Here is a 56,554-nt window from a genome sequence, read left to right as displayed (position 1 = left end):
CCCAACAAGCTGACGCTGCTGACCCCTGGCTTCGACCGCGCCACGGGCGGTTATGCCGAGCATGGTATCCCGGCGCCGGTCGTCGCCCAGTTCCTGCGCGAGAACCGGATCGTCGCCGAGAAGAACGACCTCAACTCGCTGCTCTTCCTGCTGACGCCGGGCGTCGAAGCCAGCAAGGCCGGCACGCTGATCAGCGGGCTCGTCGCCTTCAAGAAGCTGCATGACGACAATGCGTTGCTGGAAGACGCTATTCCCGAATTCTACCGGCGCCGGCCTTCACGCTATGCCGGCGTGCGCTTGCGCGATCTCTGCGGCCAGATGCACCGCTTCTTCCGCGAGGCCGATGTCAGCGCTTTGCAGGCAAGGCAATTCTGCGCCGAACATCTGCCGGAGATCGCCATGTCGCCCCATGATGCTGCACGCTGCCTCGTCCGCAACGATGTCGACTACCTGCCCATCGATGCCATCGCCGGGCGCATCGCCACGACGCCCTTCGTGGTCTATCCGCCCGGGATCGCGACGATCGTCCCCGGCGAGCGGCTGACCGAACGGGCCCAGCCCATGATCGACTATCTCAAGATGTTCGAGGCGAGCTTCAACGCCTTCCCCGGCTTCGATGTCGAGATCCAGGGCGTCTATCGCGAGGTCGACGCGGCCGGGCGGGTGCGGCTCCATACCTATGTCGTCAGCGAACAGGCCCATGGCTAAAGGCTGCGACGACTGATGGAAAACCAAACCCCTGTCATCATCCGGCCGTCACGCGATACCGATGTCGAGCCCATGCTGGCGATCTATCGCCGCCATATCAGGCGCGGTATCGAGGCCGGCGTCGAGGATACCGGCACGCCCCAGCCCGACGACCTGCGCGACCGGCGCAAGAATCTGCGCAACCGCCGGCTGCCGCATCTGGTCGCGACGCTCGGTGGCGAGGTTGTCGGCTATGCCTATGTCGTGCTGTTCCGCAAGCGCCCGGCCTATCGCTACACGGTCAAGCACTCGATCTATGTCCACCACGACCATCTCGGGCGGGGGATCGGGCGATCGCTGCTTCAGGCGCTGATCGATTCCTGTGCGGCTGCGGGTTTTCGTCAGATGATCGGCTATATCGATGCCGAGAACGCCGCATCGCTGGCGCTTCACGAGAGGTTCGGTTTCGCCAGGGTCGGCCTTCTGCCGGGCGTCGCCTATCGCTACGGCAAATGGTCCGACAGCGTCATGGTGCAGAGATCGCTCGGCGCCGGCGCCACTGCGCCGGTTACGGCAAATGGGCTTCCGCCGGCCTCGTGAACATCGAGAGGGTGTTGCGAGGCCGGAGGAGGGCGCTCCATTCGCCCGGCCTCAGTACAGCTCCGGGACGTAGAGCTCCGGCGGGACCGGGTGCCGGGAATAATCCGAATTGCGCACACGCTCGGGCAGGATGATGTCCGATTTCGGCACGCTCTCATACGGGATCTGGCCGAGCAGATGGGTGATGCAGTTAAGCCGCGCCCGCTTCTTGTCGACCGCCTGAACGACCCACCACGGGGCCTTCTCCGTGTGGGTGCGGGCGAGCATGTCTTCCTTTGCGCGGGTGTAGTCCTCCCAGTGGACGCGGCTCTCCATATCCATGGGCGAGAGCTTCCATTGCTTCAGGGGATCCTCGATCCGCATGCGGAAGCGGAATTCCTGCTCTTCATCCGTGATCGAGAACCAGTATTTGATCAGGATGATGCCGGATCGCACGAGCATATGCTCGAAATCTGGAACCGAGCGGAAGAACTCATCGAGTTCATCGGGGGTGCAGAAGCCCATGACGCGCTCGACGCCAGCGCGGTTGTACCAGCTGCGATCGAACAGCACCATTTCGCCGGCCGTGGGCAGGTGCTGCACATAGCGCTGAAAGTACCATTGATGGCGTTCGCGCTCGCTGGGCGCCGGCAGGGCGACGACACGGCAGATCCGCGGATTGAGCCGCTGCGTGACGCGCTTGATCACGCCACCCTTGCCAGCCGAGTCACGTCCCTCGAAGAGAACGACGACCTTGAGCTTCTTGTACTGGATCCAGTCCTGAAGCCGCACGAGCTCATGCTGCAGCCGAAACAGCTCCCGGAAATAAACCTTGCGGTCCAGCACTCCACCCATCGGAGCCAGACCTTCGGAAACGAGTTCGTCGAGCCGGTCCTCCTCGAGCTGCATCTCGAGCTCTTCGTCGAAGCTGTCTGCGATTTCGGCTTTAATGCGCTCCAGATCGTTCGTCATGAATGCGGACCTTTGAAACGGCTTTTAGAAGATGATCGGGGATCTCGTGGATGGGCGAGCATGCTGATGCGCCGTGATCGCAAGGACCGCGACGGGCCATTGGCCTGGACGCGGAATCCCGCGCTGCGGACTGAGTTGCTCCAATCTCCCATCGCTACAATGTCGGTGGCGCAAATGACGGGACGATGAAGGTGGCGGGGTATGCGCGCCCCGCTGAAGGGCTTCACGACCTCGATGTTCCGGTAACAGGTCAATCGATCCAGCCGAATGGCCTGCGCGCAATGACCGAGGCGCGGCCGCGCCGACATGCCGGATTCGATGAGAACGTCGCAATGCGAGAGGTAGGCGCGAGAGGTCGACCGACATCTATCCATCGATCGCGGCTTCGGCGCTATCGGCCCGCATGGGGTCCAGACATCTACTGCGCGAGTGCTGCGCGTTGCTTGAGGAGGGCGTCGAGTATGTCCTGCTGCTCGTTGATGCGGTCCGCATTGCGGTCTTCGTCGGCGGCACCCGAAAAGGCGGACGCCTGTTCCATCAGTTCTGCGAGGTTGGCGCGGGCGATGGCGATACGTTCATCGAGTTCTACGAGGGCGGCGGCGTCAGGCATGGGTACGTCCTTTCGGGTTGATCAGGTTGTCTGCCGAGCGATCTTGCGAGCGATCTCGATTGACCTCCTCAGGCCGCGTTCGGCTTCCAGTCGACGACCTCGGTCGCGAGATTGGCCGCTGCCTCGATGATCGGCCGCGCCGGCATCGTGACATAGGATGCGGTGAAATTCATCGGCGTGGGAACCCAATCGCAGTGGAGGGCGACGAGTTCGCCGGATTCGAGGAAGCGCTCCACCAGCGGCGACGGCAAGGTCGCGATGCCCAGGCCATCCAATGTCATGTTCAGACAGGCTGCCAGATTGCTGGACGAGACCGGGCGGCTGAGCCGGCTGCTGTTGCGCTTGAAATAGTCGACGACCTCGGCATAGGGCCGCGTATTCTTGGCATGTGTGAGAATGGGAAACCGGGCGAGGTCATCGGCCCCGGCGGGGTCGGGCAAGGCTGCGGCGAATCGGGGTGCGGCGACCCATGGCAGCGCAACCGTTCCCAGCGGAAGATTGGCGACCGAGAGGTCCGAGACCGGCCCATTGAGGAAGGCTATGTCGAGCGAGCCGTCGATGAGGTTGCGCTGGAGGTTGAAGGTGAGGTCCACGCTCAGTTCGACGACGACGTCGGGGAAGCGCACCGCCATCTCGCGCAGGAAACGATGCAGCCAGGTCTGGGCCACGGTTTCCGCGACCCCGAGCCGCATGACGGATTGCCGGCTTGTCGTGTCGCCCGCCTGGAGCAGCGCCTCGGTCGCCTCAAACGCCTTCGCTGCCAAGGGAAGCAAGGCCTGGCCCTGATCGGTGAGCACGACGGAACCCGCGTCACGTTCGAACAGGCGTTGGTTCAGGACCCTTTCAAGCGCCGAAATGCGCGCCGAAATATTGGGCTGGGTCGTATTCATCTGTTCGGCGACACGGCGGAAATTCCGAAGCGAGGCCAGCCGGACGAAGGTTTCGATCTGTTTGAGCGTGATCTGCATGAGCCACCTGGCCTGCGTCGCTTTGATGAGGCGTCGCAGGATAGATATTTTCTATCATCTCAAGATAATCAAATAATTAGACCTGATTGTCGATCGCAGCCATCTTTTCGCCGGTTGGGATGGGCTGGCAGCATCGCTCGGCTCCCTGACAGGCATTGAAAGGTGGCTTTCCGTGAGCGGCGCTGCATCGTCCAAAACTACATCGTCCCGAGGTACATCGTCTCTTGGCAATCTCGGCGCCGATATCGGCGGCACCTTCACCGACGTCGTGCTGGAAATCGGTGGCGAGACCTTCTCGGCCAAGGTGCTGACGACCTATGATGCGCCCGAGCGCGCCATCATCGAGGGCATGCACCGCGTCTGCGCGAAGGCCGGCGTGACGCCCGCCGCGATCGGCCGGATCATCCACGGCACGACGCTCGCGACCAACGCATTGATCGAACGCCGCGGCGCGAAGACGGCGCTGATCACGACGGAGGGCTTCCGCGACGTCATCGAGATGCGTACCGAGAGCCGGTTCGAGCAATACGACCTCAACCTGACGCTTCCCCAGCCCCTGCTGCCGCGCAACCGGCGCTATACGCTGCGCGAGCGCATCGGCGCCAATGGCGCGACGCTCATCCCGCTGCTGCGCAAGGATGTCGTTGCGCTGGCCGAGGAGATCGCGGAAGCAGGCTATGAGAGCGTCGCCGTCGGGCTGATCCATTCCTATCTCGACCCGGCGCATGAGCGGCTGGTCCGCGAGGTTCTGCTGGAGCGTATCCCGGGGCTTGCGGTCTCGATTTCCTCAGAGGTTTCGCCCCAGATGCGCGAATATGAGCGCTTCAACACCGTGGTGGCGAACGCCTACGTCAAGCCGATGATGAAGCGCTATCTCGCCAGCCTAGCAGCGAAGCTGGCCGATGAGGGCGCCGACTGCCCGATCTTCCTGATGCATTCGGGCGGCGGGATCATGTCGTTGGATGGGGCGGCGGAGTTTCCTGTCCGCCTCGTCGAATCCGGACCTGCGGGCGGCGCGATCTATGCAGCCGATGTCGCGGCGCGCTTCGGCCTCGACCGCGTTTTGTCCTTCGACATGGGCGGAACCACGGCCAAGATCTGCCTGATCAAGAACCAGACGCCGAAAACGAGCCGGGTCTTCGAGGTGGCGCGGAGCTATCGCTTCAAGAAGGGCTCCGGCATGCCGATCTCTATTCCCGTGATCGATATGGTCGAGATCGGCGCCGGCGGCGGCTCGCTCGCCCAGGTCGACTCGATGCGCCAGACCCGGGTCGGCCCGGAGAGTGCCGGTTCGGAGCCGGGGCCCGCCTGCTATGGCCGCGGCGGAGCAAGGCCTGCGGTAACGGATGCCGACGTGATGCTCGGCAAGATCGACCCCGCCAGCTTCGCCGGCGGCAGCATGGTGCTGGACATCGCCGCATCGCGCCGCGCCGTAATGGCGCATGTCGCCGACCCGCTCGGGATGAGCCACGAGACCGCAGCCTTCGGCATCGTCGAGGTGGTCGACGAGAATATGGCCAATGCCGCCCGTGTCCATGCGGTCGAGAATGGCGAGGACCTCGCCGGCTACACGATGATCGCCTTCGGCGGTGCGGCGCCGCTGCATGCCGGGCGGCTCTGCGAAAAGCTTGGCATCCAGCGTCTGCTCGTGCCGCCAGGCGCGGGCGTGGGCTCGGCGATCGGCTTCCTGCGGGCGCCCTTCAGTTTTGAGGCGACCCGCAGCGTCTATATGCGTCTGGCTGCATTCGACGCGTCGACGGTGCGCGGTCTCCTGTCGGAGCTCGAAAACGAAGCCACGACCTTCGTGCGCTCCTGCGACGCACAGGCGCCGCTCAGCGTCGAGACCAAGGTCTATATGCGCTATGTCGGCCAGGGCTGGGAAATCCCGATCGACGTCAGCCACGCCGCGCCGACGATCGACGCCTATCGCGCCCTGTTCGAGGCCGAATACGCCAAGCTGTTCTCCCGGACCGTGCAGGGGTTGGATATCGAGATCACCGTCTGGGCGGTCAATGCAAGCACGGCGAAAGCGGTGCCGGTGAGGGCGCAGGCGCTGGGAACTCTGGTGCCGCTGACAGCGATCTCGCAACGCGAGGTCTTCGATCCCGCCCACGGGGCCCGGCTGATGGCGGGCCTGTTCCAGCGATCGCAGATCGCGGTCGGCCGGGTGGCGGAGGGGCCCTGCGTGATCGTCGAGGACGAAACCACCATCATTGTGCCGACGGGCTGCTCGGCGACCTGCCGCAGCGATGGCTGCATCGAGATATTCAAACATGGGTCCGAGCCCGCGAAAGCGCGCTTGGCCGAGATGGTCGAGGCCTGAGCCATGACACAGCTATCCATGACACAGCTATCCACCGTCTCGCTGCAGGTGATGTGGAACCGCCTGATCTCGATCGTCGAGGAGCAGGCCCAGGCCCTGATCCGCACGGCCTTCTCGACCTCGGTGCGCGAGGCAGGCGATCTCTCGGCCGGTGTCTACAACCGCGCCGGGCTGATGCTGGCGCAGGCCGTGACCGGCACGCCGGGCCATGTCAACGCCATGGCCGATGCCGTCGCGCATTTCATCCGCGAGATCGGGCCTGCGAATATTCTCGAAGGCGATATCTACATCACCAACGATCCCTGGATGGGGACCGGGCACCTTCACGACATCACGGTCGTGACGCCGTCCTTCTATGGGGGTCGGCATGTCGGCTTCTTCGCCTGCACGGCTCATGTCGTCGACATCGGCGGGCGCGGCTTCGGGGCGGACGCCAACTCCGTCTATGAGGAAGGCCTCTACATCCCGATCATGAAGTTCGCCGACCAGGGCAAGGTCGACCAGCCCTTCGTCAGGCTGGTGCGCGGCAATATCCGCGAGCCCGACCAGGTCGTCGGCGACATCTTCGCGCTCGCGACCTGCAATGATGTCGGCCATCGCCGGCTGATCGGCATGCTCGACGAATTCGCGCTCGACGGGCTCGAGCAGGTCGGGGATTTCATCCTCGAGAATTCGCGCCGGGCGACGCTGGAGAAGATTGCGGCACTGACACCCGGCGAGGCCGAGGGCTCGATGCTCAGCGACGGCTTCGCCACGCCGATCGAACTGAAGGTCAAGGTCACGATCGGCACGGACGAGGTCTGCGTCGATTTCGCCGGCTCTTCCGGCGTCGACCCCAAAGGCATCAACTGCCCGATGGTCTATTCCAAGGCCTATGCCTGCTATGCGCTGAAATGCGCGATCGCGCCCGAGATCCCCAATAATGCGGCCTCGCTGGAACCCTTCCGCATCACCGCGCCGGACAACACGATCGTCAACGCCCTGCATCCGGCGCCGGTCGCGTTGCGCCATGTCATCGGCCATCTGATCCCGGACACGGTCTACAACGCGCTCGACAAGCTTCTGCCGAAGACGGTTCCGGCCGAGGGGGCAGGGCCGCTCTGCAATTTCCAGGTTTCGCTGCGGCCGGCCTCGGAAGCCTCGCGCCTGGCCGGGGCAAGGCGCGCCGAGGTGCTGATGTTCAACTGCGGTGGCTCGGGCGCGCGCCCGACTCTCGACGGCATGAACACGACCGCCTTCCCATCCGGCGTCATGACCATGCCGATCGAAGCGACGGAGCATGCCGGTCCGATCATCATCTGGCGCAAGGAGTTGCGGCCCGATTCCGGCGGCGCTGGCCGCTTTCGCGGCGGCCTCGGTCAATTCATGGAGGTCGGGGCCATCGCAGGGCATGTCTTCGACATGTCCGCGATGTTCGACCGCGTGAAGCATCCGCCGCGCGGACGCCTGGGCGGCGCGGACGGCGCCGCGACCGAGATCCGGCTCGACGATGGCACAGCCATGGCCGGCAAGGGTCGCCAGGCCGTTCCTGAGGGCCGCAAGGTCGTGCTGTCGCTGCCTGGTGGCGCCGGCTACGGTCCGGCCGCCGAGCGCGGCCGCGCCGAGGTGCTGCGCGACCTCGCGCTCGGCTATATCTCGGCCAAGACCGCCAGAATCGATTACGGGCTTGGCGACGCCGAGATCGCGGCGGTTGAAGCCGGACTCAAGCGCGGCGAACTGCCGTCGGCCGGATAAAGCCGTGCCGCAACATGAGAGCATTGCTCTAAGATTTTAGAATCGATCACGTTTCCTGCATTCTGACGGAACCGTCCGAATGCGACGTGATCTCAGGACGCTGATTATCTCTATCACTGCCGCGCTGGCATGGTGCGGCGGTCAGCCTGTGACGACGCGAGGACCGAATGCCACATTACGACCGAATCCTGATCACCGGCGCAGCCGGCCGTCTCGGCTCGCAGCTTCGCGCCGGCCTTGCGCCGCTGGCCAGGACGATCCGCGTCGCCGATCGCGAGCCGCTCGGCCCGCTTGCCGCCAATGAGGAGCAGGCGATCTTCGACCTCGCGGATATGGAGGCGACGATCGCGGCGACGGAAGGGTGCGATGCCATCGTCCATTTCGGCGGTGCGCCGACCGAGCGCGAATGGCAGACCATTCTGGATGCCGGTATTCGCGGCTCCTACCATATTTACGAAGGCGCCCGGAAACACGGCGTGAAACGCATCGTCTACGCGTCGTCGGTCCATGCGATCGGCTATCACGAGGTCGGAGCCCAGATTTCGGTCGATGCGCCGGTTCGCCCCGACTGCCTGTACGGTGTCGGCAAGACCTTCGTCGAAAGCCTGAGCCGGCTCTATTGGGACAAGTTCGGCATCGAGACGGCGTGCCTGCGCATCTTCTCGTCCTTTCCCGAACCCGTCGACCGCCGGATGCTCTGGTCCTATCTGTCCTTCGCCGATTGCGTGCGCCTCGTCGAAGCTTCGCTGACGGCGCCCTTCGTCGGCCACACCATCTCGTTCGGCACCTCGGACAACAAGGTCAAGGCCGTCGACAACAGCGGCGCCGGTCATCTCGGCTACCACCCGCAGGACAGTTCGGAACCGTTCCGCGCCAAGGTCGAAGCCAGCGCGCCGGCTCTCGATCCGAAATCTCCGGCCGGCCGGTATCTCGGCGGCAAGTTCTGCGAGATGGGCCATCCCGACGACGAAGCGACGGCATGATCCTCGCAGCGCGCGCCCTAACCGCATCGTCATTGCGAGCGTAGCGAAGCAATCCAGGAGCGGCCGTGTTCCACGCTCCCCTGGATTGCTTCGTCGCTACGCTCCTCGCAATGACGATGCGGCCTGAATAGATCAGATGAGAACGGAGCAGAGATATGCTGGATGACAAGCGGTCGCATGGGCTGTGGGAGCTGTCCGCGCCGCCTCCACCGCCGACCGCCGCTCTGACCGGCGCCGTCTCGGCCGATGTGGTCGTCGTCGGCGCCGGCTATACCGGGCTTTCGGCAGCTCTCCATCTGGCGAAGGCCGGCAGGAAGGTCGTGGTTCTGGAGGCGGCCGAGATCGGCTTCGGCGCGTCCGGCCGCAATTCCGGCTTCGTCAATGCCGGCCTCTGGGTCATGCCCGACGACCTGATCGCGACGCTCGGCCCGGTCTATGGCAACCGCCTGATCGGGCTGCTCGGCGAGGCGCCGCGAGAGGTCTTCGCTCTGACCGAGCGCTACGGCATGCAATGCCAAGCCGACCATCGCGGAACCTATCATTGCGCCGTCGGGGCCAGCGGCCTGAAGCAACTGCAGGCGCGCCAGGCGCAGTGGAGCCGTCTTGGCGCCAAGGTCGAGTTGCTGAGCGCAAGCGACACGCAGTCCAGGACCGGTGCTGCCGGCTATACCGGCTCGCTGTTCGATCCGCGCGCCGGCACGATCCAGCCGCTCGCCTATGCACGCGGCCTGGCGAGCGCCGCGATGACGGAGGGCGCCACCATCCACACCGGCAGCGCGGTGACCTCTTTCGACCGCATTGGCGACGCCTGGCAGGTCAAGACCGCCGGCGGCAGCGTCAGCGCCGATTGGCTCATCCTGGCGACGGATGCGTATTCGACCGGGACGACCTCCGCCATCCGCGAGGAGCAGGTCCATCTGCCCTATTTCCATGTCTCGACCGCGCCGCTGAGCCACAACCTCCGCAAGACCATCATGCCGAATGGCGGCGCGGGCTGGGACACCAAGACCATCCTGAGCGGCTTCAGGCTCGATGCGGAGGGGCGCCTGATCGTCGGTAGCGTCGGCGCGCTGCGTGGGACCGGGCTCAGCATTCACCGCGCCTGGATCAAGCGGCATATCCGCAAGCTCTTCCCGCAGCTCGGCGAATTCGAGCTTGAGACGGAATGGTACGGCAAGATCGGCATGACGCCGGATCACCTGCCGAGACTGCACAGCTTTGGCCGCAACGCGATCGGCTTCAACGGCTACAATGGACGCGGCATCGCGCCGGGTACGGTCTTCGGGCGCGAGCTCGCCCGGCTTATACTCGGCGAAATCGATCTCGAAGGTATGCCGCTGCCGGTGTCCGAGGTCGCCATGCCAGCCTTCCGGGCCATGAAGGAGGCCTATTACGAGGTCGGTGCGCAGGTGGCGCACCTTCCGATCGCGCCGGCATGAAGCGCTTAGAGGCTGCCTGGAAACCTCCCGAGCCCTCATCCTGAGGAGCCATTTCCTTGGGAATGGCGTCTCGAAGGATGCTCCAGGAGGCTCCCGAACCATCTGGAGCATCCTTCGAGACGCCGCTGACGCGGCTCCTCAGGATGAGGGCTGGAGTTTCCAAACGGTCTCTCAGAGCTGCAGCACGTTTGCGCCGATCCCGGGATCGACCGCGCGCTCCAGGCGGGTCGCGATCACGGTCACGCTGATCTCCAGCGAACCACGCCCGACTTCGAGCGCCAGCAGATGCCCGCCGAAGGTGCGAAAGCTGTCGTCTCCGGCTGTGCCATGGGCATGGATGGATGGCTCGCCGTCCTTCCAGGCCAGCGTCCCCGACAGGTTCGTCAGCTCAAGGTCATGCATCGTCTTCGGCGCGTATTCCTTCTTCTCGTAATCGAAGAAGCCGAAGGTCACATGGCCGGCGAAGCCGAGGCCACTGATGAAGGCGGATGGGATTGCCTCCTCCCGCATCAGGGCTTCAAGCCGGGCGAAGACATCGTCGCCCTGGCGCAGGACCATCAGGAAACCGGTCGGTGTCGCGATATGGCGTCTGGGCTCGCGCATCGCGGGGCTCATATGATCGTCGGCGTGATGCCGCCATCGACCCGCAGCGCGGCGCCGTTCGTCGCCGCCGAGAGCGGGCTTGCCAGATAGGCGACAAGGCTGGCGACCTCTTCGGGCTCGATCATGCGCTGGATCAGCGAGCTTGGGCGCTCCTTGGCGAAATACTCCTGCTCCATTTCGCCGGCGGGAAGGTTCGGGTCGCTGGCGACACTGCGCAGGAAATCCTCGATACCCGCAGAGCGCGTCGTGCCGGGCAGCACGGAATTGACGGTGACACGCGTGCCCTTGGTCGTCGCCGCCAGCCCGCGCGAGATGGCGAGCTGCGCTGTCTTGGTCATGCCGTAATGGATCATGTTCGGTGGAACCAGGACCGCGCTTTCGCTGGAGATGAAGATGATCCGTCCCCAGTCCCGCGCCAGCATGCCCGGCAAGTAGTGCTGGGAGAGGCGGGCGCCGCTCAATACGTTGATCTCGAAGAAGCGGCGCCAGTCCTCGTCGGTGATCTCGCCGAACGCCTTGGATTCGTAGATGCCGAGATTGTTGATCAGGATATCGATGTCCGGCACGGCGGCAGTCAGTGCCGCCGCCCCTTCGGCGCTGGCCGGGTCAGCGAGCACGGCGCGAACGCTGCCGCCGATCGCGCTGGCGGCAATATCGAGATTGGCCTGTGAGCGTCCGCAAATGATGACCTTCGCGCCTTCCGCAGCAAGTGAGCGGGCGATCGCCAGTCCGATGCCGGCGGTCGCGCCGGTGACGAGCGCGGTCTTGCCGGTGAGTTGCAGATCCATCGGGTCGTCTCCTCAATTCTGGTGGACGGGTCCCAGCGGCTTCAGGCTGCCTTCCAGGCGGAAGAACTGAGCGTCGGGAGTGGTGAAGAAGGCCAATGAGCGGCCTGCTTCGAAATCGTCGATGTGAACGACGGTCGAACCGTCGGCCTCCTGCCAGGAGATCGCATAGGTGCCGCCGAAAAGATGGCGCCACTCGAACGCGACGGTCGCGCTGTTGCCGGTGAGCGCTCCGCCCGTGATCTCGTAGGTCAACGAGCGGCCCTCTTCGGCATAGGCGTTGCTGGCGACGAGATCGCCATAGTCGACTTCGAAGCGTTGTCCGGCCAGCGGAAAAGACATCTCATTCATCCCTGTTCGATCTCGCCTGTTTGATCTCGAAGCGCAGCGCGTCACGCTTCGCATGCCCGTAGCTTCGGGCGGGCGCGTCCCAGCCAGACCAGGCCCAGCCCTGCCGCCGCGAGCAGCCCGCCGGCGACCGGCACGGCCGCATAGCCGAGGCCAAGGCTGATCACGGCGCCACCGACGGCCGCGCCGAGCGCATTGCCAAGGTTGAACGCGCCGACATTGATCGACGAGGCAAGGCCCGGCGCTTCCGATGCCGCCTGCATCACCCGCATCTGAACCGGCGGCACGATGGCGAAGGCCGCTGCGCCCCAGACGACGAGCCCGATCGCGGCGCCAACCTGGCTGGAAAGCACGAAAGGCAGCGCCAGCATGATGAGCGCGAGAGCGCCCAGGAAGCTCCTGGTCGCGCCATCCAGCGACCAGTCGGCGAGCTTTCCGCCAACTCCGTTGCCGATGGTGAAGCCGACGCCGATCAGTACGAGGGCGAGCGTGACGAAGCCCTCCGAGGCGCCGGTCAGTTCGGTCAATGTCGGCGCGACATAGGTGTAGAGCGTGAACATGGCGCCGGCCCCCATCACCGTCGTCGCCATGGCCAGCAGCACGGCCGGGCGCGTGAGGACGCGCAGTTCCCGCCTGACATCCGGCATCGTGCCGGCTTCGCCCCTCGGCAAGGCGAGCCACAGCGCCGCGATGGCAATGAGCCCCAATCCCGCCGTGCCCGCAAAGGCCATGCGCCAGCCAATCTGTTGGCCGATCCAGGTCGCAGCCGGCACGCCGCCGATATTGGCGATGGTCAACCCCATGAACATGGTTGCGACGGCGCTGGCCTGCTTCTCCTTCGGCACCACGCTCGCAGCGACGATCGAGCCGAGCCCGAAGAAGGCGCCGTGATTGAGGCTGGTGACGAGGCGCGCGGCCAGCAGCGTCCAGTAGTCGGGTGACAGCGCCGACAGGAGATTGCCGATGGTGAAGATGCCCATGAGCAGCATCAGCGCGGTGCGTTTGCCGAACCGACTGAAGGTCAGCGTCATTGCCGGGGCGCCGATCATGACGCCGATCGCGTAAGCGCTGACGAGCAGGCCGGCGGTCGGGATCGAGACATTCACCCCCTCCGCGATGACGGGCAGGAGCCCCATCGGTGCGAACTCGGTCGTCCCAATGCCGAAGGCGCCGACGGCCAGGGCGATAAGCGGCCAGTTGATACCGGCTGCATCACCCTGTTCGGGCTGGGTGCTTGACGTTGCAGTGGTCATGTCCTGTTCCTCATGCGTCCCAGGCGGGTGCCAGGCCGGGAGGGCTGACGAGCCGGCCGTCGGGACGAGCCAGCTTGGCGATCGCCGCCATGTCCTCGTCGCTGAGAGCGAAATCGAAGACGGCGAAATTCTCGGCGACGCGCTCGGGCTTGGCTGTCTTGGACAGCGCGATGAATCCCTGCTGGATCAGCCAGCGCAGCCCGACCTGCGCGGCGCTCTTGCCGTAGGTCTTGCCAATGCGCTGGAGCACCGGCTCGCGCGGCACTGCGCCGTCAGCCATGCCGTAATAGGCGGTGATCGCGATGCCGGCCGCCCGGGCAGCATCAGTCATCGCGCTCTGGTCGAGATAGGGGTGCAGTTCGATCTGGTTGGTGACGATCGGCGCCTTGCTCGATGAGATCGACTCCCTGAGCTGCGCGACATTCTGGTTGCTGACGCCGATGAAACGGGTCTTGCCGGCGGCCTGCACGGCATTGAGCATCTCGATCTGATCCGCGATGGCGACCTTGTCGGCAGGCCAATGCAGCAGGAGCAAGTCGAGCTGATCGACCCTGAGCTTGTCGAGGCTCTCCTCGACCGACGCCGCGAATTTTTGCGGGCTGTAGTTGTCGACCCAGACCTTGGTGGTCAGGAAGAGATGCTTGCGCTGCGCGCCGGCGGTCTGCAAGGCCCGGCCGAGTGCCGCTTCGTTGCCATAGATCTGGGCGGTGTCGAAATGCGTGAAGCCGGCTTCCAAAGCGGCTGGAACGACGCGCTCCACCTCCGCATCCGACATCCGGAACACGCCGAAGCCAAGGGCGGGGATTTCGGCGCCGTGCGCCTTTACGATCTGCATGGGTCGTTCTCCTGTGGTTGTCACGCGGCCAGTGCCGCCTTGTTGTCGGCGAGCGCCGGAATGACCTCCGACGCCAGTTCCTCGATCACCTCGCCGGGCGGTCGTGCCGACTGCCGCAGATTGATCGCGATATGGTCGACCCCGCCGCGCCCAAGCGCGCGGAAATGCGCGATCAGCGCCTTGCGCCCGGTCCGCGCACCGAAGCGGATCGGCTGCATCGGGGCGTCGGGGGCGTCGCGGAGGTCGAGATGGAAGGCGCTGATGAAGGGGCGCATGCCACCGGTCGCATTCGCCCAATCGCTCGCCTGCGCGATCAGCCGGTCAACGCTGCCGGGATAGACGAAGCGGCCATCCATGGTCTCCGCGAGCCAGGCCTCGTCCTGTTGGGCGCGGCCGGCAACGATGAGCGGGATGCTCGCCTGTGCCGGTCGGGGCAGGAGATCGAGCGACGCCACGCGCTGCCCGTCCACCGGCAGGCCGCCGTCCTGCCAGGCGGCACGGAGATAGCCGACCGCATCGCGGAAAGCCTGTCCACGGCTGTCGAAGTCGAGTCCGAGCAAGGGATACTCGATCGGCCGGTCGCCGCTCGCCACGCCGAGGATCAACCGCCCGCCGGAAAGGGCGTCGATCGAGGCCGCGGCCTTTGCCGTCATCAGCGGATGGCGGATCGGCAGGACCACGGCGGCGGTCCCGAGCGCGACCTTGCGGGTGATGCCTGCGAGAAAGCCCACAAAGGCGAAAACATCATAGACGGAGCCGGCATCGCCCATGTTCACGGCATCGAAGACGGGGACGTCGCGCACCCAAAGCGCCGCGAAGCCCAGGCTGTCGATCTTGCGGACGAGGTCGCTTTGCGCGGAGAGGTCGGGTACGCCGCGCGGGCGTCCCTCAGCGATGCGACGTGCCTCACCGTCGGGAGACCAGTCATTGTCGAGCGGGAGCTCGATTCCGAGCGTCAGCCGGTCGGTCGTCCTGATCAGGTCGAGTGCAGAGATCTTTGACATGCAGGGAAGATGGGCCCCGCAGACGCGCTTGATAATCCGCTCGCTCTCCACATTATCTGTGAAGCAGGTTCACAGATGGCAGGGCCGTGATGGACAATCGCGCAGGCGAGATGCAGGTCTTCCTCAGGGTCGTCGAAGCCGGGAGCTTTTCCGAGGCGGCACGGCTGCTGCGCATGACACCCTCGACGGTCAGCAAGCTGATCGGCCGGATCGAGGCACGCCTTGGCGTCCGCCTGCTGGAGCGTTCGACACGCCGTCTCTCGCTGACCAGCGAGGGCCAGATCTATTACGAACGAAGCCTCGCGCTGCTGGCTGAGCTTGAGGAGATGGAGCGTGACCTGGCGCTGGGTGGGGCGAATGCGGGCGGCACCGTTCGCGTCAATGCCTCCGTCGCCTTCGGCGTGCTCGGCCTGGAGCCCTTGCTTCCGGCTTTCTGGCAGGCGCATCCCAACATCATCGTCGATCTGTCGCTGTCCGATGAGATCGTCGATCTTTATCTGGACCGCACCGATGTCGCCTTCCGCGTCGGGGCGTTGCAGGACTCGACCATGATGGCGCGGCGGATCGGCGTCGCCCACCGCAAGATCGTCGCGGCCCCGAGCTATCTCGCCCGCCACGGGACACCCCGGACGATCGACGATCTCACCAGGCACAACTGCCTCGGCTTCAACTTCCGCCGCGCTGCTCCCGTCTGGCCGCTTAGGGAAAGCGGCCGCATCGTCGATCGCACGGTGAATGGCGCACTGCTCGCCAATAATGGCGAGACGGTGCGGCGCATGGCCCTCGCGGGTGTCGGCCTGGCACGCCTCGGCGACTATCACGCCCGCGCCGATATCGCCGCCGGACGATTGGTCGAAGTCCTGTCAGACGCGGTCAAGGGCGACGAGGAGGAGATTCACGCGCTCTATCTTGGCGGTCCCCGGTTGCCGCAGCGCGTGCGCGTCTTCCTCGATTTCGTCAGCCCGCGGCTTCAGCACTTCTTGAATGAGCCATAGCCAGGGCTGCCGGACAAATTTGCAGCGGCCTGCCGGAACGTCCGAGATCGGTATTCGCCGGCCGAATGGCACCATCGCATAAAGCATAGCTGCGCCGATTGCTGCGCGTGCCCATTCGTCACACTCTGCCTCCGAGGGAAGCCGGCCAGTCGAGGCTGCTCCAGCTCATTTGGGGCGCCCCGCCGGCCGAGGCTCAGTTCTTGCTGGCGGCAGAATGGGCTGCGGAGAGGGTCGTCAAGGTTCGATGGAGAGGCAATACAGAATGGCGCGACAGCGAGCGATCGACGGGGCTTTGTGTGGATCGCCCCAATGGCTGGACACAGCCTTGTTCGCGCAGCAATGAGCCGGCTGCGATGACGTATTCGATTGCTGGCATGTGCCGACGAACAGGCATGTTCGGTCTTGCGGTCACGACATCGTCGATTGCCGTGGGAAGCCGCTGTCCCTTCGCGAAAGCCGGCGTTGGGGCCGTTCTGACCCAGCATTGCACGGATCCCCGGCTGGGACCGCGCGGCATAGCCCTGCTTGAAGAGGGCAAGACGGCGGCGGAGATTATCGCCGCCCTCACGGATGCCGGGCCCGAGATCGAGCATCGGCAGCTCGCGGTCATCGACAGGCACGGTGGCACGGCCTGGTTCCATGGCAAGCGTATCCTCTCGACCCATCACGCGTCGCAGGCCGATGGTTGCGTCGCGATCGGGAACATCATCCGCACGCCATCCGTCGTCGACGCGATGACCGGGACCTTCGCGAGCCTTCCCGACGCCCATCTCGGGGAAAGGCTGATGGCAGCCCTGGAGGCCGGCTACGAGGCGGGTGGGGAGCTCAAGCAGGAGAAGTCCGCCGCCTTGCTCGTCGTTCACAAGGAGGCCTTCCCGCTGGTCGATCTGCGGGTCGATTACGACCGGGCCGCAATCTCCCAGCTGCGCTTCCTCTGGGAGAACTACACGCCTGTCATGGCTTCCTATGTCGAGCGCGCGCTCGATCCCGAAGCCTCGAAATACTGGGTCAAGTGAGCCTTGCGTCGCCTTTCCCAGGTTAAAGCCTTTTCGCGCGAAGCGCGACACCGCTGCGCCTGAAGAAAGCGCGTCAAAACAAATAGATAGAGCAATTTCACGACCCAATCGGATCGGAAATCGCTCTGGAACGATCACCCCACGCCGCATCTGTGCAAGCCGCATCTGTGAAGGAGAACAGCCGTGACGATCCTCTCCCGCCGCGACCTTGTCGCAGGTGTCGGTGCTGCCGCCTTGCTAGGCCCCATGCCTGCCCGCGCTCAAGGGGCCAATATCGCCCGCATCGCCATGGCCGGCTCGATCCGGACACTCGATCCCACCATGACCAGCAGTGCCGACGAGTACATCTACGACGTGCTCGTCTTCAACGGCCTGGTCCGGATCAAGGAAGACATGACGATCGCCTCCGATCTGGCGGAAAGCTGGAGCTGGGACAGCGGTTTGAAGTCCTGCACCTTCAAGCTGAAGCCGGGCGTGAAATTCCACAACGGGCGCGAAATGACCTCCGCCGACGTGGTCGCCACCTTCCGCCGCATCGTCGACCCGGCCACGGGCGCGATCGCCCGCAATACCTTCGAGATGATCGAGGCGATCGAGGCGAGCGACCATCTGACCGTCACCTTCACGCTGAAATATCCCTATGCCGGCTTCGTCGACATTCTCGGCGACCGCCAGGCTAAGATCGTCCCGGCTGACGCCATCGAGACCATGGCGACCCAGCCCATCGGGACCGGCCCGTTCCGCTTCCGCAGCCATACGCCCGGCGACCGGATCGTGCTCGTGCGTCACGACGATTATTTCGAGAAGGGCCTGCCCAAGCTCGCCGGCGTCGAGCTGCGCATGATGCCCGAGATGAGCTCGCGGCTGAATGCGCTCAAGGCGGGAGACATCGATATCGTCTGGGAGCTGAACCCTGAGGATATCAAGGTGCTGCGCGAGAACCCGAGCCTGCGGGTAGAAAGCGTCACCTCTGCATCCTGGGATACGGCGGTGATGAACAACACCATCGCGCCGTTCAACGATGTGCGTGTCCGCAAGGCTTTCCATCTGGCCGTGGATAAGCGCGATGTGATCGATCTGACGCTCTTCGGCGAAGGGGCGCCGGTTCACAGCCCGATTGCGCCGTCGAGCGCGGCTTTCGCAACGGATCTGCCGATCGCCAAGTCCGATCCGGCGGCGGCACGGAAGCTGTTGCGCGAGGCCGGATATCCCAACGGCGTCAAGGTTCCGCTGGTCATTCCGGTCGGCCGCGCCACGCGCGAACGGCTTGGCGTCACGCTGCAGCAGCTTGCCCGTCCCGGCGGTTTCGACATCGAGATCCAGCGTGTGCCGGCGGCGCGCTATCTGGCGGAGGTGTCCGGCAAGGCGCCGCTCTATGTTGACGGCTATTTGGCGCGCCCGACGCTCGATACCGCGACTTATTCCTTCCTTCACTCGACCGGCGTCTTCAACAATCTGCTCTGGCACTACAACAATCCCGATGTCGACAAGACGCTGGAGGCGGCGCGAAGGGCCATCGATCCCGCCCAGCAGCGCGAGCATTATGTCCAGCTGCAGCGCCTGCTTTTCGACAATCCGCCGGGCTTCTTCGCCTATGCGGTGAATTTCGGCTGCGCTTATCGCAGCGCCCTGAAGGGCGTCACCGCCCATCCGATGCGCTGGTTCGATCTGCGCAACGCAAGCTTCGCCTGACATGCTGGTCTATGCCGCGCGCCGCATCCTGGGCATGGTCGTCGTTCTCTTCGCCATGTCGGCGGTGGTTTTCGCGGCTATCCATCTGCTGCCCGGCTCGGTCGCGCATATGGTGCTGGGCGAATACGCCACGGCCGAGGCCGTGGCGGCGCTGGAGCTGAAACTCGGCCTGCGCGACCCGATCCTGGTGCAATACTGGCGCTGGCTCTCGGGCGTGCTGCGTGGCGAGTTCGGCCAGGCGCTCTCGATCGATCAGCCGGTCGCCAGGCTGATCGGCGGGGCGCTTGAACGCTCGGCTGCGCTCGGCGGCATGAGCCTGCTGCTGGTGGCGATCATGGGCATCGCGCTGGGCATTCATTCCGCCGTCCATCGCGGTTCGCTGAGCGACCGTGTTCTGACCATGATGCAGTATACGCTGATCGCCATCCCCGAATTCTTCTGGTGCACCGTCGCCATCATCGTCTTCGCGGTCTGGCTCGGCTGGCTGCCGGCGACCGGCTATACACCGCTCGCTGATGCCGGCCTGCTGCAATGGCTGCGGCATCTGATCCTGCCGGTGGTCTGCCTGTCGCTGGGTCTGACGGCGCATGTCTCGCGCATGGTGCGCTCGTCGATGCTGGAGGCGATCGAGAGTCGCTACGTCTTGGCCGCGCGCGCCAAGGGCGTGCCCGAGCGGCTGGTGCTGCTGCGGCACGCGCTGCCCAACGCCATGCTGCCGGCGATCACGGTGCTCGCCATCGACGCCGGCATCCTGATCGGCGGCATCGTCGTGGCGGAAACCGTGTTCTCCTTTCCGGGGCTGGGAAGCCTGTTGATGTACGCCATCCAGAACCATGACATCCCACTGCTGCAGGCCGGGATGCTTGTCGTCACGGCGGTCTATTCGCTGGCGACGCTGGCCGCAGATCTCGCATCGGCCATGCTGAACCCGCGCATCCGGCTGGGGGCCGCGCATTGATGACGGCCGTCGCGCAGAAACGCCGCCGCCGGCATGTGCCGCTCATTCTCGTGGCGGGAGCCGCCATCGTCGTCGTCATGGTCCTGCTCGGGCTGATCGGACCCTGGATCGCGCCCTATGATCCCACCATGTTCGCGGTCCGCAGCCGCATGCAGCCACCCTCCGGCCTGCACTGGTTCGGCACCGACGAGTTCGGCCGCGATGTGCTCTCGCGCATTCTGGCCGGCGGCTATTATTCGCTGGCGATGGGCTTCGGCGCCACGGCGATCAGCCTCGTCATCGGTGTCCCGCTGGGGCTGATCGCCGCCTTCTATCGCGGCTGGGTCGACGATGTGATCATGCGGATCATCGATCTGATGATTTCGCTGCCGCCGATCCTCGTCGGCCTGCTGATCCTGGCCGTGACCTCGCCGGGGCTGGGCAAGACCATCGTCGCGGTCGGGCTGGTCTATGTGCCGATCATGACGCGTCTGACGCGCTCGGTGGCGCTTAGCGTGCTGGCGCAGGACTTCATCGAGGCCGCCGCCGCCCGCAGGGAGAAGACCGTCTACATTCTCTGGCGCGAGGTTCTGCCGAATGTCTGGCCGACCATCATCGTCGAGGCTTCGCTGCGCATCACCTTCGCGATCCTGCTGGGTTCCGCGCTCTCCTTTCTCGGTCTCGGCCCGCAGCCGCCCGCCAGTGAATGGGGCTTGATGATCGCTGAAAGCCGGCCCTTCCTCGATCGCGCGCCCTGGATCGGCCTTGCGCCCGGTCTGTGCCTCTGCGTTCTGCTGGTCGCCGTCAATTTCGTCGGCGAGGGCCTGCGCGACCTGCTCGATCCTCGCATGCAGGGGCGCGGTCATGGCTGACGCTCTGCTCGATATTCAAGGCCTGTCGCTGCGCTACGCGACGGCCAACGGCTCTGTCACGGCGTTGGACGATGTTTCGCTGGCGATCCCGCGCGGTGGCGCGATGGGCCTCGTCGGCGAAAGCGGCTCCGGCAAATCGTCCATGCTGCTGGCCATGCTCGGCCTGCTGGGCAAGGGTGCCGCGGTCACGGCCGATGCAGCCCGCTTCGACGGGCAGGATCTGCTGAAGGTCGCCGCGTCCCTGCGCGGGCGGCGGATCGGAACCGTTTTCCAGGACCCTTCGGCGGCGCTCAATCCAGCATTGACCATCGGCGTGCAGGTGGCTGAGCCACTGACCCTGCATCGCGGCATGAACTGGCGCGAGGCAATGGAGCGAGCCGAGGGGCTGCTGGCGGAAACCGGTATCCACGATCCCGCCGCGGTGCTGAAGGCCTATCCGCATCAATTGTCGGGCGGCATGAAGCAGCGCGCCGTGATTGCCCAGGCGCTCGGCTGCGAGCCGGACCTGCTGCTGCTCGACGAGCCGACGACCGCGCTCGACGTCACGGTCGAGGCGCAGATCCTCGATCTGCTCGACGCACTGCGGGCGCGGCGCGGGATCTCATTGCTGCTGGTCAGCCATAATCTCGGCATCGTCGACCGGATCTGCGACGACCTGACGGTGCTCTATGCCGGCCGCGTGGTGGAGCAGGGGCCCTGTGCACGGGTTCTGGCCGGGCCGCGCCATCCCTATGCGCGCGGGCTGATGGCCGCCATGCCGGTCATCAGCCATGCCAAGCAGCGCTTGACCTCGATCGAGGGAAACCTGCCGGATCTGACGGTGGTCGATCCCGGTTGCAATTTCGCGCCGCGCTGTCCCTTCGCGGTGCCCTCATGCGCCGAGCCCCAGGCCTTGGCAGGCGAGGGCGATCATCGCGTGCGCTGCCACCGGGCGGCGCAGACGGCGACTCTGCCCTGGCCTGAGCAGAAGAATGAGGCCCCGGCGTCGACGGAGGCCACGCCGGAGCGCAGGCCCTTACTCGAGGCGCGGGGCATGAGCCGGCGTTTCGCCGGCCATGGCGGCCTCTGGCGCAGTCTCGACTGGCGTGGCGGCTGGCCGAAGCTGGCGCCGCGCAAGAGTGTCGTCGCGGTCGACGATGTAACGATCGAGGTCCGCAGCGGCGAGGTTCTGGGCCTTGTCGGGGAATCCGGCAGCGGCAAGTCGACGCTTGGGCGGCTGCTCTTACGTCTGGTCCCCGCCGATGCGGGGCAGCTCGAGTTCGGTGGCACCGAGGTTCCGCTGCGCCCCTCCAGCGCTTTCTGCCAGCAGGCGCAGATCATTTTCCAGAACCCGGATTCCGCGCTCAACCCGCATCATACGGTTCAGGAAGTCCTGAAGCGCCCGCTCGAACTATTCGGGATCGCCAAAGGGGCGGCGGTGGGCGCGGAGATCGACCGGCTGCTGGATCTGGTCCGGCTGCCGCGCAGCTATCGCACGCGCTATCCGCACCAGATGTCGGGTGGGGAGAAGCAGCGCATCGGCATTGCGCGCGCCCTTGCGGGGCGGCCGCGTTTCGTCGTCTGCGATGAGGCGGTCTCGGCGCTCGACGTCTCCGTTCAGGCTGCCGTGCTGAACCTGCTTTCCGACCTGCGGGCGCAGTTCGGCCTGTCCTATCTGTTCATCTCGCACGATATCGGCGTGATCGCACATATCTCCGACCGGATCGCGGTGATGTATCGCGGCGCCATCGTGCAGCAGGGCGAGGCGGCCCAGGTGCTGCGCGGCCCGCACCACCCCTATACGGCCTCGCTGCTGTCGGCCGTTCCTGTCGTTGGTTCGGCAAGGTCGCAGGCGGACAACCGCATCAGGCTGGCCGAGAATCCCATGGCTGCTCCCGGCGAAAAGGGCTGTTCCTTCGCCTCACGCTGCCCACAACAGCTCGGCAACCTGTGCCGGACCCAGGTGCCGGCGCAGCGCCGGCTGAGCAACGGCGTCATGATGGCGTGTCACCTGCCGGACGCCCAACTGGAGACGGTCGCGCTGGGCTTGTCCTAGAGAAATTTCCGGTCAAATTGGATCATCAGATTGCTCTAGATCATTGTTTTAACGTTCTTTCTTTCAGGTATCAGCAATAGACTTCGACGACAACCCGTAGAGCAGGCTCAGGATCAGCGAGGCGCCCGTCGAGCCGGTGATGTTGCGCGGATCGAAGGGCGGCGAGATCTCGACGAGGTCGGCGCCGATCACCTTGCCGCTCGCGCCGATCTTGCGCAGCGCATACTGGATGTCGTGAGCGGGAAGGCCGAACGGGTTTGGGGCCGCGGTTCCCGGTGCCTGCGACAGGTCCAGCACGTCGATGTCGACGGAGACGTAGATCGCGTCCGTGCCGTTCCCGGCGACCTCGAGCGCCTGCTCGACCACGGCGGCCATGCCGCGCTCACGAACCTCGAGGCCGGAGACGACGGTGACGCCCATCGCCTTGGCGTAGTCGTCGAGTTGCGGCGAGTTGGTGAACTCGGCCATGCCGATCTGCACCAGATTGGGGCCGCTCAGCAGCGTGCCGGGCATCTCCAGCGTCTTGCGGAAGGGCACGCCGCTCGATTCAGCGCCCAGATGCGCCTTGCGCAGATCGTGATGGGCATCGAAATGGATCACGCCGAGCTTCTTGCCCGGGCCCATCGCCTCCATCACGCCGCGCATATTGGGATAAGCGATCGAATGGTCGCCGCCGATCATCACCGGCACGATCCCGCGCGAGACCAGCGTGCTGACCGTCTGCGTGATGCGCTTGAAGGTGCCTTCCATATCGGTGAGCACCACCTGAACGTCGCCGATATCGGCAGCGCGGAAATCCGTCATGGTGCGGCGGTCGCGGCTCGAATAGGTGGTGAAATACATCAGGCCCTGGCGCACGGCATCGGGGCCATGTCGCGAGCCCGTCCTGACCACGGAAGCGCCGTCATAGGGCACGCCGACGATGGCGCAGTCGAGATCGAGCGTGCCGTCCCAGCTCAGCCAGGCGCCGGCGCGATGCTCCGCCACATCGCCCTTCATGGTGTTGACGATCAGGCCGGGCGGGAGAAGATCGAGATGTTTCAAGCTGCGCTCCTTGCTGTCCGTGGATCGAGATTAGACATGCCGGGCACGGCTGGTGAAGTGAAGTTTCGTCGGCCTTCAGGTGAGGGATTTCGAGCTATGGAGGCAATGCGGCCAGCACGGCCGATACCATGATCGCGCCGCTAGCGGAGCGGCGAGAAGGCGAGGGCGATCATGGTATCGGCCCGACATCCTTATCCGTGCACCAGCGGATGCATCCCTGACTGATCCAAAAACGGCATCCACACCGCAATATGCGGGCCGGTTCAGAACGAGCCAGCCTTTGGCACGAAACGCAGCCGCACACCGGGCGGCTGCGTTTGCATGCGGACTATGAGTTCAGGTCCAAAGGCTTCGACGAAATGGTCGCGCGCCCGGATTGAGAAGGACCGGTCCTCATTTTACCGAACGGGCGGCCTCGACCCAGCCGTCGAACTGAGCTTTGTGCAAGCCGATCCACTCATCGGCCATCTTGGTCACGAGGGTGGTGCTTCCGCCATTCTTGTTGATGCTGGCTTCCCAGTTCGACCAGTCTTCGAGCGGGAACTTCATCTGCTCCACAAAGGTTTTCACGGCCGGGTTGGCCGCGACGAACCCCTTATTGGCGACAGCCGACCAGTTCCATGACGACATCGCCATGCGGCACGGATCGGCCCCGCCGGCGCAGCCCTTGACGCCGCTGACCAGCGCCGAGCCCTTGTTCGGCACGGAGGGCGGCAGCGCGTCCGCCGGTGTCGGCAGCCAGACCACATCCTGGCCCGGGACGAGGGCATTGTTCATCCAGGATGGGCTCCAGGCGTAGAAGAACGCCGGCTCGCCGCGCTTCACGCGGGCGACGGCCTCCACCATCAGCGCCTCGTATTTGCCGCGGATCGATTTCACGGTGTCCTTGAGGCCGAACTTGTCGAGCTGGAAGTCGACGACGTCGCCGCAGCTCCAGCCGGGATCGCAATTGATCAGATCGGCCTTGCCGTCCCTGCCGAACAGCGCCGCGATCTTGGGATCCTTCATCTGCTCGAGCGTGGTGATGTTGTGGGCGGCCGCCGTCTTCTTGTCGATCAGATAGCCATTGATACCGCCGCCGACGATCAAGCCGGCGCCGACGATCTCGGCCTGCTTCTCGACCGCTCGGAAGCCGGGCTCGCGCTGCGGGAAATTGACGTCGGTTGCAATGTCGAGGTCGCCCTGCGCCGCCGCCTGGAAGAACAGCGTCGTGTTGACGGTGCTGAGCTTCACGTCGTAGCCGAGCTGCTTCATCGCCTTCATCGCGATTTGCGCGACGACATAATTGGCGCCCAGGCTGTCGCTCTGGGCATAGCGGATGGTCTTGCCCTTCCCTGGAAGCTCCTGCGCAGCTGCAGGCGCTGCCGCGAAAGCGATCGCGGTCATGGCGACGGCCGCAGCCGTTAATGTCTTCAATCCGGTCATGCCTGTCATTGCGGTCTCCTTCTCGATGCCGATCTGTTCGATCGTTTTGTGATGTCCCCTGATCGCCTCGCGGCGGGTCTACGAGCCGGCGCGCCCTGGCGCTCCGGCTATTCGCCAGTCATGCCGCTCGGCGGCGAGCGTCAGAGCGCTTGCTTTGCCGCTATCGCTGTTGCTGTCGGTTCCTCGGGGCGACCGCCCTTGAACAGGCGCATCACTGTGGCGAGCAGCGAGGTCCGCGTCGCGCCGCCGCGCTTGGGTTCGGCCAGCTTCTGCGTGACACGGTCGAGCACCATCGCCAGCAGAACGATGGCGATGCCGCCGACAGCTGCACGGCCGACATCGAGACGGCCCAGGCCCTGGAGGACGACGAGTCCCAAGCCCTCGGCGCCGATCATCGCGACGACGACGGAGAGCACCATCGCGGTGAGCACCGTCTGGTTGAGGCCGCCGAGGATGGTCGGAATGGCAAGGGGGAGCTGGATCTCGAACAGGAGCTGGCGCTTGTCGGCGCCGAAGGCGAGGCCGGCCTCGACGATCTCGTGCTCGACCATGCGGATGCCGAGATTGGTGAAGCGGATCAAGGGCGGCGCAGCGGCCGTGACGACGGCGACCTCGCCCGGCACGGTGCCGACGCCGAACAGCATGACGACCGGCACCAGATAGACGAAGCTCGGCGTCGTCTGCATGATATCGAGGATCGGCCGCACCACGTTCCAGACACGGTCGCTGCTCGCGCACCAGATTCCCATCGGGATGCCGATGACGGCACAAAATACGATCGCGGTCGAGATCAGCGAGAGCGTCGTCATCGCCTCGTTCCAGACGCCGAGCATCGCGATCACCACGAGCGATATCGCGCTGAAGGCCGCGATGCCGGGCGTCGCCAGGCGCCATGCCAGCAAGGTGAAGCCGACGACGAAGACCGGGAACGGAATGGCGTGCAGCACAGCGTCGTTCAGGCTGAGCAGGCCCTCGACCGGCCATTTGATGGCGAGGAAGAGGGGGCGCAGATTGAGCGCGACCCAGCTGACACCCTGCTGAATCCAGCTATCGACCGGGAAAATGGCAAGATCGTCGGCCTTAAACATGGCGATCTCCGGCTGAAGCGGTTTTGGGCGAGGTCGAGGACATGCGGGACAGGAGTTCGCCGATGCCCAGGGTCCCGACGAGCCTGCCGTCCTCGTCGACGACCGCCATCGGTGCGCCGTTGCGATAGCTGCGCGCGACCTCGATGAGCTTGGCGTTCTCCAGGATGCTGACGTAATCGCTGCTCGGCGTGCCGATTTCGCCGCTCTGGCGCGCATGGCCCAGCGCCGCGCCGTCGAGCGCGCCGAGGATCCGACCCTCGCCGTCGAGAACGAAACCGGGATCGCCGGCCTCCGCGCCGCCCACCAGGATGCCGCGCTCGGAGCGCAGGATCGGAGCGGCTTCGCGCATCACGGAACGGGCATCGAAAAGCCGGGCCCGGTCGATCTCGCGGGTGAAGGCCGCGACATAATCGCTGCCTGGCTCCAGCACGATCGATTGCGGGGTGCCCTCGCGAACCAGCTCGCCTTCGGACATGATCGCGATGCGCGTGCCGAGCTTGAGCGCCTCCTGGAAATCATGGGTGATGAACAGGATGGTCTTGTTCAAAGTGCGCTGCAGCCGCAGCAACTCGTCCTGCATCTCGGTGCGGATCAGTGGGTCGAGCGCGCTGAAGGCCTCGTCCATGATCAGGATATCGGCATCGGTCGCGAGCGCCCGGGCAAGGCCGACGCGCTGACGCATGCCGCCGCTCAGTTCATGGGGGAAATGGTAGCCCCAGCGCGCGAGCCCGACCACGCTCAGCACCTCGTCGGCGCGGCGGCGGCGATCCGCCGGCGAGGCGCCACGCAGCTTCAGCCCGAATTCGACATTCTCGATGACGCGCTTGTTCGGCAGGAGCGCAAAATGCTGGAAGACCATCGAGATGCGCGTACGGCGGACCTCGCGCAGCTCCTCTTCCTTCAACGGAACGATATCGCGCCCATCGAGCAGGATCTTGCCGGCGCTGGGTTCGTTCAGCCGGTTGATGCAGCGCGCGAGCGTCGACTTGCCGGAGCCAGACAGGCCCATGACCATGTACATGGCGCCTTCAGGTACGCTCAGCGAGACATTGTTGAGCCCGACGACAGCGCCGAGCTTGTCAAACACGGCGTTCTTGTCCCCGCCATTCGCGAGGATCTGCAGCGCCGCCTCCGGTGTTGCAGAGAAGATCTTGTACAGATTCTGAATCTGCAGTCGCTCGGTCATGTCCGAAAACCCCTCCTTTCGGCGCCCGATGTCTTCGGGCTTGTCCGACCCCCGCCGCGATCGATTAAGAGCCGGCTGATGCGGCCTGTCTTCCTGCGATCCGGAGGACGAATGGTGTCATCCCTTGTCGGGAAAGCGCTAAGAACGATCGTGGCGCTTCACCTGATCCTTGCCCTCAACGCAGTGGCGAAAAATCGGTCGGCAGCAGGATGCGGTTTTCCGCCTGCTCGATGTTCTCCGACAGTCGCGGCAGGAACGCTTGCCAGCGTGGATCGTCAGCCAGTTGCTGGCGCCGCCGCACCCGATCCTCGAAATCGGCATAGGCCCAGAGATGGGTGACATGGCTGAGCAAGCCGATCTCGGTGGTGAAGTACCCGATCAGATGGCCGAGAATGGGCTGCTGGATCGCCAGGCCTTCATCCCTCACGAGCGCGAGATAGCGCCCCATCCGCCCATTCCGGATACGATAGACCCGTTCCTCGACAATCATTGTGGCTCTCCGGCGCCGCCGCCGAGAAATCCGCGCATCAGCGCGGCCACCTGCTCGGGGGCCTCGGTCAGGATCGAGTGACGCATGCCGGGCAGGATATGCAGCTGCGAGCCACTGATGCGCTCGTGCATGTAGCGCGCCATGCGCGGGTTGGAGCCGGCATCCTCCGCACCGGTCGCGATGAGGACCGGCATATGGATCTGGTCGAGCAAACCACCGAAATCGGTCTGCGCCAGCACGCGATAGGCGGCAGCGTAGCATTCGGGGTCGTTCTCGGCGTTGCGCTGCCGCAGCGTCGCGATGAGGTCGGGGTTGCGCGCCTGGAAGCCTTCGGTCAGCCAACGCGACAGCGAGGCGTCGTAATGCGAGCCACGATCACCGGCCTGCAGGGCGGCGAGGCGGACGGCGACGCGCTCGCGCTCCTCCTCGGTGCGGCCCGCCACGGTCGCCAGCAGCACGAGCCGCCTGAGCCGCGCCGGATGCCTCAGCGCCATACGCTGCGCGACCAACCCGCCCAGCGAGAAGCCGGCGAGATGGAAGGTCTCGAAGCCGGCATGGTCGGCGAGCGCCAGCGCGTCCCCGACGAAATCGTCGATCTCGTAGCGCCCTTTGACCTTGCTCGAACGGCCATGGCCGCGCAGATCGAAGCTCAGGATACGAAACCGGTCGGAAAGGCGCCCGGCAACGTCGTCCCAGGCCTCCAGATAGGAGCCGACGCCATGGACGCAGACCAGCGGCTCGCCTGAGCCCTGCAGCCGGTAGTTCAGCGTGACCTCGCCGACGGTCAGGCGCGTCGCGCCATCCATATGCGGCGCGCGGGCAGCGCGTGTCGCGGCGCCCATCTCAGTGCCCCACAGCGGCGCGGCGCGGCGCCGCCTGCGCATGATCCTGCTCGCGGGCGGCGAAATGCGGCATCACCTCGTCGATGAACAATCGCAGCGTCTTCACCTGCAATTCGAAGGGCAGATTGAAGGACAGGCCGAGGCAGTACTGGTCGACGCCGGCATCCTCATAGACCTGCAGCTTCTCGATGACCTCGTCGGGCGTGCCGAACATCAGATTGTCGCGAACGGCCTGCGGATTGTAGTTGGCGCGGTTGGCCACGGCCTCGAACGGCACCGCCTCGGGGAAGCCGTTGGTCACGGTCCCGATATTCTGCATCAGGTTCTCGAAATAGCGCCCGTAATCGACGGAGTGCCGCACCGCGACCTCCCAATCCTGCTGCCGGTCATAGACGCAGGTCCGGCGCTGCATCATCAGGCGCGGGCGGGGCCGCTCGGGATGGTCGGCCACGGCCTTGCGGAATTTCTCGCCGAGCACACCGACCTCTGCGGGAGGCGAGGAGAGCGGCGTCGAGAGGATGTTGGCGCCGATGCCGACCGCCCAGTCGAAGGTGCCCGGGTCGCGCGCCGCGACCCAGATGCTGGGGTGCGGCTGCTGCAGCGGCTTGGGCACCGAGGTCGCCAGCGGGAATTTCCAGTAGTGCCCGTCATGGGCGTAATCGCCGGCCCAGAGCTTTTGCACCGCCGGCACAAGCTCTTTCATGTAGGCGACGCCCTCCTGCTGGGGGATGCCGCCGGCCATGCGATCGAACTCATACTGGTAGGCACCGCGCGCGATGCCGAATTCGAGCCGGCCGCCGGTCAGGTGGTCGCAGAGCGCCGCTTCGCCGGCCAGCCGGATCGGTGACCAGTAGGGCGCGGCAAGCGTGGCCGTGCCGAGCCTGATCCGGTCGGTGTGCTGGCCGAGCCAGGTCAACGTCTGGAACGGATTGGGCGAGACCGTGCACTCGATGGTGTGGTGCTCGGCGGTCCACAGCGTCTCGAAGCCACCTTCATCGGCGATCTTTGCGAGTGCGCGCATGTTGGCGACCGCGTCCGACATCGAATCCCGGGGCGAGAAACGCTCCATGCTGATCGAAACGGCAAATTTCATGATGGCCTCCCGGCTTGGCGTTCTTGGCTTTTTGGAGTTCAGCGCAGGCGGATCACGAAGGGATCCTGCATGGCGCCCGAGTAGTCGATCACCACATTCTTCAGGCGCGAGAATTCGCGCATGACCTCGAAGCCGCCGCGGCGGCCGTAACCGCTGTTCTTCATCCCGCCATTGGCGGACATGTAGGCGGCTGAGCGGTAGGTGTTGATCCAGACCGTGCCGGCCTCGATGTTGCGGGCGAAGCGCATCGCGCGGTCGATGTTTTGGGTCCAGATGCCCGATGCCAGGCCGTATTCGGTGTCGTTGGCGAGGCCGATCATCTCCTCCTCGCTCTTGAACGGCACGACGCCGACGACCGGCCCGAAGATCTCCTCGCGCATGAAGCGCATGGCGTTGCTGGCCTCGGTCATCACCGTCGGCTCGAAATACCAGCCGCGCGCCAGTTCGCCGTCCTGCGGCTTGCGCCCGCCGGCCGCGATCTTCGCACCCTCCCGCACGCCGGAGGCGACATAATCCTCGACCTTGGCGAGCTGCGCTGAGAGCGCCAGCGGCCCGATATCGGTGTCCTCAAGCTGCGGGTGGCCGACCTTGATGCGCTGGGTGCGCGCGACCAGCGCCTCGACGAAGCGGTCATAGATCGGCTGCTCGACGAAGCAGCGCGAGCCCGCGACGCAGGTCTGCCCGGCCGCCGCGAAGACGCCGGACACGACGCCGTTCACCGCCTTGTCGATGTCGACATCGGAGAAGATGACATGGGGCGACTTGCCGCCCAGCTCCATCTGGCAGGGCACCAGGTTTTCGGCGGCGTTGCCAGCGATCTTGCGGCCGGTGAAGGTCGAGCCGGTGAAGACGTATTTCGCGATGCCGGGATGGCGCGTCAGCGCATCGCCCGTGGTCGCGCCGTCGCCGGTGACGACATTGACGACGCCGGGCGGAATGCCGGCCTCGATCACGAGTTCGGCCAGCGCCAGCGTCGAGGCGGTCGCATGCTCGGAGGGCTTCACCACGATGGTGTTGCCGATGGCGAGACAGGGCGCCAGCGTGCCGGTCAGCATCATCAGTGGCGAGTTCCACGGGATGATCATCCCGACCACGCCGATCGGCTCGCGTAGATTGAAGTTCAGCGTGTCGAGCTTGTTGACCGGGATCGTGTCGCCCTGGAGCTTGTCGGCCATCCCCGCGAAATAGAGATAGGAGTCCGGAATCGCCCGCATCTGGGCGCGCATCTCCTTGAGCAGCTTGCCGTTGTCGCGGCACTCGATCATCGCCAGCTCGTCGGCGTTCTCGAGCACGAGCTCGGCGAGCCGGCGCACCAGCTTGCCGCGGTCGGTCTGGGTCAGGCGGCGCCAGGCGGGGTTGACCAGCGCGGCGCGCGCCGAGCGCACGGCAGCATCGACATCGGCGGCGTCGCCTTGCGCGAAGGCATACCAGGGCTCGGCGGTCGTCGGATCGTAGGAGGGCAGGTAGACGCCGCTCTTGGGCGCAACGAAGCGGCCGTCGATGAAGAGATCCTGGCGTGAGCCTTCGAGGGTTTTGACCGTGGTCTGCATATCTGCTCTGCCGGCTCAGGATTGCGGGGTTGGTGCCCAGGGCTGGGCCTCGCCGACCATGGCGAGACGCCCGCCATCGTTGGAATCCATGTAGATCCCGAAGCGCTTGCTCGCGCTTTCGCGGGCATAGCGGCGCAGCATCGCGCTGATCTCGCGCGTCGGAATCGCGTCAAAGGGAAGCTGGTCCAGGGGGAAGAATTTGAGCCCGGCCGATAGCGCCGCCGCAGCGGAATCCTGTGCGAGGCGGGCGCGGTAGATCAGGTATCCGGGGTCGCCGTCGCTGACGTCGAACACCGAGTAGAGGAAGGTGTCGTCCGGCACGAGCGTCAGCGCGTCGCCGCCCTCGAGCTTCAGCTCGTTATCGGCGATGCGGCGCTGCGCGCTCGGCAGCACCCAGCCACCTCGACCATCCGCGCGCAGCAGCAATTGCCCATCGGCCTCGATCAGATAGCCGACGATCATGCCATGCGAGGCGAGCCAGCCCGGCGGCAGCGGGTCCTTGACGTTGGCGTAGCGGCCCCGGCAGAAGCCGAGCGGCGCCGACGGGCTCGTGCCGAAGGCCTGAATCTCGCCGATCAGCACGACATGGTCGCCGGCATCGACGCGGCGGTGGACCGTGCAGTCGAACCAGGTCAGGCAATCCGTCAGGACCGGCGAGCCGGTATGGATGCGGTCATGGCTGACGGTGTCGAACTTATTGGCCGCCTTCGAGGCGAACAGGTTCGAGACGTCGATCTGCCCCTCATGCAGCAGGTTGACCGCGAAGGCGGGCGAGCTGTTGAAGGCCGCGAAGCTGTGCGCACCCTTGCCGACGCAGACCAGCAGCAGCGGCGGATCGAGCGAGACCGAGGTGAACGAGTTCGCGGTCATGCCGCGCGGCGTGCCATCGGCATCGCGGGTCGTGATGATGGTCACGCCCGTCACAAACGTCCCCAGCGCACGACGCAGCGCGACGGGATCGATCGTATTGGGGGCGTTAGTGGCTGCAGCGAGCATGCGCTTCACCTCGATCAAGTCGGGACCGGTGAAGGCTAGGCGGCGACGCAGGCCGCATCTTCCTACGAAAAGAAGGATAGATCCGCAGAATTCCTCTGCGAAGAGCGGGAAGGTATGGCCGTTTAGCGGCTCCCGGCGCTGCCGTTCTCGATTACGCCATGCAGCCGGATCGCCAGTTCGATCGCGAAGCGGCGATCCGCCGTCTCCGGGTCGATCCCGAACAGGTCCTGAATGCGCGACAGCCGGTAGCGCAGCGTCGTCACATGCAGCCCCATCGCATCGGCGCAGGCCTGGGCGCGGCAGCCCTCGCGCAGATAGGCGGCGAGCGTTTCCAGATAGGGCGTGTCGTGCTTGCGGTCATGGGCGACGACCGCGCCGATGCTGCCGTCGACGAAGCTGCGCACATCGGCCGATTCCGCCGCGCCGATCAGCATCGGCATCGGGCCGAAATCCGAGGCCGAAAGGGTCCCCGTGCGGCCGAAGGCGCGCGCGATCCGGATCATCCGCCAGCAGCGCTCCCATTCCTTGGGGTAGTCGTCGAGACCGCCGCAGATGCCGCCAAGCACCACGATCGGCTCCCGGTTGAAGCTGTGCCGCAGCGTCTCGACCATGCGGCGCGCCAGCCGTCCGATCCGCTCCTGGTCGTCGTCCCCGTCATGCGGCAGGAGGCAGACCAGTCCGCCGCCGACGGCGACGACGCTTGCGGGAACATTCAGTTGGCGTGCCAGCCGCGTCACCGCATGGTGGCAATCGACGCTGATGTCGGCCGGCAGGGACGGCATGTCCGGAAAATCGACGACCACCATGCGCGCCGGTGCGCCGAGTGCGAGGCCGAGCCGGCGCCCGCGCAGAAGCACGTCGTCGGCATCGCGCCAGCGGCGCTCGATGATCTCGAAGAACAGCTCGGTCAATGTCCGCGTCTCGAAGCGGAAACGGATGACGCTGCGCATCATCTGGACGCTGAGGGCGAACTTCACGCTGTCGAGCAGGAGCCGTTCGAGATCGCCGGCAGCCTGCGCTGTCGGAAATATCACCAGCGCGCCGACGGCCTGCCCATCGACATTCAGGGGCTCGACCCTGGCCATGAGCTGTAGCTGCCGCTCGCCGTCATCGAGTCGTAAGCCCCGCGGTTCGCTGCGCTGTGCCGCGACGGCGTCCCGCGCCGCTGTGATGATCTGGCTGCCGAGGGTGGTGTCGATGGCCCGCTGCCAGGCCGCGTCGTCGAGATGAAGCGGCGCCGGTGACCGGCTGGCGACCAGCGCATTGCCGGAGAAATCGACCACCAGCACGGGGGCCGGCAGGAGATCCGCCAACATCGCCGCCAGCGCCGAGGTCGACCCGCCGGACAAAACCTCCTGAAGCAGCGTCGTCTGCGTCTGCAGCGCCTTCTGCAACTGCTCGGCCGCCTGGCGTTCGGCCCTGATCCGATGCTCGCGTTCGACCGCGATCCCACCGAGATGGACGATCATGCTCATGAAGGCGAGATCATCCGGCGACACCTCGGTGATGCCGCGCGAGACGACGTTCAGCACCATCGGCCGGTTTTCGGCATCGGCGCAGCTCATCGGCAGCACGAGCACCGTGCGGTAGTCGCGCTCGAAGGCCTCGCGTCGATAGCCCGGAAACTCGTCGGAGGCGCGAGCGTCGCGGATATAGACCGGTTCGTTGCGTTGCAGCGCGATCAGGGCGGGGCTCGTCGCCAGCTCCCAGCGGTTCTCGAGCGGCCGGCGCAGCAGCGTCGGGTCATGCCGCACCATGACATGCGCCTCGCCATGGGCGGCGTCGATCGCCATGATCGATCCCAGCGTCCAGCCGCCATGCTCGCAGGCGGCATGGATGAGGTCGCGCAGGATCGTCTCGAGATCGCCGTCGGAATTGATCCGGCTTGCGACATCCCGCAACGAGCGCATCTGCGATGCCTGATCCGCCATTCAGTTCTCCCGCGCCAACATCGCAACCTTACCCCGCATCGCAGGGGCAGTCCGCAGAATCTTCCGGCGATCCGGCGGAAGACGTTCGCGCAACCGGCCCGCTACGCTGCGGCCGCATCGGATCATCACAACAGGTGGACACCCCATGGATTTCGGCTTGCGCAAGATCTCGACCTTCGTCGAGGAAACCTTCATCGAGGGCGGCAAGGCTGCCGACAAGCCGGTCCGCATGGTCATCGTCGCCGCCGTGCTGCGCAACCCCTGGGCGGGCCAGGGTTTCGTCGAGAACCTGCGGCCCGAGATCCTGCGCATCGCGCCTCATCTCGGCACCGAGCTGACCAAGCGTCTCGTCGCGCTGATGCCGGCCGATCAGGTCGAGGCTTACGGCAAGGCCGCGGCGGTCGGCACCAATGGCGAGATCGAGCATGCCTCGGCGCTGATCCACACGCTGCGCTTCGGCAACATGTTCCGCGATGCCGTCAAAGGCACGGCTTTTCTGAGCTTTACGAACACGCGCAATGCGCCGGGCGCGCTGCTCTCGCTGCCGATGATCCACAAGAGCGAAACCGGCAAGCGCTCGCATTTCCTGACCGCGAACTTCCAGATTCCTGATGCGCCGGCCGCCGACGAAGTTCTGGTTGCGATCGGAGCCTGCGACAACAGCCGGGCCCATCCGCGCCTCGCCGATCGCTTCCAGGATATGGACGAGATGAAGCAGGAACTGGAAAACGCCTGAGCGTATCGCGCCGGCGCGTCCCGGCATCCGCCGATCGAAACAGGGCCCGCCATCTCGGCGGGCCCTTTTGCATGAGCTGAGCGCCTGACGCATTGCGACGCCTCAGGCTACCTTGACCTTCTCGCGGACCAACTCGTCCATGACCTGGCGCACCGCCTGCTCGGCGATGCCGACGATCTCGTCGATTTCTTCCTTCGTCGTCACAAGTGGCGGGGCGAACCCGAGAATATCGCCATGCGGCATCGCGCGGGCGATCAGGCCACGGTCGCGAGCCGCCTTGGAGATGCGCGCCCCGACCTTCAGCGCTGCATCGAAGCGGGTCTTGGCCGAGCGGTCGGCGACGAATTCGAGCGCGCCCAGCATGCCGACGCCGCGCACCTCGCCGACGATCGGCAATTGCGCGAAGGTTGCCTTCAGCCGGTCCTGGAAATAGCCGCCGACATTGCGCGCCTTGCCCGCCAGATCCTCGCGCTCGACGATGTCGAGCACGGCGTTGGCTGCTGCCGCACCGATCGGATGGCCGGAATAGGTATAGCCATGCGAGAAGGCTCCGACACGGTCCGCGCCGTCCTCCATAACCTTGTAGACCTTCTCTCCGACGATCACGGCCGAGAGCGGGAAATAGCCTGAGGTCAGGCCTTTCGCGACAGTGATCAGGTCCGGCTCTATGCCGTAGAGATGCGAACCGAAGGGCGTGCCGACACGGCCGAAGCCGGTGATGACCTCGTCGGCGATCAAGAGCACGTCGTATTTGCGCAGCACCAGCTGGATTGCCTGCCAGTAGCCCTGCGGCGGCGGGATGATGCCGCCCGTGCCGAGCACCGGCTCACCGATGAAGGCGCCGACAGTCTCGGGTCCCTCACGCAGGATCAGGCCTTCGAGTTCGTCCGCAAGGCGCTTCGAGAACTCGATTTCGCTCTCACCGGCTTGAGCACCCCAATAATGATGCGGTGCGCCGGTGTGCAGGATACCGGGGAAGGGCAGATCCATATGATCATGGTAGAAGCTCATCCCGGTCATCGAGCCGGAAACGACGCTGCAGCCGTGATAGCCGCGCAGCCGCGAGACGATCTTCTTCTTCCGCGGTTGGCCACGCAGGTTGTTGTAATACCAGACCAGCTTGGCCTGGGTCTCGTTCGCGTCCGAGCCGGATAGGCCGTAGAAGACCTTGCTCATCTGTCCCGGCGCCATCCTGACGAGGCGGTCGGAGAGGATGGCGAGCTCATCGGTCGTGTGGGCGGCGTAGCTGTGATAATAGGCAAGCCGGTGGGCCTGCCGCGCAATCGCCTCGGCCACCTCGGTCCGGCCATAGCCGATATTGACGCAGTAGAGCCCGGCGAAGCCGTCGATATAACTGCGACCAGTTGCATCCTGAATGCGGATGCCTTTCCCGGTTTCGACGATGGTCGGCTCGCCGAGCTTGCCGCTGGCAAAATCCTTGAGCTGGGTGAAGGGGTGCAGGACGCTGGCGCGATCCAGCGCACCGATGGCTGCGACATCGATCGTCATGGGGTGATCTCCTTGATCAGGCTGCGAGATTCCCGAAGCAGACATATTTCGCTTCGAGATATTCGGTGATGCCGTGGCGCGAGCCCTCGCGGCCGAGGCCCGACTGCTTCCAGCCGCCAAAAGGGATCGGCGCCCCGGTGAATTTTGGCGTGTTGACCGCGACCATGCCGTATTCGAGCTGGCCGGTGAGCCGCATCGCACGGCGCAGATCGTCGGTGTAGAGATAGGCCGCGAGCCCCATCTCGGTGGCATTGGCCCGGGCGACGACCTCGTCCTCGTCATCGAAGGGCAGGATCGCGGCGACGGGCCCAAACGTCTCCTCGCGCGCGATCGTCATGGCGTCGGTGACATCAGCGAGCACGGTCGGCTCCACGAAATTGCCACTGAGCGGACTGTCCTGTCCGCCCGTGACGATCCGGGCGCCGGCCGCGACCGCCTGCGCGATCTGCTGGCGGCATTTCTCGGCGACGGAGGCCTTGGTCATCGGCCCGATATCGGTGCCCTCGGCCAGACCGTGACCGACCCGCAAGCGCGCAGTCGCCTCGGAGAAGGCCGCGACGAAGCGCTGATAGGAGTTGCGCTGGACATAGATGCGGTTGGCAGCAAGGCAGTCCTGTCCGGAGGTTGCGAATTTCGCCGCAATGCAGCCGGCAACGGTGGCATCGAGCGGGGCATCGTCGAAGACGATGAAGGGCGCGTGGCCGCCGAGTTCGAGCGAGGCCCGCTTCACCGTCTGCGCCGCCTGCCCAAGCAGCAGCCGTCCGACTTCGGTGGAGCCCGTGAAGGAGAAGGCGCGGATATCGGTGTGAGACATCAGGCGATGCGACAACGGCGCGGCCTCGCCGGTGACGATCTGGAGAACGCCGGCGGGCAAGCCGACCTCCTCAGCCAGCCGGGCAAGCGCCAGCGCGGACAACGGCGTCTCCGGCGCCGGCTTCACGATCATGACGCAACCGGCGGCCAAGGCCGCGCCGGCCTTGCGCGTGATCATCGCGCTTGGAAAATTCCAGGGCGTGACGGCCGCCGAAACCCCGATCGGCTGCATCTGGACCGAAAGCCGGCTTCCCGGCAGATGGCTGGGGATCGTCTCGCCGTAACAGCGCTCGCCCTCGGCCGCGAACCAATCGAGGAAGGCAGCCGCGTAAGTGATCTCACCATGCGACTCCGCCAGCGGCTTGCCCTGTTCGGCCGTCATGATGACGGCGAGGTCGCCGGCATTGCGGCGCATCGCTGAGGCCCAGTCGCGCAGCAGGAGCCCGCGTTCGAGAGGCGGCCGTTCGCGCCAGGCGCGTTGCGCCTGGACCGCGACGGCAACGGCCTCATCGACCATGCCGACCTCGCAGGCGGCGACCTCCGCGATGGTCTCGCCCGTCGCGGGATCCGTGACCGGCTGGCGCTGCGGAGCGTCGCGCCACACGCCATTCACAAAAGCCCGGCTCTGTAGCAGGTCGGCTCGCGCGAGCCCCTTCAGCGCTTTCGCGGATATGCCCTGCATCAAGATCCCCCGGAACCAGTGATTGAACTGCGCCGGAAATTATCGCGGGCAGCGCAGCCCTTTGCTGTATAATCGTCGGTATCGCGCCGAATTTCGGCGTTGTTCACTCATTTTACGCAGGATTTCTGCATGATCTCGCTCGACAGCCTCGACCGGCGCCTTCTCGCTGCCGTCCAGCAGGACAACCGCCTGACCACCGCCGAACTCGGCCAGCAGGTCGGCCTCTCCGCCACCGCCTGCCAGCGGCGATTGAAGCGGCTGCGGGACGAAGGCGTCATCGAGGCCGATATTGCGGTGGTCTCGCCCAAGGCCGTCGGGCGCCCGGTCTCCATGCTGGTGCTGGTGACGCTGGAGCGCGAGCGCGCCGACATCGTCGACCGCTTCAAGGCGTCGATCCGCGCGACGAAGGAGGTGATGATCGGCCTCTACGTGACCGGCGACGCCGATTTCGTGCTCTATGTCACGGCCAGCGATATGGAAGATTATGAGCGCTTCACGCGCCGGTTCTTCTATGAGAACCCTGACATCAAGGGTTTCAAGACGATGGTGGTGATGGACCGCGTGAAGGCGGGCTTCGCCCTGCCGATCGAGCCCTGATCTCGGGCCGGATCATCCCGATATCCGCCGGCATGCACGATTTCGCAGGAAGAGCGCGCCACTCCATCCGCCTTGCCACAGGAAGTTCTCTCAGTGCCGGCTCGCTACGAATCCTGACGGGGACCATAAACCGCAGGGATCGAAGACGATGGCCGCATCCTGGAATTGCAAGACGGGTTCGATGTTTGCGCTGGCATGCGCAGGGCTCCTAGTGCTGTCCCCGGCTGGCGCCCAATCCTTACCCGGCGAGGGCAGGACCGTCCGCATCGCCATCGGCGATACGCTGGGTGCGACGCGGATGCATGACCACATCCTCCAAACCGCATTCCAGAAACTGGGCTACAAGACCGCGGAAACGCAGATCAACCCGACGCTGTTCTTCCAGGCCGCCGCGCTGGGCGATCTCGACATGCTCAGCGGGCTCAATTTTCCGCAGCGTGAACCGCAGTTCAAGACGGTCGAAAAGCAGCTCGCCACGATCGGCGAGGGCACGATCATCGAGGGCGGCATCAACGGCTATCTCATCGACAAGAAGACGGCCGACGCCAACAATATCACCCAGCTCGACCAGCTGAAGGACCCCAAGATCGCCGCGGCACTCGCGGTCGAAGGCAAGATTAACCTGATCAATTGCGACCCGGGCTGGTCCTGCGGAGACGTCGTCGAGTATCAGCTCGACAAGTTCGGCCTGAAGAGCACGATCAAATCCGTGCGCGGCAAATACGAGGCGCTGATGGCCGAAGCGATCGGCCGCGCGCTACGCGGCGAGCCGACGCTCTATTATGCCTGGAGTCCGTCCTGGGTGATGGACAAGCTCGTTCCAGGCAAGGACGTGGTCTGGCTGCCGACGCCGTTCAATGCGGTTCCGCCCAACCTCAAGGTCTCGACCAGCGCGCTGGTTTCCGGCGTCAAAGGCTGTGCCGGTGGGCAGGATCCGTGCCGCATGGCGCTCGGCCAGTGGAACTACATGCCTGTCGCCAACCGCGACTTCCTGGCGAAGAACCCCGCCATCCGGCGCTTCCTCGAGCTCGCGCGCTATCCCCGCGACACCTGGGCGAAATGGGAAGGCGTCATCGCGGCGGACAGCTCGCCGCGCGCCATCCGAGCCGCCGGCGACAGCTGGATCCAGGAGAACCAGACGCTGTTCGATGGTTGGGTCGCCGAAGCGACAGCGGCCCGCTAGAGCGTTTCGAGCGAAGCGGCCATCGGCTTGCGAAGTAAAGCGTTTAAAAACAATGCTCTACGGAACTTTCTTAATCAGACAGACCGGCTTCACGGCAAGAAATGAGGGACTTCGTGGACAACGCTCGTGAGATGAACGACGTCGGCACGGCGATCGATACCATCGCGCAGGACATCGCGCCCAGGCTGATCGGCATCAGGCGCGATCTGCACGCCCATCCCGAGATCGGCTTCGAGGTGCAGCGCACCGCCGGCGTCGTTGCCGCCGAGCTCGCGCGGCTCGGCATCGCCTGCCGCACCGGCGTGGGGCGTACGGGTGTCGTGGCGGACATCGTCGGCCGGGCGCCCGGACCCTGCCTGGTCATCCGGGCCGACATGGACGCCCTGCCGATCCAGGAGATGACGGGGCTTGCCTATGCCAGCACCATCCCCGGCCGCATGCATGCCTGCGGACACGACCTCCACACCGCAACGCTGCTCGGCGTGGGCGCCGTCCTCAACCAGCTCTCGGGCAAGCTGCGCGGCACGGTGAGACTGGTCTTCCAGCCCGCTGAAGAGACGATCGACAGCGGCGCCGCCGCGATGATCGCCGACGGTGTGCTCGATGGCGTCAACATGGCGCTGGGCTTCCACAACGAACCCGGCGTGCCGGCGGGAACGAGCGGCTATATCCGCGGCGCAAGCTTCGCCTCGGCCGACAGCTTCCAGATCACGATCGAGGGCCGCTCCGGCCATGCGGCGCAGCCACATGAGGCTGTCGACCCGATCATGGTTGCCGGCTACCTCCTGACGCAGCTGCAGACCATCGTCTCGCGCGAGATCAACCCGATCCGCAGCGCGGTCCTTACCGTGGGTCGGATCGAGGGGGGCGACGCCTACAACATCATCCCCGACAGCTGCGTGATGGCGGGCACGATCCGCACACGCGCGCCCGAGACGCGCGACGCCATGGAAGCAGCCGTTCGCCGGATCTGTGCCGGCACGGAGATCATGCACCGCGTGACATGCAGGCTAGCCTATAGCCGCAACCTGCCTCCGGTCATGAACGATGACGGCTTGCTGGATCGCACGATCGCGGCGGTTCGCCTGCAGGGCGGGGCTATTCACGAGATCGATGGCGGCTTCGGCGCCGAGGATTTTGCCTTCTTCTCCGAGCGCGTGCCATCGTCGCATCTTCGGATCGGCTCCTCGCAGCCCGGCCGGCGGGACCGTGTCCATAACTCGAACTACCAGCCGGACGAGAGCTGCATCGCGCATGGCGTGCTCGCCTTGTCGCGCACCGCCATGGAGTTGCTGAACTAGGGCCTGTGCACGACCGGAGACCGATCCACGCAGGGAGGCACTGCCGCTTCAGCCATATGTGCAGTTCTTCGCGGCCAGGACCTTGTCCATGCCGGAAAGCTCGAGGATGCTGCCACCGTTCCTGAGCGCGGCCATGACCTCCGCCTCCTTGTCCTCGCGCGCGGCGGAATTCTTCGCGACATCGAGGAGCGTGGCCTTGGGAACGACCACGACGCCGTCATCATCGGCGCTGATGTAATCGCCGGGATTGACCACCACGCCGCCGATCACGATGGGCTGGTTGATCGTCCCCAGCGTCTCCTTGACGGTGCCCTTCATGCACAGGCCGTAGCAGAACACGTTTAAGCCGAGGCCGTGGATGGCCGGGCCGTCGCGCACGCCGGCATCCGTCACCAGCCCGACGATGCCCTTCGCCTTGCAGGCCGTGGCGAGCACTTCGCCGAACCCGCCCTGCTCGGGATGGTCGCCGGCGCTCACCACCAGCACGTCACCCGGCTGGGCCATGCTGATCGCGGTGATCAGCATCAGGTTGTCGCCGGGGAAGCATCGCGCGGTCAGGGCCGGGCCGCTGGCCCGCATGCCGGGATAGATTGGCTTGATCCGCGAGGTGAGGGCGCCGCTGCGGCCCTGCGCCTCGTGCAATGTCGCCGGAGGGAATTTCGAGATGGCCGCCAAAGCGTCGGCGTCCGGCCGATCGAACGATCTGATCACATGAACCATGGGGCACTCCGTCTTCCCAATCCGACAGGTTCTGCCGCCTGCCGGTCTCGCGCCAGGCGCTGACCCTTCGGTCTTAGGAAGGCGCCGGGAGCCGCGCCAATAGATTATTGCGTGACCCTCATAGGGATTCGCGATGGTCTGCGGGCCAGCGCGCCTTCAACGCCTGGATCTGTTCGTTGAGGACCCCGTAAACCGCGAAGGCGGCATCCGACAGCGCGACATTGTCGGGGATGCCGAGAGACATCGGCAGCGAGGCGCTTGCCGATGCGATGCGGCGGATGACCGGCTTCATGCCGACCAGCAGCGTACTCGCGATCGGCCATGGCAGGACCGTCGCCGCCATGCCTTCGAGGACGGCGGTCGCCAGCGTCGGCAGCGCGTGGATCTCGGCGACGACGCGCGCCCGCACGCCAGCCTCGCTGCAGGCCCGCTCGATGGCCTGCCGCAGATAGGATTCGCGTGCCGGCAGCACCAGCTCGATCTTTGCGAGCTCGGACACGGAGATCGCGGTTTCGCTGCCGCCGCCGATGTCGAAGGCCGGCGCCGCCACGAGATAGAACGGCTCGTCGAACAGCCGCGTATAACTGAGCCCGCGCACGGGCGTGTCGCCATAGAGCACGGCCATGTCCATGCGACCCTTCAACGTCATTTCGCTCAGGGTCACGCCGAAGCTGTCGAAGATGTTCAAGACGATGCCGGGAAAGCGGCTGCGCACCTCGCGCAGGAGCGCCGGCGCGATCAGGCTTGCAGTGCTCAGCGGCGCAAGGCCGACCGTGACGTTGCCGGAGACCGCGGCGCCGGAATCGAGGATGCTGCGGCGAGCCTCCTCGATCTGCCGTTGGACCATCTGCGCATAGCGGTAGAGGATCTGGCCGGCTTCGGTGGGCGTCACCCCGCGCGTGCTGCGGATCAGGAGTTGCTTCTTGAACTCCACCTCGAGGCTGGCGATCTGCTGGCTCAGGGCCGGCTGCGCGACATTGAGCACATTGGCCGCGCGCGTGACGCTGCCGAGATCGACGACCTTCAGGAAAGCTTCGAGACGTTTCGTGTCCAAGCGCGCTTCACCCCCGCAACGTATCCCCGACGATGCGACAAGCGGGAGGGAAACGCGACAGGCAGGTTGCGATCGCCGCAGTTGCTATCACCGCGAGCCTTGCCTCACAGCATCGGCTCGTACTGGCAATGCACGAGCAATTCCGAAACCGCGGCATTGTTGGGCAGGCGGAGCAGGGTCTCGACCAGTTCGGCAAGATCGCCCGGCTGGGTCATCTCATGCCGCGGGATCTCGTCGTCCTTGAGCGTCATGTCGGTCGCGACATAGCCGGGGCAGATCACGGTGGCGCGGATGCCGGCATCGCGCCCCTCGCGTCGGACACCATGCGTCAGCGCCGCGACCGCGAATTTGGTCATGGCATAGCCGACATTCGAGGCGACGCGTTTACTGGAGAGCGAGCCGAGATTGACGACACGGCCATGACCGCACACGGCCAGATGAGGCAGTGCTGCGCGGATGACGCGCAGCGGGCCCTTCACATTGATCCGCCACATCTCGTCGAGAAGATCTTCGCCTTCGTCGGAGACCTTGACCTTCGGGTTGATGCCGGCGGCGTTCACCAGGGCGTCGATCTGCCCGAAGCGCTCCAGCGTGGCCGCGACCCAGGCTTCCGCCGAGCCGGCTTCCTCGGCGTCGTAGCGGTGAACCAGTTCGTTCTCGCTCGCGCGCGCAGGGTCGGGGCGGCGCATGCCGGCCGAGACCCTGAAGCCGCGGCTCAGCAGTCGCTCAGTGACGGCGCGCCCGATGCCGCGCGAGGCTCCCGATACCATGACCACACGCCCTGCAGGTTCCAGCATGGCTCGTTTCCTCCCGGTTTCGGGCGCAGCGTCGAATGTGCGCGCATCCGGCCGAAGTCTAGGCCCGGCCGGGCGAGGGCGGCTAAGATGATCTGCGTCTGGCTCCATAAGCGCCGCCTATGGCGGAGCCGGCGAGGGCGGGTCGCTTGCGGCCTCCGCGCCCTTCCCCCTAGATGCTCCCGGCAAGGCAGATTTGACGGCGCTCCGGCGGGGTGAGGTTCAGTGGATACGCGACGCCTGAAATCGTTCCTGAAGATCGTCGACACCGGCAGCCTCACCCGGGCGGCAGCCGCGCTCAACATCGCCCAGCCGGCGTTGAGCCAGCAACTGGTCAGCCTGGAGAACCACTTCAAGCAGAAGCTCCTGATCCGCAGCCAGCAGGGCGTCACGCCGACGGAGGCGGGGCTCGTGCTCTATCGGCATGCGCGCACGATCCTGAAGCAGCTCGAGCATGCCGAGAACGACGTCAAGCGCGCGGCAACGACGCTGAGCGGCGCGGTCTCGGTCGGGCTTGCGCCCTATAGCGCCGGTTCGACCTTGTCCCTGAGCTTGCTGACGGCGGCGCGCGAAAAGCATCCCGAAATCCTGCTGCACATCAATGAGGGGTTCGGCGGTCCTTTCAGCGAATTGATCATGACCGGGCGGCTGGATATGGCGGTCATGCACGGCGCCGGGCCGATGCGCGGCCTCAGTTTCCAGCCGCTGCTGGTCGAGGAGTTTGTTCTGGTGGCGCCGCTGACGGCGACCCTGCCGGCAAACCCGGACGAGCCGATTTCCCTGAGCGAACTCGCCGAGATGCCGCTGATGCTCCCCAGCCGGGTGAATTTCGTCCGCAAGGCCGTCGACGCGGCTTTTGCCGGCATTCGTCACGATCCGCGCCTCGTCGCGGAGATCGAGTCGCTCGGCACGCTTCGCGATGCGGTCGGCGAAGGCGCCGGAGCCACGATCCTGCCCTGGTCGGTTGCGAACCAGGTGGTCGTGCCGGGACGCTCAGTGATCCGCCAGATCGCCTCGCCGAAGATCGAGGACACCGTCTCGCTATGCGTGTCCGATCTGATCCCGCTCTCCGAGGCTGCCGTCGCGATCCGCGGCATCCTCTTCGAGATCGCGACGCAGGCGGTGTTGTCGGGGCGGCTCTCGGCGGCAAAGACAGACGCGGCGAAATAGCTCCTGCTCTGGGCCGTCATCGCCCCGGCTTATGGCCTCAGAGCGAATTGGTTGTGTTCAAGGCCCTGTGGCGATCCTAGCTTGATGTCGAGAGCTCGCGTCATGCGGGCTGAGATCAGGATCGGACGCAGGTGGCTTTTTCAGATTATCGGATCGCATTGGTTACGGGCGCATCGTCGGGAATCGGTGCCGCCACGGTCAGGCGCCTGCGGAAGGAGGGGCTCGAGGTGCATGCGCTGGCGCGCGATGCGCAGCGTCTCAAGGCGCTGGCCGACGAGACCGGATGCCTGCCGCATGCCCTGGATGTCGCTTCGGTCGACGACATCACCGCGCTTGCGTCCGAACTCGCCATCGACGTCCTCATCAACAATGCCGGCCAGTCGCGGCAGGGCGATATCCTGAACACCTCCGCGGCCGATGTGGATTCCCTCATCGACGTCAATCTGCGCGGCGTGCTGCACCTGACCCGCCTGTTCGTGCCCGGCATGCTGGAGCGCAATCGCGGCCATGTCGTCAACATCACCTCGATCGCGGCGCATTACGCCTTCCCCGGCGGCAACACGGTCTACCATGCGACCAAGGCCGGCGTTCACGCGCTGTCGAAGCAGCTACGAACCCATCTCTACGGCTCGCGGGTGCGCGTGACGGAGATCTCCCCGGCCCGCGTCGAGACCGAGGTCTTCGCGCGTCTGCTCGGCGATGCGGTCGAGGCTCAGAAACGCTTTTATGAGGGCTATGAGGCGTTGCAGCCCGAGGACATAGCGGATTCGATCGCCTTCGCCGTGGGTTCTCCGGCGCGCATGAATGTCAGCTTCATGGAGGTGCTGCCGACCATGCAGGTGGTCGGCGGCCTGAATTTCGCCAAGAGCAAGCCGGCGTCGGCCTAACTGCGGGCGGCTCTTACCTCAGAAAGGCCACGGCTCCGGGATGGAACTCGCCAGGCTGAAGGCGCTGATCGACCTGGTCGCGCGCTCGCGGATTTCCGAATTGGAGATCACGGAAGCGGGCGAGCGTATCCGCATCTGCAGAGCGTCGCCGCTTTCCGCATCGCCGGCGACACCTCATTCCAGCCAGCCGCGGCATGAACCGGCGGCCGAACCCCAGCGCCCGGGCGGTGCGGCGGAGGCCCCGGATGAGACGGACGGCCACATCGTCGTCGCGCCGATGTTCGGCATCTTCCATCGCGCGCCTTCGCCCGATTCAGCCCCTTTCGTGGAGATCGGCCAGATCGTCGTGCCGGGCCAGAAGCTCTGCATCATCGAGGCCATGAAGACGTTCAACACGATCGGTTCGGACGTCGCCGGAACGGTCGCCGAGATTTTCGTCGAGAGCGGGCAGGAGATCGAGGCTGGCCGCCCCTTGCTGCGGATCGCTCCATGATGTGTGGGAACGCCATGCGACGCGGTTTGGCCGCCTGGTCGAGGCTGGCTCATGTTCGATAATGTCCTGATCGCCAATCGCGGCGAGATCGCGCTGCGTATCCAGCGCGCCTGCCGAGCGCTCGGGCTCAAGACGATCGTCGCCCATTCCGAGGCCGATCGCGATGCACGCTATGTCGCCCTTGCCGATCAGGCCGTCTGCATCGGTCCTGCCGCGGCACGCCTCAGCTATCTCAGCCCGGCAGTGCTTCTGCTCACAGCGGAAGCGACGGGCGCGCAGGCGATCCATCCCGGCTACGGCTTTCTCTCGGAGAATGCGGCTTTCGCCGAGCAGGTCGAAGCCGCCGGCTTGAGCTTCATCGGGCCGACGGCCGCCTCCATCCGCATCATGGGCGACAAGGTCGCGGCCAAACGGGCCATGCGCGAGGCCGGTGTTCCCTGCGTCCCGGGCCCCGACTCTGCCTTGCCGGACAATGCCGGAGAGATCGCCGCCATCGCCGCGGAGATCGGCTACCCCGTCATCGTCAAGGCGGCCGGCGGCGGCGGCGGGCGCGGCATGCGCGTCGTGCGCGCGCCGGGCGAGCTTGCGGAAGCCATTGCCGTGACCCGCGAGGAGGCGCAGCGCGCCTTCGCCAACCCCGAGATCTATATCGAGAAATTCCTCCAGCATCCTCGCCATGTCGAAATCCAGGTGCTGTGCGACCGGCATGGCACGGCGCTGTGGCTGGGCGATCGTGACTGCTCCCTGCAGCGCCGCAACCAGAAGGTCGTCGAGGAAGCCCCGGCGCCGGGCATCGCGCGCGATCTGATCGCCCGGATCGGGGAGGCCTGTGTCGAGGCCTGCCGCCGGATCGGCTATCGCGGGGTCGGGACCTTCGAGTTCCTCTATGAGGAGGAGGCCTTCTATTTCATCGAGATGAACACGCGGCTGCAGGTCGAGCATCCCGTGACGGAGGTGACAAGCGGGCTCGATCTCGTCTGCGAGCAGATCCGTGTCGCGCGCGGCGAGCGCCTGGCCTTGACGCAGTCCGAGATCAAGCTGTCCGGGCATGCGATCGAATGCCGGATCAACGCCGAGGACCCGGAGAGTTTTTCAGCCTCTCCCGGCCGCGTCACGCGCTGGGATCTGCCGGGTGGGATCGGCGTGCGCATCGATACCCATGTCGTCGCGGGCTACGTCGTGCCGCCCCATTACGATTCCCTGATCGCCAAACTGATCGTCCATGGCGCGACGCGGGAGGAGGCCTTGATCCGCGCCCGCATCGCTTTGTCCGAGATGAGGGTCGAAGGCATCAGCACCAATATCCCGCTCCATCGCGAGATCCTGGAGGACGCGGATTTCGTCGCCGGCGGGGTCGACATTCACTTTCTGGAAAAGCGACTGGCGCAGCGCCGGCGGGCGGGGCGGCCATGATGGAGATCGCCGAGATCGAGCAATTGGTGCGCTGGCTGGAAGAGGCCGATCTCGATTCCATCGAGATCGATGGACCGAGCCATGGCCTGCGGTTGAGACTGCAGCGCGAGGCGGGCTCGGCTGCCGCCGACGAGCCGTCCGCTGTCTTGGAGCCGCCGCAGGACGATGCGGCGGAGATCGTAACCGCCCGGGGCCCCGGCCAGTTCCAGGATCGCCATCCCGCACGCGAAAAACCGTTCGTGCGCGCCGGAGACAGCGTCCGCTCCGGCGACATCCTCGCTTTGGTCCGAACCGGGCCGGTCTACGCGCCGGTCACCGCGCCGCGCGACGGCCGCGTCGAGCAGATCCTCGCTACAGCCGGCGATCTGGTCGGTTTCGGATCGCCGCTGTTCCGGATTCGATAACGGCCCACGAGCCGCTGGCGGACCGTTAGAGCGTTTTCGAGCGAAATGGACGCCGGTTCGCGCGAAGAAATCACTTCAAAACAGAGAGATAGAGCCGTTTTATGATCCAATGTGATCGGAAGCTGCTCTAGCTTGGCCGCCGAACTTCAAGCCCGCTGTCAGCGCAGCCCGCTGCAGAACTCCTGGATGCGGCGGCAGCCTTCGCGCAGGCTTTCCATATCGGTCGCGTAGGACACCCGGAAATAGGGGCTCATCCCGTAGGCGGAGCCCTGCACGGTCGCGACATGCTGTTCCTGGAGCAGGGCGAAGACAAAATCGGTGTCGGTCTCGATCTTGCGCCCGCCCTTGCTGGTCCGGCCGATGCAGCCCGCGATGTTGGGGAAGACGTAGAAGGCGCCTTCCGGCTTGTGGCAGAGGACGCCGGGGGCCAGTTTCAATTGCTCGACGACGAAATCGCGCCGCCCGCGATAGATCTCAGCGCGCTCGGCCAGGAGATCCTGCGGGCCGTCCAGGGCTGCGATCGCGGCAGCCTGGGCGAGCGTGCAGATGCCGTTGGTCGCCTGGCCCTGCATGTTGTTCATCAGCGCGATGAGGGATTTGGGGCCGCCGCAGAAGCCGACGCGCCAGCCCGTCATCGCATACGCTTTTGAGGCGCCGTTGACCGTCAGCACGCGCTCCCTCAGGCGCGGCTCGACCTCGGCGATGGTGCAGAATTCGAAGCCGTCATAGATCAGGTGCTCATACATATCGTCGGTCAGGACGGCGACATGGGGGTGCCGCAGCAGGACATCGGCGAGGTCCTGCATCTCGGCGCGCGAACAGGCGGCGCCCGTCGGGTTGTTCGGAAAGTTCAGGATCAGCCATTTCGTCTGCGGCGTGATCGCGGCTTCGAGATCCTCAGGCCGCAGCTTGAACTGGTTGTTCTCGGGGCAGGGTGCCGCGACCGGCGTCGCCTGCGCGACCATGACCATGTCGGCATAACTGATCCAGCCGGGGGCGGGGATCACCACCTCGTCGCCGGGATTGCAGGTCGCCATGATGGCATCAAAAATGATCTGCTTGCCGCCATTACCGATCAGGATCTCGTCCAGTTCGTAGTCGAGCTGGTTGTCGCGCTTGAACTTGCGCTGGACCGCAGCCTTCAGGGCCTTCGTGCCGTCCTGGGGCGGGTATTTGGTGTCTCCGGCCAGGGCAGCGCGGTGCGCGGCCTCGATCGCATGGCTGGGTGTGGCGAAATCCGGTTCGCCCGAAGACAGGCTGATGATCTTCACGCCCTGCGCGCGCAATTCACGGGCTCGGTCCGTCATGGCCGCGGATGCGGAAATCTTGACAGTCTTGATGCGGTCGGCGGCTTCGAACATCGAGATTTCACCTCACTGGGACCCGGACGCGCATGCGCCGACAGGCTGGCCTCGCGGCCCTTGGACCGCGGTGAGGATAGGGCGCGTGGCGACGCGCCGCTAAGACGGCTTCGTTCTGACGTCATAGCGCTTGCCTATGGCGCAACCGCCATCCGGGCATGCGGCCGCCCTGCGGCAAGGCAATGGCTTGCATGACCTGCTTTGCCCAGGCGGGCGGCCATAGGCCGTCAAGCCGGGCCGGCTATGCCGTTTTCGTGGCCATCACGCTCAGATCCTCATCATCCCGGTATGGCGCAGCCATAAGCAGGGCCGATGACCCTAAACGAAGTTTGTCTTATCCGGGCCGGAGGGAGGCGGGTAAAACAAATGGCAGGGGCGAGCCGTCTGTCGGCGGCCATATCTATCGGCGGCCACGGGGCGGGATGTCGGCGGCGGAGGCCAGATCTCGTCGAGGATCTCCACGACGCGCCGCTTGCTTGGGGAAGACCGTTGCCGGGCCGAGAGGGGCCGGTTTGAGCGTTTGGAACGACATTAGACACCACGACGATCCGTTGACTCAGGAGACTGCTCCGGAATGACAGATGTCGCGCAAACGACCGCGCAAGCGCCAGGCGACCTCGATGAGCGCTCCCCTTGGCGTCTCAGCCTGTCCGTCGGTTTCCTGGCCTTGCCGATGCTGGCGTTCCTGTCGATCTTCTTCTTCTACCCGGCCGCCAATCTGCTGTTCTACAGCTTCCTCTCGCAGGACGCGAAAGGCATCATCGGGCGGCCTTTCACCTTGTCGCACTATGTGCACATCGCCGAGGTCGATCTCTATCTGAAGGTGTTCTGGAACACGCTGCAGATCGCCTTCATCACCTCGATCGCCGCCATCGTGATGGCCTATCCGGTCGCCATCACGATGGTCAAAAGCAAACCGATCGTGAACCGCGTGATCAGCCTGATCGTGATCGCGCCGCTGATCGTCAGCGTCGTCGTCCGCGCCTATGGCTGGCAGCTCATCTTGGTCAATACGCCGACCGGACTGCTCAACTGGCTGCTCCTGACGCTTCGCATCATCAACGAGCCGCTGGAGCTGCTCTATACCAAGACGGCCGTCGTCATCGGCTCGCTGCACGTCTTCTTCCCGATGATGGTGCTGCCGCTGGCCTCGGCGCTCGGCAAGATCGATCCCAATCTGGAGGATGCAGCCAGGATGCTCGGCGCGCCCTGGTGGAAGGTTTTCGCGCGGGTGACGCTGCCGCTGAGCATTCCAGGGCTCGTCGCGGGCTTCACGCTGGTCTTCTCGCTGACCGCGGGGTCCTTCGTCATCCCGGTACTGCTCGGCGGCACCTCGTCGACGATGCTCGGCAACCTGATCGAGCAGCAGATCTTCGTCGTCTATGACTGGCCCTTCGGCGCCACGATCGCGGTCGTGCTCGTCATCGTGGTCTTCGCCATCAACGCCTTGTCCATGCGCATCCTCGAAGGGCGCCGCTTCCGGAGGATCGCCTCATGAGCGGCCGTCTCGAAGGCGTCGGAGCCTGGGTGCTCTACTGCGTCACCGCCGCGATGATGATCTTCATCCTCGCCCCGCTCCTGGTCGTGATGTCGGTCTCGGTCTCCGACAGCTATTTCGTGACCTTTCCACCGCAGGGCTTCACCCTGAGCTGGTACGCCAAGGTCCTGCAGGATCGCGATTTCCTGGATGCGCTCCAGCTCAGCGCCGTGCTCGCCTTCAGCACGACGATGGGTTCGCTTCTCCTCGGCGTCCCGGCCGCCTTCGCCCTCGTGCGCGGCAGTTTTCTCGGGCAGTCCTTCCTCAAGAGCCTGGTGCTCTCGCCGCTGGTCTTTCCCGCGCTCGTGACCGGCCTTGCCCTGCTGCAGCTCCTCTCCAGCTTCGGCTCGGGCGATGCGCGCGTGAACCTGCTGATCGGCCACATCGTCGTCACGGCGCCTTACGTGGTCCGGACGGTGGTCAGCAGCCTCCAGCTCATGGACATCAATCTGGAGGAGGCGGCGCGCACGCTCGGGGCGAGCCGGATGAAGACCTTCTGGCGTGTCACCCTGCCTCAGATCGCGCCTGGGGTGGCTGCGGGTTCGCTCTTCGCCTTCATGGTCTCCTTCGACAACTATCCGATCTCGATGTGGCTGGCGAACTCCGAATACAGCCCGGTTCCGCTCGTCCTGATGCGGCAGCTGGTGAACGTCTTCGACCCATCAGTGCCGGCGATGTCGACGATCATCATCCTGCTGGCCGTAGTCGGCGTGCTGATCCTGGAGCGTCTGGTGGGGTTGCGCCGCGCCGTCGCGATCTAACCCACAACACAGGGGTTCACAGACGCAGCCGACCGTTCATCACCAATAAAAAAGGGGAATGCAGAACCATGACAATCGATCGCAGAACGCTCATCGCATCCGCCGCCGCCAGCGCAATGGTCATGCCGACGATCATCAGCCGGGCCTATGCCCAGGAGAAGCAGCTCCATATCGGCGTCTACAACTCGGCCCTGGGCAAACTCGTCCAGAAGGAGATCATCCCGGCCTTCGAGAAGGAGCATAAGTGCCGGGTCTTCACGATCGAGGGCGCGACCCTGTCCAACATCGCCGCGCTCCGGGCGACGCGCTCTACGCCGAAATTCAGCGTCATGATGATGGATGACGTCGGCGTGCCGCAGGCCAAGCAGGAGGAGCTGATCGACAAGCTCGACCCGGCCAAGATTCCCAATCTCGCCAAGGTCTATAAGCGCTTCCTGTTCGAGGACAGCTATGGCGTCGGCTTCAACATCTCCAGCGCGGGCATGTTCATCAACCCGCAGAAGACGACCGGCCTGACGAGCTACGAGCAGATCTTCGATCCGAAATACCGCAAGCGCATCCTGCTCAACACGCCCAAGAACACGCAGAGCGTGCTCATGCTCATCGTCGCGACGGCGCTGGCCACCGGCAAGCCGCTCAAGGAGGCGCAGTATCTCATCGATCAGGGCTGGGACAAGCTCGCCCAGCTCAAGCCGAACGTGCTGACGATCTATGACAGCGAGGCGCTGGTCCTGATGGTGGCCCAGGGACAGGCCGATATCGGCGGCATCGACTACTCCAAATCGATCTATCCGCATGCGGCCAAGGGCGTGCCGCTCGACATGGCGCCACTGAAGGAAGGCTCCTTCACCGGCATCAACAGCATGACGCTGGTCAAGAATGCGCCCGAGCCCGAGCTCGGTGCGGCTTTCATCAACCGCATGCTCGATCCTGCCGTGCTGGAGATGCTCTCCTCACAGACCTTCGGCGCGCCCTCGGTGGCCGGGATCAACTTCAAGCCGGAGGTCGCCAAATACCTCGCCTATCCCGACACCAAGATGGACGAGATGGGCCTGTTCACGCCGGATTGGAACTTCATCATTCCCAAGCGCGCCGCCCTGCTGGAACGCTACAACCAGGTCTTCAGCAGCTGACATGCCCCAGATGAAATCCGCGAATGTCCGGCTGGAAAAGCTCAACAAGCACTATCATCGCGTGGTTGCGGTCGAGGACGTGTCGCTCACCATCGAGCCGGGCAGCATGGTTGCGCTGCTCGGCCCCAGCGGCTGCGGCAAGACGACGTGCCTGCGCATGATCGCCGGGCTGGTCCAGCCCAGCTCCGGCGAGATCTTCATCAATGAGCAGCGTGTGACGCGCGTGCCGGTGCACAAGCGCAATATCGGCATGCTCTTCCAGAACTACGCGCTGTTCCCGCATATGACCGTGGCCGAGAACATCGCCTTCGGCCTCGACATGCGTGGCGTCGGCAAGGCCGATGCCAGCAAGCGCGTGACCGGGGCGCTCGACCTCGTCCAGCTCGGCAAGTTCGGCGACCGCTTTCCGACCCAGCTCTCGGGCGGGCAGCAGCAGCGCGTCGCCTTGGCCCGCGCCCTGGTCATCGAGCCCGCCATGCTCCTGCTCGACGAGCCGCTGGGCGCGCTCGACAAAGGGCTGCGCGAGAGCATGCAGGTGGAGTTGCGCGCACTCCAGCGCCGTCTCGGGCTCACCACCGTCATGGTGACCCATGACCAGGACGAGGCCCTGACGATGGCGGACCGCATCGTCGTGATGCGTGATGGACGCCTGGAGCAGGTCGGCGGAGCCACCGAGATCTATCAGAAGCCGGCTTCGCGCTTCGTCGCGACCTTTCTCGGCGCATCGAACATGTTCAGCGGCAAGATCGAGACGCGCGACGGTGCAGGGGCGGTGGTTTCCGTTGCAGATGGCTTCGGCCTGCTCGTGGACGGGCTGCCAGGGGACGCTCGGGAAGCGACGGTCTCCGTGCGCCCCGAGGCCATCGTCGTCGAGCCCCTGGGCAATGCAGCGCCCCGGGCGGAGACGCCCAACAGCGTCGTCGCGACCATCGATCAGGTCATCTATCGCGGCTTCATCAATCACTATTACCTGAAGCTGCCGAGCGGGTCCGAGATCATCGCCTATCAGCAGAACCGGACCAGCGAAGGCGCCAGTTCCTTCGCCCCCGGCGACAAGGTCATCGCCCGATGGGACGCATCGAGCAACCATGTCCTGCCCAATGGCTGATCGCATCATGCGCTTCCGCCATGCGGGCGCGCTCCAGAGCGTGTCGCGATACCCGCATAAGCAATGGGTCTTGGCCGTTCCGCCGCTCCGCAGCGCAAAGCAGGGCGACGCCCGACAAGCCTGGCCGGGGCAGCGCCGCCGCCTGGGCCGTTTCGTTCTGGAGATGCCGTTTCCGTGTCGCTGGACCTGACGATCGCCGCTGCGGCCGACGAGGCGCCTCCTGCGCCCGCTGAGGAGCTGCCCAAGCTCAGCAATATCGGAACGCGCGCGCTCATCCTGGAGGCGCCAGGCGCGTTCGATCTGCTGCAGCAGCGGCGCATCCTTGCGCTGGCGGATGAGGTCGCCACCTGGCCCGGCGTGGCGGAGGTGGTTCCCGGCGTCACCAATCTGATGGTGATCTTCGCCGAGCCGCCGCGCGATCTCCAGGCCTGCCGGCGCGCGCTTGCCGAAGCCTGGCGGCGCCTGCCGCCGAAGCCGCTGGCCAGCCGCGTGATCGAGATCCCCGTCATCTATGGCGGCGAGCTCGGCTCGGACCTCGCCGCCGTCTGCGCCTATTCCGGCCAATTGCGGGAGGAGGTCATCCGCATCCACAGCAGCGGCACCTACACCGTCTGCTGTCTCGGCAGCTCGCCGGGTTTCGGCTATCTGCACGGTCTCGATCCCAAGATCTTCATGCCGCGCAAGACCGTGCCGTCGCTGCGCATGCTGGCGGGCACGGTGACGATCGGCGGCATGCAGGCCGGGGTTTCGGTCTCGACCGGCCCCAATGGCTGGAACGCGATCGGCTTTACCGCGGTGTCGATGTTCGATCTGGCGCGTGACACTCCGGCCCTGCTGGCGCCTGGCGACATCGTTCGCTTCACCGTCGAGAGAGTTGAGCCGTGATCGAGGTTCTCTCCACCTTCGCGCTCAACACGGTGCAGGATCTCGGGCGCTTCGGCTCCCGTCATCTCGGCGTCAGCACCTCCGGGGTGATGGACCCGCTCGCCCTGACGGTCGGCAATATCCTGCTCGGGAACGCCGATGATGCGGCCGGCATCGAAATCCAGACCTTTCCGTTCGAGCTGCGCTTCCAGGTCGACACCGCCTTCGCCGTGACCGGGGCGGACTGCACTGCGACATTGGACGGCCGCCTGCTGCCGCCCTGGTGGACCGCCCCGGCGAAGGCCGGGCAGGTGCTGAAGCTGAATCCGCCCATGAGAGGTGCGCGCAGCTATCTGACGCTTGCCGGCGGCGTCGATGTGCCCGTCATACTCGGCTCCCGCAGCACGCATCTGCGCAGCGAATTCGGCGGCTTTCTGGGGCGAGCCTTGGCGAAGGGCGATGTCGTTGGAACCGCAGATGGAGCCGGCGGGCCGGCGCGGACGCGGCCTGACGCATTCGGGGTCGAGCCCGCCGAGATCGCGCTGCCACCGGGCGCTCCCGGCGAGGCCGAGCCAAGCGACGACGCGTTGCCGGTCAGGGTCCTGCGCGCGGGCGAATACGAGCTCTTCCCGCAGGAAGCCCGACAGCGCTTCTGGAGCACGGCCTGGAAGATCACCCATCAGAGCGACCGCGCCGGCTACCGGCTGGGCGGCGAGCCCCTGAAGCTCGCATCCCGCGTCGAGATGCGCTCCTACGGCATCGTTGCTGGCGTGGTCCAGGTGCCGCCTTCCGGAGAGCCCATCATCCAGCTCAGCGATGCGAACACGGCGGGCGGCTATCCGAAGATCGCCGGCGTGGTCGAGGCCGATCTCTGGCGTCTGGCCCAGGCCCGGATCGGCAGCTCGATCCGCTTCGTCGATACCAGCTATGACGATGCCGTCGCCGCGATGGCGCCCGTGAACGCCTATCTCGCGCAGATCCGCCGGATGGTCGAACTCTACCGGCAACGGCCGCGCTAGCCGCCTGACGATGACAGTGTGGTCAGGAAAACGAGGGCAACGAAGATGAAGATCGACCTCAATTCCGATATGGGCGAGGGCTTCGGGCCTTACAGGATCGGCGATGACGAAGCGCTGATGGAGATCGTCTCCTCGGCCAATGTCGCCTGCGGCTTCCATGCCGGCGACCCGGTCATCATGGATCGCACCGTGCGATCGGCCAAGGCACGCAAGGTCGGCATCGGCGCCCATCCCGGCCTGCCGGATCTGATGGGTTTTGGCCGGCGCATCATCCAGATGGACAGCGCCGAGCTGGAGAAGCACCTCGTCTACCAGATCGGCGCGCTGCAGGGCATCGCCGCCGCGGCAGGCCACAAGGTGACCCATGTCAGCTATCACGCTGCGCTCGGGAACATGGCGACCGCTGACAAGGATGTCGCGGATGTACTCGCGCGCGCCATCGCCGCCATCGACCGCGACCTCATCGTGTTCTCAATGCCCGATACGGAGGTCGAGCGTGCGGCGCAGCGCGCCGGCCTGCGCGTCCTGACGCTGTTTCTCGCGGACAGGGCCTATGACGAGCATGGCGAGCTGGTCTCGCGCAAGCGTCCGAATTCGGTGATCACCTCGCCCGACGAGGTCGCTCTACGGGTGCGGCAATTCCTCGATGACGGCACGGTGACGACGATCGAGGGCAAGCGCCTCAAGATGCGCGCGAGGT

Annotated in this window: 53 protein-coding genes (2 of these 53 only partly in view); 28 read left to right on the top strand and 25 right to left on the bottom strand. The window is 65.4% G+C overall.

Annotated elements, in window-relative coordinates:
• A protein-coding gene (locus tag J2Y55_RS13940; RefSeq protein WP_310153960.1) for an Orn/Lys/Arg family decarboxylase crosses the window boundary here: on the top strand, positions 1 to 708 show its 3' end. 1,662 nt of this gene lie to the left of the window's left edge; the window shows 708 of its 2,370 coding nt (coding positions 1,663–2,370); its start codon lies beyond the left edge, outside the window; its stop codon occupies positions 706 to 708.
• A 15-nt stretch (positions 709 to 723) separates the two neighbouring features.
• Entirely contained in the window at positions 724 to 1,287 is a 564-nt protein-coding gene (locus J2Y55_RS13935) for a GNAT family N-acetyltransferase (protein ID WP_310153957.1), read from the top strand.
• A gap of 51 nt (positions 1,288 to 1,338) precedes the next feature.
• Here J2Y55_RS13935 and ppk2 read toward each other — a convergent pair whose 3' ends face one another.
• The 3 genes from ppk2 to J2Y55_RS13920 form a co-directional block, all read right to left on the bottom strand.
• Positions 1,339 to 2,238 (bottom strand): polyphosphate kinase 2, encoded by a 900-nt coding sequence (gene ppk2, locus J2Y55_RS13930; RefSeq protein WP_310153954.1) that lies wholly within the window; start codon positions 2,236 to 2,238, stop codon positions 1,339 to 1,341.
• Positions 2,239 to 2,656: 418 nt separating this feature from the next.
• Complete coding sequence (locus J2Y55_RS13925) at positions 2,657 to 2,848, bottom strand: hypothetical protein (protein WP_310153951.1); 192 nt, start codon at positions 2,846 to 2,848, stop codon at positions 2,657 to 2,659.
• A 68-nt stretch (positions 2,849 to 2,916) separates the two neighbouring features.
• Positions 2,917 to 3,816 (bottom strand): LysR family transcriptional regulator, encoded by a 900-nt coding sequence (locus tag J2Y55_RS13920; RefSeq protein ID WP_310153947.1) that lies wholly within the window; start codon positions 3,814 to 3,816, stop codon positions 2,917 to 2,919.
• Positions 3,817 to 3,988: 172 nt separating this feature from the next.
• Between J2Y55_RS13920 and J2Y55_RS13915 the strand changes: the two genes are divergently transcribed.
• The 4 genes from J2Y55_RS13915 (at position 3,989) to J2Y55_RS13900 (ending at position 10,295) form a co-directional block, all read left to right on the top strand.
• Positions 3,989 to 6,139: a hydantoinase/oxoprolinase family protein gene (locus J2Y55_RS13915; RefSeq protein WP_310153945.1), complete on the top strand. Its 2,151-nt coding sequence runs from the start codon at positions 3,989 to 3,991 to the stop codon at positions 6,137 to 6,139.
• Positions 6,140 to 6,157: 18 nt separating this feature from the next.
• Positions 6,158 to 7,873 (top strand): hydantoinase B/oxoprolinase family protein, encoded by a 1,716-nt coding sequence (locus J2Y55_RS13910; RefSeq protein ID WP_310153942.1) that lies wholly within the window; start codon positions 6,158 to 6,160, stop codon positions 7,871 to 7,873.
• Positions 7,874 to 8,040: 167 nt separating this feature from the next.
• The gene (locus tag J2Y55_RS13905) at positions 8,041 to 8,856 is read left to right on the top strand and encodes an NAD-dependent epimerase/dehydratase family protein (protein WP_310153939.1); all 816 of its coding nucleotides are present in this window, start codon (positions 8,041 to 8,043) and stop codon (positions 8,854 to 8,856) included.
• A gap of 155 nt (positions 8,857 to 9,011) precedes the next feature.
• Entirely contained in the window at positions 9,012 to 10,295 is a 1,284-nt protein-coding gene (locus J2Y55_RS13900; RefSeq protein ID WP_310153936.1) for an NAD(P)/FAD-dependent oxidoreductase, read from the top strand.
• A gap of 171 nt (positions 10,296 to 10,466) precedes the next feature.
• On the opposite strand, the gene J2Y55_RS13895 is transcribed toward J2Y55_RS13900, so the two are convergent.
• The 6 genes from J2Y55_RS13895 to J2Y55_RS13870 are packed head-to-tail and all read right to left on the bottom strand — an operon-like array spanning position 10,467 to position 15,123.
• On the bottom strand, positions 10,467 to 10,898 hold the full coding sequence (locus J2Y55_RS13895) for a PPC domain-containing DNA-binding protein (RefSeq protein ID WP_310153932.1): 432 nt from the start codon (positions 10,896 to 10,898) through the stop codon (positions 10,467 to 10,469).
• An 8-nt stretch (positions 10,899 to 10,906) separates the two neighbouring features.
• The gene (locus J2Y55_RS13890) at positions 10,907 to 11,686 is read right to left on the bottom strand and encodes an SDR family NAD(P)-dependent oxidoreductase (RefSeq protein ID WP_310153928.1); all 780 of its coding nucleotides are present in this window, start codon (positions 11,684 to 11,686) and stop codon (positions 10,907 to 10,909) included.
• A 12-nt stretch (positions 11,687 to 11,698) separates the two neighbouring features.
• Positions 11,699 to 12,025: a MoaF-related domain-containing protein gene (locus J2Y55_RS13885; RefSeq protein ID WP_310153926.1), complete on the bottom strand. Its 327-nt coding sequence runs from the start codon at positions 12,023 to 12,025 to the stop codon at positions 11,699 to 11,701.
• 50 nt (positions 12,026 to 12,075) lie between these two features.
• Positions 12,076 to 13,284 (bottom strand): MFS transporter, encoded by a 1,209-nt coding sequence (locus J2Y55_RS13880; RefSeq protein WP_310153923.1) that lies wholly within the window; start codon positions 13,282 to 13,284, stop codon positions 12,076 to 12,078.
• A gap of 10 nt (positions 13,285 to 13,294) precedes the next feature.
• Complete coding sequence (locus tag J2Y55_RS13875; protein ID WP_310153920.1) at positions 13,295 to 14,119, bottom strand: aldo/keto reductase; 825 nt, start codon at positions 14,117 to 14,119, stop codon at positions 13,295 to 13,297.
• 20 nt (positions 14,120 to 14,139) lie between these two features.
• Positions 14,140 to 15,123 carry a TIGR03571 family LLM class oxidoreductase gene (locus J2Y55_RS13870; RefSeq protein WP_310153915.1) on the bottom strand — a complete coding sequence of 328 codons (984 nt, stop codon included), beginning with the start codon at positions 15,121 to 15,123 and terminating at the stop codon, positions 14,140 to 14,142.
• A gap of 89 nt (positions 15,124 to 15,212) precedes the next feature.
• Between J2Y55_RS13870 and J2Y55_RS13865 the strand changes: the two genes are divergently transcribed.
• The 6 genes from J2Y55_RS13865 (at position 15,213) to J2Y55_RS13840 (ending at position 22,670) form a co-directional block, all read left to right on the top strand.
• Complete coding sequence (locus J2Y55_RS13865) at positions 15,213 to 16,118, top strand: LysR family transcriptional regulator (RefSeq protein WP_310153912.1); 906 nt, start codon at positions 15,213 to 15,215, stop codon at positions 16,116 to 16,118.
• Positions 16,119 to 16,471: 353 nt separating this feature from the next.
• Entirely contained in the window at positions 16,472 to 17,134 is a 663-nt protein-coding gene (locus tag J2Y55_RS13860) for a DUF1028 domain-containing protein (protein ID WP_310153909.1), read from the top strand.
• A gap of 183 nt (positions 17,135 to 17,317) precedes the next feature.
• Positions 17,318 to 18,826, top strand: a complete 1,509-nt coding sequence (locus J2Y55_RS13855; protein ID WP_310153905.1) for an ABC transporter substrate-binding protein — start codon at positions 17,318 to 17,320, stop codon at positions 18,824 to 18,826.
• A gap of 1 nt (position 18,827) precedes the next feature.
• Positions 18,828 to 19,784: an ABC transporter permease gene (locus J2Y55_RS13850; protein WP_310153902.1), complete on the top strand. Its 957-nt coding sequence runs from the start codon at positions 18,828 to 18,830 to the stop codon at positions 19,782 to 19,784.
• A complete protein-coding gene (locus tag J2Y55_RS13845; protein WP_310153899.1) occupies positions 19,784 to 20,635 on the top strand; it encodes an ABC transporter permease in 852 nt (283 codons plus the stop codon). Before J2Y55_RS13850 ends, J2Y55_RS13845 begins: the two co-directional genes overlap by 1 nt.
• Entirely contained in the window at positions 20,628 to 22,670 is a 2,043-nt protein-coding gene (locus tag J2Y55_RS13840; protein WP_310153895.1) for an ABC transporter ATP-binding protein, read from the top strand. The genes J2Y55_RS13845 and J2Y55_RS13840 overlap by 8 nt, the downstream gene beginning before the upstream one ends.
• Before the next feature lie 63 nt (positions 22,671 to 22,733).
• On the opposite strand, the gene J2Y55_RS13835 is transcribed toward J2Y55_RS13840, so the two are convergent.
• The 10 genes from J2Y55_RS13835 to J2Y55_RS13790 all read right to left on the bottom strand — a co-directional run bounded on the left by J2Y55_RS13835 (position 22,734) and on the right by J2Y55_RS13790 (position 34,315).
• Positions 22,734 to 23,714 (bottom strand): agmatinase family protein, encoded by a 981-nt coding sequence (locus J2Y55_RS13835; RefSeq protein ID WP_310153892.1) that lies wholly within the window; start codon positions 23,712 to 23,714, stop codon positions 22,734 to 22,736.
• A 393-nt stretch (positions 23,715 to 24,107) separates the two neighbouring features.
• Entirely contained in the window at positions 24,108 to 25,148 is a 1,041-nt protein-coding gene (proX, locus tag J2Y55_RS13830) for a glycine betaine/L-proline ABC transporter substrate-binding protein ProX (protein ID WP_310153889.1), read from the bottom strand.
• Positions 25,149 to 25,279: 131 nt separating this feature from the next.
• Positions 25,280 to 26,227 carry an ABC transporter permease gene (locus tag J2Y55_RS13825; protein ID WP_310153886.1) on the bottom strand — a complete coding sequence of 316 codons (948 nt, stop codon included), beginning with the start codon at positions 26,225 to 26,227 and terminating at the stop codon, positions 25,280 to 25,282.
• Positions 26,220 to 27,413 carry a quaternary amine ABC transporter ATP-binding protein gene (locus J2Y55_RS13820; protein ID WP_310153883.1) on the bottom strand — a complete coding sequence of 398 codons (1,194 nt, stop codon included), beginning with the start codon at positions 27,411 to 27,413 and terminating at the stop codon, positions 26,220 to 26,222. The genes J2Y55_RS13825 and J2Y55_RS13820 overlap by 8 nt, the downstream gene beginning before the upstream one ends.
• A gap of 175 nt (positions 27,414 to 27,588) precedes the next feature.
• Positions 27,589 to 27,903, bottom strand: coding sequence for an NIPSNAP family protein (locus J2Y55_RS13815; protein ID WP_069689762.1), 315 nt, complete (start codon positions 27,901 to 27,903; stop codon positions 27,589 to 27,591).
• Positions 27,900 to 28,709 (bottom strand): alpha/beta fold hydrolase, encoded by an 810-nt coding sequence (locus J2Y55_RS13810; RefSeq protein WP_310154357.1) that lies wholly within the window; start codon positions 28,707 to 28,709, stop codon positions 27,900 to 27,902. Before J2Y55_RS13810 ends, J2Y55_RS13815 begins: the two co-directional genes overlap by 4 nt.
• 37 nt (positions 28,710 to 28,746) lie before the next feature.
• Complete coding sequence (locus J2Y55_RS13805) at positions 28,747 to 29,838, bottom strand: LLM class flavin-dependent oxidoreductase (protein WP_310153878.1); 1,092 nt, start codon at positions 29,836 to 29,838, stop codon at positions 28,747 to 28,749.
• A 38-nt stretch (positions 29,839 to 29,876) separates the two neighbouring features.
• The gene (locus tag J2Y55_RS13800) at positions 29,877 to 31,388 is read right to left on the bottom strand and encodes an aldehyde dehydrogenase (protein WP_310153873.1); all 1,512 of its coding nucleotides are present in this window, start codon (positions 31,386 to 31,388) and stop codon (positions 29,877 to 29,879) included.
• A 15-nt stretch (positions 31,389 to 31,403) separates the two neighbouring features.
• Positions 31,404 to 32,384 carry a flavin reductase gene (locus J2Y55_RS13795; protein ID WP_310153870.1) on the bottom strand — a complete coding sequence of 327 codons (981 nt, stop codon included), beginning with the start codon at positions 32,382 to 32,384 and terminating at the stop codon, positions 31,404 to 31,406.
• A gap of 122 nt (positions 32,385 to 32,506) precedes the next feature.
• The gene (locus J2Y55_RS13790; protein ID WP_310153867.1) at positions 32,507 to 34,315 is read right to left on the bottom strand and encodes a helix-turn-helix domain-containing protein; all 1,809 of its coding nucleotides are present in this window, start codon (positions 34,313 to 34,315) and stop codon (positions 32,507 to 32,509) included.
• A gap of 145 nt (positions 34,316 to 34,460) precedes the next feature.
• Here J2Y55_RS13790 and J2Y55_RS13785 point away from each other — a divergent pair, with 145 nt between their 5' ends.
• Positions 34,461 to 35,051, top strand: a complete 591-nt coding sequence (locus J2Y55_RS13785) for an amino acid synthesis family protein (RefSeq protein ID WP_310153864.1) — start codon at positions 34,461 to 34,463, stop codon at positions 35,049 to 35,051.
• A gap of 102 nt (positions 35,052 to 35,153) precedes the next feature.
• Here the strand turns inward: J2Y55_RS13785 and J2Y55_RS13780 are convergent, their stop codons facing one another.
• Both J2Y55_RS13780 and J2Y55_RS13775 read right to left on the bottom strand, forming a co-directional pair.
• Positions 35,154 to 36,560, bottom strand: coding sequence for an aspartate aminotransferase family protein (locus tag J2Y55_RS13780; protein ID WP_310153862.1), 1,407 nt, complete (start codon positions 36,558 to 36,560; stop codon positions 35,154 to 35,156).
• A 16-nt stretch (positions 36,561 to 36,576) separates the two neighbouring features.
• Positions 36,577 to 38,055 carry an NAD-dependent succinate-semialdehyde dehydrogenase gene (locus J2Y55_RS13775; RefSeq protein WP_310153859.1) on the bottom strand — a complete coding sequence of 493 codons (1,479 nt, stop codon included), beginning with the start codon at positions 38,053 to 38,055 and terminating at the stop codon, positions 36,577 to 36,579.
• A gap of 129 nt (positions 38,056 to 38,184) precedes the next feature.
• On the opposite strand from J2Y55_RS13775, the gene J2Y55_RS13770 reads away from it, so the two are divergent.
• The 3 genes from J2Y55_RS13770 to J2Y55_RS13760 all read left to right on the top strand — a co-directional run bounded on the left by J2Y55_RS13770 (position 38,185) and on the right by J2Y55_RS13760 (position 41,136).
• On the top strand, positions 38,185 to 38,652 hold the full coding sequence (locus J2Y55_RS13770; RefSeq protein ID WP_310153855.1) for an Lrp/AsnC family transcriptional regulator: 468 nt from the start codon (positions 38,185 to 38,187) through the stop codon (positions 38,650 to 38,652).
• 181 nt (positions 38,653 to 38,833) lie between these two features.
• Positions 38,834 to 39,835, top strand: coding sequence for a glycine betaine/L-proline ABC transporter substrate-binding protein ProX (proX, locus tag J2Y55_RS13765; RefSeq protein WP_310153851.1), 1,002 nt, complete (start codon positions 38,834 to 38,836; stop codon positions 39,833 to 39,835).
• A gap of 113 nt (positions 39,836 to 39,948) precedes the next feature.
• Complete coding sequence (locus J2Y55_RS13760) at positions 39,949 to 41,136, top strand: M20 metallopeptidase family protein (RefSeq protein ID WP_310153848.1); 1,188 nt, start codon at positions 39,949 to 39,951, stop codon at positions 41,134 to 41,136.
• Positions 41,137 to 41,184: 48 nt separating this feature from the next.
• Here the strand turns inward: J2Y55_RS13760 and J2Y55_RS13755 are convergent, their stop codons facing one another.
• The 3 genes from J2Y55_RS13755 to J2Y55_RS13745 form a co-directional block, all read right to left on the bottom strand.
• The gene (locus tag J2Y55_RS13755) at positions 41,185 to 41,856 is read right to left on the bottom strand and encodes a 4-carboxy-4-hydroxy-2-oxoadipate aldolase/oxaloacetate decarboxylase (RefSeq protein ID WP_310153846.1); all 672 of its coding nucleotides are present in this window, start codon (positions 41,854 to 41,856) and stop codon (positions 41,185 to 41,187) included.
• 118 nt (positions 41,857 to 41,974) lie between these two features.
• Entirely contained in the window at positions 41,975 to 42,910 is a 936-nt protein-coding gene (locus tag J2Y55_RS13750) for a LysR substrate-binding domain-containing protein (protein ID WP_310153843.1), read from the bottom strand.
• Positions 42,911 to 43,014: 104 nt separating this feature from the next.
• Positions 43,015 to 43,707, bottom strand: a complete 693-nt coding sequence (locus J2Y55_RS13745; RefSeq protein WP_310153839.1) for an SDR family NAD(P)-dependent oxidoreductase — start codon at positions 43,705 to 43,707, stop codon at positions 43,015 to 43,017.
• A gap of 222 nt (positions 43,708 to 43,929) precedes the next feature.
• Between J2Y55_RS13745 and nac the strand changes: the two genes are divergently transcribed.
• From nac to J2Y55_RS13720, 5 genes are all read left to right on the top strand, one after another.
• Positions 43,930 to 44,874, top strand: coding sequence for a nitrogen assimilation transcriptional regulator NAC (gene nac, locus J2Y55_RS13740; RefSeq protein WP_310153837.1), 945 nt, complete (start codon positions 43,930 to 43,932; stop codon positions 44,872 to 44,874).
• Positions 44,875 to 45,005: 131 nt separating this feature from the next.
• Positions 45,006 to 45,761 (top strand): SDR family oxidoreductase, encoded by a 756-nt coding sequence (locus J2Y55_RS13735; protein WP_310153834.1) that lies wholly within the window; start codon positions 45,006 to 45,008, stop codon positions 45,759 to 45,761.
• Positions 45,762 to 45,801: 40 nt separating this feature from the next.
• Positions 45,802 to 46,254, top strand: a complete 453-nt coding sequence (gene accB, locus J2Y55_RS13730; protein WP_310153831.1) for an acetyl-CoA carboxylase biotin carboxyl carrier protein — start codon at positions 45,802 to 45,804, stop codon at positions 46,252 to 46,254.
• Between the two features lie 51 nt (positions 46,255 to 46,305).
• A complete protein-coding gene (gene accC / locus J2Y55_RS13725) occupies positions 46,306 to 47,667 on the top strand; it encodes an acetyl-CoA carboxylase biotin carboxylase subunit (protein ID WP_310153828.1) in 1,362 nt (453 codons plus the stop codon).
• Positions 47,664 to 48,071, top strand: a complete 408-nt coding sequence (locus J2Y55_RS13720) for an acetyl-CoA carboxylase biotin carboxyl carrier protein (protein ID WP_310153825.1) — start codon at positions 47,664 to 47,666, stop codon at positions 48,069 to 48,071. Before accC ends, J2Y55_RS13720 begins: the two co-directional genes overlap by 4 nt.
• A gap of 158 nt (positions 48,072 to 48,229) precedes the next feature.
• Here the strand turns inward: J2Y55_RS13720 and J2Y55_RS13715 are convergent, their stop codons facing one another.
• A complete protein-coding gene (locus tag J2Y55_RS13715) occupies positions 48,230 to 49,432 on the bottom strand; it encodes a pyridoxal phosphate-dependent aminotransferase (protein WP_310153822.1) in 1,203 nt (400 codons plus the stop codon).
• A 574-nt stretch (positions 49,433 to 50,006) separates the two neighbouring features.
• Here J2Y55_RS13715 and J2Y55_RS13710 point away from each other — a divergent pair.
• From J2Y55_RS13710 to J2Y55_RS13680, 7 genes are all read left to right on the top strand, one after another.
• On the top strand, positions 50,007 to 50,930 hold the full coding sequence (locus J2Y55_RS13710) for an ABC transporter permease (protein WP_310153819.1): 924 nt from the start codon (positions 50,007 to 50,009) through the stop codon (positions 50,928 to 50,930).
• Positions 50,927 to 51,730: an ABC transporter permease gene (locus J2Y55_RS13705; protein ID WP_310153815.1), complete on the top strand. Its 804-nt coding sequence runs from the start codon at positions 50,927 to 50,929 to the stop codon at positions 51,728 to 51,730. The genes J2Y55_RS13710 and J2Y55_RS13705 overlap by 4 nt, the downstream gene beginning before the upstream one ends.
• A gap of 122 nt (positions 51,731 to 51,852) precedes the next feature.
• Entirely contained in the window at positions 51,853 to 52,863 is a 1,011-nt protein-coding gene (locus J2Y55_RS13700; protein WP_310153812.1) for an extracellular solute-binding protein, read from the top strand.
• A 10-nt stretch (positions 52,864 to 52,873) separates the two neighbouring features.
• Positions 52,874 to 53,971, top strand: a complete 1,098-nt coding sequence (locus J2Y55_RS13695) for an ABC transporter ATP-binding protein (protein WP_404978926.1) — start codon at positions 52,874 to 52,876, stop codon at positions 53,969 to 53,971.
• A gap of 180 nt (positions 53,972 to 54,151) precedes the next feature.
• Positions 54,152 to 54,856: a 5-oxoprolinase subunit PxpB gene (pxpB, locus tag J2Y55_RS13690; RefSeq protein WP_404978925.1), complete on the top strand. Its 705-nt coding sequence runs from the start codon at positions 54,152 to 54,154 to the stop codon at positions 54,854 to 54,856.
• The gene (locus J2Y55_RS13685; protein WP_310153801.1) at positions 54,853 to 55,854 is read left to right on the top strand and encodes a 5-oxoprolinase subunit C family protein; all 1,002 of its coding nucleotides are present in this window, start codon (positions 54,853 to 54,855) and stop codon (positions 55,852 to 55,854) included. Before pxpB ends, J2Y55_RS13685 begins: the two co-directional genes overlap by 4 nt.
• A gap of 45 nt (positions 55,855 to 55,899) precedes the next feature.
• On the top strand, positions 55,900 to 56,554 hold the 5' portion of the coding sequence (locus tag J2Y55_RS13680; RefSeq protein ID WP_310153798.1) for a LamB/YcsF family protein. It continues 113 nt past the right edge of the window; 655 of the gene's 768 nt are visible here — the first part of the coding sequence; its start codon is at positions 55,900 to 55,902; its stop codon lies beyond the right edge, outside the window.

Source organism: Allobosea sp. BE125 (assembly GCF_031456075.1).
Lineage (GTDB): Bacteria > Pseudomonadota > Alphaproteobacteria > Rhizobiales > Beijerinckiaceae > Allobosea.
Note: the sequence above shows the minus strand (reverse complement) of the source record. Positions and strands in the feature narration are given on the sequence as shown.

Coding starts and splice junctions, on each gene's coding strand:
- J2Y55_RS13885 (WP_310153926.1), bottom strand. CDS start 12,025: ATGTCTTTTCCGCTGGCCGGACAACGCTTCGAAGTCGACTATGGCGAT.
- J2Y55_RS13920 (WP_310153947.1), bottom strand. CDS start 3,816: ATGCAGATCACGCTCAAACAGATCGAAACCTTCGTCCGGCTGGCCTCG.
- J2Y55_RS13805 (WP_310153878.1), bottom strand. CDS start 29,838: ATGAAATTTGCCGTTTCGATCAGCATGGAGCGTTTCTCGCCCCGGGAT.
- J2Y55_RS13820 (WP_310153883.1), bottom strand. CDS start 27,413: ATGACCGAGCGACTGCAGATTCAGAATCTGTACAAGATCTTCTCTGCA.
- proX (WP_310153889.1), bottom strand. CDS start 25,148: ATGACAGGCATGACCGGATTGAAGACATTAACGGCTGCGGCCGTCGCC.
- J2Y55_RS13695 (WP_404978926.1), top strand. CDS start 52,874: ATGAAATCCGCGAATGTCCGGCTGGAAAAGCTCAACAAGCACTATCAT.
- J2Y55_RS13875 (WP_310153920.1), bottom strand. CDS start 14,119: ATGCAGATCGTAAAGGCGCACGGCGCCGAAATCCCCGCCCTTGGCTTC.
- J2Y55_RS13755 (WP_310153846.1), bottom strand. CDS start 41,856: ATGGTTCATGTGATCAGATCGTTCGATCGGCCGGACGCCGACGCTTTG.
- J2Y55_RS13785 (WP_310153864.1), top strand. CDS start 34,461: ATGGATTTCGGCTTGCGCAAGATCTCGACCTTCGTCGAGGAAACCTTC.
- J2Y55_RS13850 (WP_310153902.1), top strand. CDS start 18,828: ATGCTGGTCTATGCCGCGCGCCGCATCCTGGGCATGGTCGTCGTTCTC.
- J2Y55_RS13780 (WP_310153862.1), bottom strand. CDS start 36,560: ATGACGATCGATGTCGCAGCCATCGGTGCGCTGGATCGCGCCAGCGTC.
- J2Y55_RS13800 (WP_310153873.1), bottom strand. CDS start 31,388: ATGCAGACCACGGTCAAAACCCTCGAAGGCTCACGCCAGGATCTCTTC.
- accC (WP_310153828.1), top strand. CDS start 46,306: ATGTTCGATAATGTCCTGATCGCCAATCGCGGCGAGATCGCGCTGCGT.
- J2Y55_RS13860 (WP_310153909.1), top strand. CDS start 16,472: ATGACGTATTCGATTGCTGGCATGTGCCGACGAACAGGCATGTTCGGT.
- J2Y55_RS13880 (WP_310153923.1), bottom strand. CDS start 13,284: ATGACCACTGCAACGTCAAGCACCCAGCCCGAACAGGGTGATGCAGCC.
- J2Y55_RS13905 (WP_310153939.1), top strand. CDS start 8,041: ATGCCACATTACGACCGAATCCTGATCACCGGCGCAGCCGGCCGTCTC.
- J2Y55_RS13845 (WP_310153899.1), top strand. CDS start 19,784: ATGACGGCCGTCGCGCAGAAACGCCGCCGCCGGCATGTGCCGCTCATT.
- J2Y55_RS13815 (WP_069689762.1), bottom strand. CDS start 27,903: ATGATTGTCGAGGAACGGGTCTATCGTATCCGGAATGGGCGGATGGGG.
- J2Y55_RS13795 (WP_310153870.1), bottom strand. CDS start 32,384: ATGCTCGCTGCAGCCACTAACGCCCCCAATACGATCGATCCCGTCGCG.
- J2Y55_RS13840 (WP_310153895.1), top strand. CDS start 20,628: ATGGCTGACGCTCTGCTCGATATTCAAGGCCTGTCGCTGCGCTACGCG.
- J2Y55_RS13870 (WP_310153915.1), bottom strand. CDS start 15,123: ATGTCAAAGATCTCTGCACTCGACCTGATCAGGACGACCGACCGGCTG.
- J2Y55_RS13825 (WP_310153886.1), bottom strand. CDS start 26,227: ATGTTTAAGGCCGACGATCTTGCCATTTTCCCGGTCGATAGCTGGATT.
- proX (WP_310153851.1), top strand. CDS start 38,834: ATGTTTGCGCTGGCATGCGCAGGGCTCCTAGTGCTGTCCCCGGCTGGC.
- J2Y55_RS13720 (WP_310153825.1), top strand. CDS start 47,664: ATGATGGAGATCGCCGAGATCGAGCAATTGGTGCGCTGGCTGGAAGAG.
- ppk2 (WP_310153954.1), bottom strand. CDS start 2,238: ATGACGAACGATCTGGAGCGCATTAAAGCCGAAATCGCAGACAGCTTC.
- J2Y55_RS13700 (WP_310153812.1), top strand. CDS start 51,853: ATGCCGACGATCATCAGCCGGGCCTATGCCCAGGAGAAGCAGCTCCAT.
- J2Y55_RS13925 (WP_310153951.1), bottom strand. CDS start 2,848: ATGCCTGACGCCGCCGCCCTCGTAGAACTCGATGAACGTATCGCCATC.
- J2Y55_RS13900 (WP_310153936.1), top strand. CDS start 9,012: ATGCTGGATGACAAGCGGTCGCATGGGCTGTGGGAGCTGTCCGCGCCG.
- J2Y55_RS13890 (WP_310153928.1), bottom strand. CDS start 11,686: ATGGATCTGCAACTCACCGGCAAGACCGCGCTCGTCACCGGCGCGACC.
- J2Y55_RS13865 (WP_310153912.1), top strand. CDS start 15,213: ATGGACAATCGCGCAGGCGAGATGCAGGTCTTCCTCAGGGTCGTCGAA.
- J2Y55_RS13715 (WP_310153822.1), bottom strand. CDS start 49,432: ATGTTCGAAGCCGCCGACCGCATCAAGACTGTCAAGATTTCCGCATCC.
- J2Y55_RS13790 (WP_310153867.1), bottom strand. CDS start 34,315: ATGGCGGATCAGGCATCGCAGATGCGCTCGTTGCGGGATGTCGCAAGC.
- J2Y55_RS13895 (WP_310153932.1), bottom strand. CDS start 10,898: ATGCGCGAGCCCAGACGCCATATCGCGACACCGACCGGTTTCCTGATG.
- J2Y55_RS13770 (WP_310153855.1), top strand. CDS start 38,185: ATGATCTCGCTCGACAGCCTCGACCGGCGCCTTCTCGCTGCCGTCCAG.
- J2Y55_RS13745 (WP_310153839.1), bottom strand. CDS start 43,707: ATGCTGGAACCTGCAGGGCGTGTGGTCATGGTATCGGGAGCCTCGCGC.
- J2Y55_RS13710 (WP_310153819.1), top strand. CDS start 50,007: ATGACAGATGTCGCGCAAACGACCGCGCAAGCGCCAGGCGACCTCGAT.
- J2Y55_RS13910 (WP_310153942.1), top strand. CDS start 6,158: ATGACACAGCTATCCACCGTCTCGCTGCAGGTGATGTGGAACCGCCTG.
- J2Y55_RS13935 (WP_310153957.1), top strand. CDS start 724: ATGGAAAACCAAACCCCTGTCATCATCCGGCCGTCACGCGATACCGAT.
- J2Y55_RS13810 (WP_310154357.1), bottom strand. CDS start 28,709: ATGGATGGCGCGACGCGCCTGACCGTCGGCGAGGTCACGCTGAACTAC.
- J2Y55_RS13705 (WP_310153815.1), top strand. CDS start 50,927: ATGAGCGGCCGTCTCGAAGGCGTCGGAGCCTGGGTGCTCTACTGCGTC.
- J2Y55_RS13775 (WP_310153859.1), bottom strand. CDS start 38,055: ATGCAGGGCATATCCGCGAAAGCGCTGAAGGGGCTCGCGCGAGCCGAC.
- accB (WP_310153831.1), top strand. CDS start 45,802: ATGGAACTCGCCAGGCTGAAGGCGCTGATCGACCTGGTCGCGCGCTCG.